The sequence below is a fragment of the Streptomyces sp. NPDC015125 genome, from assembly GCF_043080045.1.
Taxonomy (GTDB): Bacteria; Actinomycetota; Actinomycetes; order Streptomycetales; family Streptomycetaceae; genus Streptomyces.
In genome coordinates, this window is the sequence record NZ_JBIBVF010000002.1 from 12856 (window position 1) to 69369 (window position 56514).

Consider the following 56514-nt stretch of genomic DNA (forward strand, 5'->3'; position numbering starts at 1 on the left):
GTCACGGGGGATCGGCGGCTCTTCCCGCAGTGCAGGGAGCCCGGGGGGGCCTAACCTGGCGCGGGGCGCGGCCGGATCACGCCGGGCTCACCCACCCGGGGGGGGGGGCGGCCGCCCCGCCGCCCCCCCCCCGACCCGCCCTCTCCGCTGGGAGAGATCAATGGACGCGGCCATGAGGGAGGCCACTCCGTCCAGGGTGGCGGAGCCACGGCCGTCGGGCCGAGTTATCTGCGGGGCTGGGGACCACGGGCGGACGGAGCGGCCATACTCACAGCCATGGTGACGAGCGACTGCCGGTCTCTCTCGGCGGCGCCCGGCGCTGCGGCTGCTCCGCCCCCGCAGCGCCGGCCGGCCCCTCCCACCACGATGCCCGGCCGGCCGCTTCCGGGAGGTAGAGGGGCGCGCCGTACTCGGTCTGCCGCTTGCGTTTGACGACGCGGTCGGTGTCGCCGTTGGACTCGCTGGTGACCTCGACGACGAGGAGGGCGTCCGCGGGGAGCCGATGTCGAAGCCCCCGCGGAAGGGTACGCACAGGGTATGGTCCTCGCCCTTTTGCCAGGTGGCGTTGATCTCCTCAGGTCGGCAGTCGGCGGGCCTGCTCTTCAGGGCTTCGATGAAGGTCAACGGCGTCCCCTGGCGGCCGCCTTCGGAGAGCAACCCGACGCTGTCCGCCGTCACTGTGGGCCCGCTGAGCTGGGTGTCGCCACCGACCAGTTTCGCGTTCACCTATGCCCACGCCAGCGTGGCCCCTGGGTGCTTCATCTCCTCGTCCAGCTCGTCCAGCTCGTCCAGCTCGTCCAGCTCGTCCAGCTCGTCGAGGTCGGAAGGCTTGCCCATGACGACCCGCTGCGGCGTGATGACGAACTTGCCGCGCTTCATGTCGTTGTCCAGGACTTCCTGGGCATCCGGACGTGGCTGACCCAGCTTGAGAGCACTGCTGGGCTTTTCGGCTCCGGTGGTGCTCTTCTCACCACGTGACCCACCTGCTGATGCACCTGCGAGTTCGAGGTTCCTCGCTTGTCGATGCGGACGCCGTTGCCCTTGCCGCCATGCCATCGGTACCCCCCGCTTGTTGAACGTTTCGTAGCCCCTCAGTGAGTCCGGTACCTTTCGGTAATCCTCTCGACTCAGTCCGCCGTCTGTCTCCGGTGGCTTTGTGGCTATCTCCACCTTCATTACCTCAGTCAGTTCCCCTCGGCCTTGACGGCTGCCTTTCCTGTCTTCATCCAGCGCAGGCGGATTCCGATCCGATGAGGCGTTCGGAGCCGGACAGTCTTTCTCCGGTCACCGAATTCGTTGCGGTGTTCGCCTCCGCTGTGCCCTTGACGTCTCCGATCCCGAGGGGGATGTCGAGCGCGCCGGGCATTTCTCACACGCGTGCGGGTGAATCACGAAGTCACGCCCTTGTGTCGGCCGAAGCTGGACGATCGTGCCCGTTATTGTCAGCTTTGTGCCGTTGAGCTGTGCGTTTGTGAACCTCAAGCCCGGCGTCGGAAAGACGACGAGTGCTGTGTGGCTGGCCCATGCGCTTCATGAGTTGGGGCTGTCGCCTCTGCTGGTCGACGGTGACCCAGCCGCTTCCGCGCTGCGCTGGAGCGAGCTGGCCGGTGGCTTCCCGTTTCCGGTGATCGCTCTGCCGGTGGGGGACGTCCACCGCCGCGTGAACGACTTCCTCGGCGACCGGCAGGCCGTCGTGCTCGATGCGCCCCAGTTGGAGGATCATCCCCGGATCGCCCGCAGCATCATGAGGTACGCCGATGAGTGGATTGTGCCCGTGACTCCCGCCCCCATCGAACTGGACCGGATGGCACCCATCCGCGGCGAGATGGCGGACGTGCAGTCCCTGCGTGCCGAGCCCGCCCGCACAGCGGTCCTGCTCAATCGCACCAACCGTCCCGATGCCACGCGCACCGGGCCCGATGCCGACGCTCGCGAGGCACTCACCGAGCGGGGTTTCGAGGTGCTGGACACCCATATCGCGCGGCTCGACCTCTACGCCCAATCTTTCGGGAACTCGGTCCAGGCCAAGGGTTCGGCGTATATGGACTTCGCGGAGGAACTGATCGAGCGTCAGGAAGAGGCATGAGTCAGCGCAGGGAAAGCTACCGCGCCGCATTGCGGCGCGACCAGGACGACGTCTCCGGACCTCGATCCACCAAGGTCACCACGCTGCAGAACAGGTACATCCGGGTGACCGTCGAGGTGGATCACGACCTGCAAGGCGATCTGACGCGATGGGTGGGCCGGCCGGTCTCCTCGGTGGTGCTCGTCGGCACGACCGTCCTGCGTACCCTGATCGCCACCGTCGACAGGGTGTCTCGGCCCGGAGGCTGAGGGACAGCCCTTGGGCTGCTTCGCCCCGCCATGGCATGCGTTGGTCGGGTCCTCGGAGCCGGGGACAGTGACGCTTCAGCTGTCCGCGGAGGGAGAGACCGCGACGGTGCTGCGGCGGGGACGGACCCGGAACAGGACGCGAGCGAGGTCCTACATCGGACAGTAAATGCCCTCGCCGGGGCCGTGGTTGCTGAACGCCTACGTCCATCAGAGCTGCGCTCGGTGGTTGCGGTGGCCAAACCGAGCAGTGGGCCACTGCTGCTCGATAAAGCCAAGGTCCGTTCGGTCTGCATGAGCCGATGGACGAGGCGCATGCGGCCGTCGGAGACATAGCGGGCTCGGCCGCCGCTGCGATGGGTCGTCGGCTGCCACGGCAAGGGCGCTATCGGTGGGATGACCGATGTGCGGGAGGTGGGGGCGCGGCCATAGTCCTCGGGAGACCGTTCGCGGGTCGCCGTGGTGCGCCCGGTTTTTGAAAGGAACTTCTGTGGACACGTATGCGGATCTGGTGTTTCTCGGCGGCCGGGTGGTCACGGTCGATGCGGAGTTCTCCGTCGCCTCGGCCCTGGCGGTGACCGGTGGGATCATCACTGCCGTCGGTGGGCGGGACGATGTCGCGCCGCACGTCGGACCCGGCACCCGCGTCGTCGACCTCCGGGGAGCAACACTGCTCCCCGGAATCAACGATTCCCATCTGCACGGATGCGCCTTCGGCATGGCAACGCCGCCGCTCTCCCTCGACCTCGGCCATCCCGCCGTGTCCTCCCTCGCGGACGTGGCCGAGGTGGTACGGGAGGCCGTGGGGCGGGTTCCGGGCGGGCAGTGGATCACGGGGCACGGCTGGGACACCGGTTACCTCGACGAGTGCGTCTCCGATCCGTCGCGGCTGCCCTCGCGGTGCGACCTCGACGCCGTGAGTCCGGACCACCCCGTCGTGCTGTACTCCTTCTCCGGGCACGCCACCTGGGCCAACTCCAAGGCACTGGAGGCCATCGGGATCGACCGGCACACCGTCGCGCCGCCCGGCGGGGCCATCGTCGTGGACGACGCCGGGGAGCCGACCGGGCTGCTCCACGAGGGGGCGCAGGCCCTCGTCCAGAACGCGCTGCCGCCGCTCAGCCGGCAGGAGAGGACCGACGCGATCAGGTCGACCCTCGCCACGCTGGCCCGGCTCGGTGTGACCAGCTACACCGAGCCCGGGCTCGGCCCCGGCGGCGACGGCATCATGCGAGGTGCGCTCGGCGCGGAGACCCTCGACGTCTACCGCCGGCTGCTGGCCGACGGCGAACTGACCGCCCGCCTCGGCGTCCTGCTGCTGCCCACCGGAATGGCGAGCACCGCCGAAGAGTTCGCCCGCGCCCTCACGGCCCCCGGCGAGTCCGGCGACGCCGATCCGCGCCGTCTTGCGATCCACGGGGTCAAGATTTTCGCCGACGGCATCGTCCCCAACAAGACGGCCTGGATGCACGAGCCATACGTCGGCGGCGGCTGTGGTTCCTTGTGTGTCGGCGGCGCAACCGACACCGAGCGGATCGCCGAGATCGATGTCATGATCCGGCATGCCCACGCCGCCGGGCACCAGCTGGGCGTGCACGTCACCGGCGACCGGGCCATCGACACCGTCGCGGACGCCTTCGCCGCGGCCATGGCCGAGCACCCGCGGCCCGACGCCCGCCACTACGTCATCCACGGCGACTTCCTCACCGCGCACAGCATGAAGGTGCTGGCCGCGCACGGCTTCGGCGTCAATATGAACCCCACCATCAAGTGGACCGTCGCCGACATGGAGGAGGAGTTCGTCGGAGTCAACAGGGCCGCGTACGCGTGGCCCTACCGCGATGCCATCGACGCCGGCGTGCGGGTGGCGAGCGGGTCCGACGCCCCCGTCACGTACCCGGACTGGCGCCAGGGCGTCGCCACCATGGTGCTGCGCGAGTCGAAGGCCGCCGGCCGGGTCAGCGGTCCCGAGCAGCGTATCGGCCTGGCCGAGGCGATCCGCACGTACACGATCGACGCGGCCTGGCAGGACTTCGCCGACGACTGGAAGGGCTCCCTGGAGCCGGGCAAGGTCGCCGACCTCTGCGTACTCGACGGGGACCTGCTCACCGCCGACCCCCACGACATCCCGGAGATGCCCGTCGTCCTCACCGTCGTGGACGGGCAGGTCGTGCACGACACCCTTCGCGATTGACGTATTCCGGACGCATGATCATCCTTGGAGGGTGGCAGCGCAGCGGAGCACGGCGGACATCCTGGACGCGGCCGTCCACGTCAGTGAGGCCGCCAGGAGCGCCACGAGCGGCGCCACCGGCATCGGCACGGTCCTGGCGGCGCTGTCGGAGGTGATGGAGTACGACCACGCCTCCCTGTCCCGGTGGGATCCACTGCGCAGGCGCCACACCACCCTGGCCGGGAGCTACCCGGACGACGCCACGGCGTACATCGAGACCCGCCTCCACCACGACCCGGTGTTTGCCGTGCTCCACAGCCCGGTCCGAGGCGGTCTCTGGCTCAGGGACGTCCCCCGGCAGCTCCTGGCGGTATCCCCGGGCTTCCAGGAGGTGTTGGCTCCCCTCGGCATCGAGGACGGCGTGGCCCAGTGCCTGTTCGCCACCGATGGCCGGTACGTCGGCATGCTGAACGTCAGCACCCGCCGGCCGCGACGCACGCCCGACCCGGCGCACGCCGTGGTCACCCTCCTCACCGAGGTCCTCGCCGCGGCCGTCGACCCCCGCTCGGGCCCGCCCCCCGAGGAGATCGCCGCAGCCGGCCCCACCGCGGACGCACGTCGGCCCGGCGGACTCTCGCCGCGGGAGCTCCAGGTGCTGGCCGAACTGACCACCGGCCGCACCAACCGGGAGATCGCCGAGCGGCTGTACATCACGCCGCGCACCGTAGGGACCCACATCGAGCACATCCTTGCCAAGCTCGACCTCCCCAACCGCGCGGCCGCCGCCGCCCGAGCCGCCGCCTGGGGAATCGGCCTCTCCCGCTGACCCGAGCCCGACAACGCACAGCGCCTGTCCCGCGGGCGCGCCCTGCGGGACTTTCCGCTCCTGCACCTGCTGGGGCCGACCACAGAGGGGTGAGGCAGGCCGGCGCGGTCCCACCCCCGCGGACTGGACGCTCTTGTGCCGCGATACGCGCCGCCCGCCCCGTGCCCAACTCGCCACATGACATGCTCAGTCAGAGTCGTGTGAGCTGAAGTGCGCTGGGTGTCACGAAGGCAGGACGGCTGTCACCAGTCGCCCGGAAAGGCTGACAGTCGTGGATCCACAGGGCGGCGAGGAGCAGAAGTACGCGCTGGCCTCGGACGAGGACGACACTGACTTCTGGGGCTTTGCCCGCGAGGCCGAGGGATTGTTCACGCCGCTGCCGGACGAAGAGGGAGCACGCCAAGTGCGCCTCGCGGGTTGTCTCCCGCAGGGTGGCCTGCGGAAGAGTGTTGACCACGTGGGCAGCCGTCGCGCCTTGGCGGGGAATGCCTGGTTCGACCTCCTCGACGGCGACGGTGCCACCATGGGGTCCTACTTCGTCAACGAGGTCACCGTCATCGACGTCAAGCCCTCCACCTGCGGAGCTGGCCTCGTCGACCTCACGATGACGCTGTGGTGCGAGAGTGCCATGGCCGGAGCGGAACGAGTGTGGGATCTGATCCGCACGGGTCACCTGAATCGCACCGGCATGTGGCACGAACTCGCCCCCGAGGGCAGACGAGCGTGGCTGTCGGTGGCGCTGTGGTCCCGGGAGTACCAGCGCCGGGGAAAGCCCGACGTTCCTGCCGGGCAGTTCTTCGCGTTGGACGGTCGGCACATCGTTGACAGGGACAGTTTCTACTGCGCGATCGGTGAGGCCATCAACGGGCCTGGCGGGTACTTCGGCTGGAACTTTGACGCTCTGGACGACTGCCTGAGAGGCGGCTGGGGCGCCACCCCTCCGTTCACCTTGCACTGGGATTCCTCGGCCGAGGCCAGAGCACGGTTGGTAGAGCGCGTACCGACCGGCGACGGCGACGTCCCGTTGTTCGACCTGCTCAAGGAAATCTTCGAGGAGCGGGGTGTAAGCGTCGTGCTCCGGCGATAGCTGGTCGCTTCCGAACATGAGGTTGGAGAGGATCATCGCGACTCCTGTGGACGGCGGCATGCCGGGATGTCGAGGGCTACAGGTGGTCGCTGCGCTCGGCGACTGAAGCGTCCCGCGAGCACTCCCCGCACCTTCCGCCGGGTCTTTGCCGCGGAGCCCGAACAGCCGCCCCCCACAGCTGCCCGCGTGCCGCGCGCCCGCGTGTTGCCCCGCAGAACCGCCCGGGGTGGGCAGCCTGCGCAGGTACGTGCTGACCGCTCGGACGTGCATCGGCGGGCGGGGCGGGGTGAGCGAAGCCAGTGCCCTGCCGGGAAGATTCCCCAGAGGCGCGGGAAGATTCCCCAGAGGCGCGACCGGCGATACGTCGCTGGATCGGTTCCACCGGGACACCTGCACCGCTGTCTTGGCTATGGATCCCATGCCGATCCCCGGCACAAGCGCCCCGTCTCGACGGACACGGCTACGCGGAGGTCAGCTTGAAGCTGCAGTTCCAGCAGTCCGGTGCCCCGCCTCCCAGCGTCCGGACGGGCGGGGCTTCCGGCGCCGGTCAGGGCAGCCAGGTGTTCTGCCGCTCGATCATGGTGCAGTCTGGCCGCCGGCCCCTGTTCGTCCCGCCGGTGTCGCGGCGCTGCTCGCCCTGTCCGCTCTTCGTGCGCCGACCTCCAGGTCTTCGTGACGCGGGATTCAACGTGGGTGCGGCTGGCAGATGTCGCCAATTGGCATCGCCAGGGCGCGCCGTCACCACTGAGATGGTGGGGGCGGGCAGGCCGATGGGTCTTTGTCATGACTGATGTCTCAACTGCCGCAAGTAGCGCGTACGCCGACGCCGGATCATCAGCACCCCCACCAGGGGCCCGGCAGCGGCGATCAGAAGGCATGCGGTGCGCAGCACCCCGCTGCCCTGCCCGAGACCTGACACCAGCAGTGTCACGGCGAGGAAGGCGGCGCCGAAGCAGATCACGCCGGGTTTGTGGATTTGGGGCTGCCACAGGACGTAGGGGCCGACCGGGCGGCTCCGATCCACGTCGGGACGGGGGCCGCTGACCGGTTCACCCGTCGGGGCCTCCGGGGGCGTACCGACGGGTGTCGCACCCCGTACGTAGCGGCCGTCATCCAGTACGAGCAAGGCAGGGGTGGACCACTCGGGCCGGTCTTCCGCTCTGGGCGTCCAGTAGAGCCGACCTTGAGCACCTCGGAGGGTGTCCGCGAACGGAATGGGGTCGAGGCACCGGTCGAGGAACAGCTCCCGGGGGCCGTCCGACGAGGCGAGATGCAGCGAGGGTGTCAGGACCGGCTCCGGCTGTGGTGATGCGCCAGGAGCGGTGGGGCGCCTGAGAAGGTTGCCGGCGTTGGGGCCGGCGATCCGGACCGTCAGCATCCGGGGCTCGCCGTCACCCAAGACGCCGGCCGAGGCGTCGGGGCCCGGACGGAGGGCAGCCACGGCGGCGGCCAACGGGAACAGGCTGTAGACGGCCAGCATCGCCAGGTCCCCCGGCCCGGCAGGCCCGCCGAGAAGCGCGAGCAGTTCGGCACGGCTGTCCAGGATGGCCCCGGCGGCAGGGTCGTTCTCGGCGTACAGGCCCGGGAACCGGTCGTTTGGACGCGGGGGTTGAGAGGTCTGCACCGTGCCCTTGAGCCGTTGCGCTCCTCTCCCGGACCGGCCGGTGGCCGGGACGGTCACTGTGACCGCGGACTCGTAGTACCGGTAGTTCCTGCCGTCCTTGAGATACGAGTGGTGAACCTGAGCGACGGACACCTCCGTGATGCGAGGGTGGTGAGCGAGGATCGCGGCCAGCTGGGGTGTGCCGGCCGTCGTCGAAAGGAACAGCATGATGAGCGGCAGCGGCACTGCCGCTTGGGCGAGGATGACGCACTCGAGGCGTCTGTCGGGCCACCATCGGGTGCGTCGCCGCCCCGCCGGTCCGCGCCGGGGCGGTGCCGGTGCCGCGCGGTCGGCGGGCACCGACCGGGCGCTCGCCCGCAGCCACCACGCCAGGATCGCTCCGGCGGAGATCGCCAGGCAGGCGAGCAGGTCCCAGCGGGGGTACGGGGCCACCTTCCGTATCAGGAGGCAGATCAGGAACGCCGCGGCACCACCCCAGGCCGTGGCAGCCGCCAGGGCGGTACCGGCGTCGCGCTCCCTCACCCGAACACGTCCTTCACTGAACCCTTCTCCGGCCCCTGCGATGTGCCGGTGGCCTCACTCTTGCCCCCGTCTGGCTTCTCCGGCCAGATGGCGTCGTGCAGCGGCTTGCCGATGGCTCCGGCACCGCCGTAGATGATTCCCTGAGCCGGGCCCTCGATCGAGAAGTGCGGGCCTTCCCGTCCGGGAGGCACGTGCTTGTTCGCGCCATGGACGGCGGCGCCGCCCGCAGCGCCGCCGGCGCCGTTGAGCCCTGCGTTCCAGAGCAAGTCGCGCCCGCTGACGTCGTTCGACGGGTCGTTGTCGAGATTCTTTGTCCCGTCGACGGCGAGCCCGCCGGTCATGCTCCCTGTGGCACCGCCCGCCATGTCACCGATCAGCGGTCGGCCGGCTTTGCCCAGTCCGCGGGCGACGGCGAGCCCGGGTCCGGTACCGACGAGGGACGAGAGGCCGCCTTGCCAGGTCGCCTCGAACAGGTTGGTGTCCTGTCCGGTCAGGGTGTTGGTGATGACGGTGCCGCCGGTGTTGCCGGCCCAGTTGACCAGAACGTTCTTCAGGAAACGGTGCTCCTTCGCCAGTCGGGAGACGGTTTTGAACGCCTGGCCGACCTTCCGCAGGATGGTGCCGAGCGTTTTGGCGAGTTTGGCTGCACGGGCGGCGAGTTGGGCGGCTCGGGCGGCTCCCGCAGCAGCCGAGAATCCCATGGTCAGGAACGACAGGCCGACCGAGACGCCGATGGAGATACCGATTTCCAGATAGATCTCGTGGATCTCGCGGTTGATGTCCTCGATGGCGTCTGCGGCCTCGTCGAGGCTTTCGGCCGCCTCCGGCAGCTGCGGCAGACTCTTCTGCATCGCCGCATCGAGGTTGTTCCAGTGATCCGCGAAGGAGTCGGCCGCAGGACCGCGCCAGCCGGAATCCCGTGTCCGCTGTACCTCGCGGTCCAGTTCCTGGAACATTGTTTGGAGGTTTTCGTGAAGGTCCCGCCAACCCTTGGCGGCGGAACGCAGGACCTCCGGATCGCCGCCAGGGTTGATGATTTCCAGACCGGCTTCGTAGACCTGTTCCGCTACGGACTCGTCGCCGCTCATGCGTGGCGTCCATGGCCAAAGCCGGTGGACAGGGCCTCGTCCGTGGTCGTGGCGTTCTGCTGAACCGTGCGCAGGCCCTGGTTGATCTGGTCGAGGTGCCGCCGGAGTGCGTTCAGCGTCTCCACCATGTCGTTGGACATCTCGATGTACGCGGACGTGACCTCCTCGGATTCCGTGAGCACCCCGAAGCCGTCGTAAATCACCTCGGCATCGGTCTTCGACCGGAATTCCTTGGTATAGCTCTCCAGATCCGAGCCATGGCTTTCGAAGCTCTTCGCCAGCTTGGAAAGAGCGGCGACATCCACTGATGACTCGTTTTTGGACATGAGTCTCCCCCCTGTTCTTTCCGGCTCCTCTTCGGCGCATGCTGAAGACGCGAGTTTTGAGGAACGGCCGTGGCATCGGAGCTTAAGGACCCGGTGATCACCGAAGGGACGTCCGGAACCCTTCTTGTCACGTTCTTGTCGGATCACTTACGAGCACGAACTTGAGGACTGGGACCAGGCGGGCCCGTGGTACGTGGTCGGACGCAGTGACACACGCGGGGCGCACCATGGAAGGGGACGCGCAAGGGAGTACGTGTACGGAACGAAGGCAGCCTGGCAGGAGTCGGCCGACGATCAAGGGGCCGGGGCCATCGACGTGCACATCGTCACCCACGGCGAGGCCGCCGGAGCCGCTGGAGTTCCTGAGTCAGGAAAGCGTCAACATCGTCGAGCTCAACCACGTTCTTGCCAGGTTGACGTGACCGCGGGCCGGGACATCGCTGGGGGCACCGGTGCCGTACTGCTGTCACTGACACTGACACTGGTCGCTGACGTGGTGGCGAGCCGATGTCCAACGACCCCGCTGCTCCGCGTCGGGTTCTGCGGTGTGCGCCGGTCGTCAGCCGACACTGCAGCTCATCAGGGGTGCGTCAAGCGGTGCGTGGAGCTCTTGACGCCGCGTGCGGCACGGCATTTGACGGGTGAGGTGAACAGCGCCCGGCTCCTTCTCGACCGTCCGCTTCATCCGGCGGCTCCGCGTCGTGCGCCGCGCTGTCCGGAACGTCCGCCTCCAGGCGGGGGAGGTATCCGATGGCTTTGAGCAGAGCGGCTGCACTGCGCGCGACGACAGGCATGGGCGCGGACTGCTGCACGGCCAGGGCCGGCAGCAGACAACGGTCCTCTCCAGGGTGAGTGAAGGGTTGTCGTGGGTGTGCAGGTTGTTCATCTCGCCGAACCCGTTGTCGAGTTCACCCCGCCAGTCGGTCAGCGCCGCAATGATGCGTTCTTTCAGGGTGGCCGGGGATTCACCCTCACTCTCGGGCTGTACGAGCGACGGCGGGGAGCTGGGGTGGAAGTGCTCCTTCCACGCCACCGCAGCGGTCTGCGCGGCCCGCACGGCAGCCACTGCCGTCAGGGCCCGTTTGGAGTCGTGATCAGACGGCGGGCCGCGTTGCATACGATCGGCCGTGTAACGGCTTTGACGTCGCCTCTGGCCGTTTGGCACGGCGGCCGGCTTTACCCCGCTGGTGTGCTCGCTGTGTCCGGGGTGCGGAGGTGTTGGGTGAGGAAGAGGGCCGCGCGGTCCAGTGCCTCGTCGGCCTCGTCGAGGACGCCGGCGAACGACTGGAACACGTGAGGTACGTCGGCGGTGACGTCGAGGACGACGTCCACTCCGGCGGCTCTCGCGCGCGCGGCCATGCGCGTGGAGTCGTCCAGGAGCACCTCGTTGGTGCCTACCTGCAGGAGCATCGGGGGGAAGCCGGTCAGGTCGGCGAGGGTGGCAGGGCTGAGCATGGGGTGGTGCGGGTCCTGCCCGGCGAGATACAGGGCCCCGGTGTGTTCCAGAGTCTCGCGTGTGAAGAACGGATCGATGCCCGCCTTGGTGTCCATGCTCTCGCCCGTTCGGGTCGTGTCGAGTCCGGGGGAGAATGCCACAATCGCGGCGGGCAGAGGCAGGCCCGCGTCGCGAGCGGCAAGGCAGGCGGTGACGGTGAGGCCGCCACCGGCAGAGTCCCCGGCGAACGCGATCGCCGAAGGCTCTTCGCCGCTGTCGAGAAGTGTGCGGTAGGCGCTCAGCGCGTCGTCGATCGCGGCCGGGAACGGGTGCTCGGGGGCAAGCCGGTAGTCCAGCGATAAAGCCCGGAACCCGGTCTTGGCCACCAGGTTCCCCGTGAGCGACATCGCCGTTTCGGGTGAACCGAACACGTAGGCGCCGCCGTGGAAATACAGGATCGTCCCGGCTCTCGGGTTGTTGGCTGGTTCGACGAGCACCGCGGGTCGGTCGACGAGCGCCGCAGCCCGGGTACGGATCCCAGCCGGAACGATCATTTCGGCCATCATCTCCCTGAATCCGGCACGGATTGCCTCCACCGATTGAGGGCCCTCGGGCCGGGGCCGCCGCAGCATCGCGTCGATTTTCGCGCGCTGTTCCCTGCTCATTGTTGCCTCCATCGCAAGTATATGCCGGTACACTATATGCCATGGCATATAAATCAAGTGGTGACCCAGTCGACCTCCCGGACCTCTTCGCCGATCTCGTCCGGTGCGAGACGCGCCTCTACAACGCCCTGAACGACCGTCTTCGCGAGCGGCACGGGATCGTCACCTCACAGTTCGAGTTCCTGCGCTTCCTGCGCGACCACCCCGGGGCCCGGGTGGCGGACCTCGCTGCCGAGTTCGCGGTCGGAATCGGGGCGACCAGCAAGGGCGTCGACCGTCTGGAGAAACAGGGATGGGTCGTCCGGCAACCGAATCCAGCGGATCGTCGTTCATCGCTGCTGGCTCTGGCCGACGACGGCTTGAAGCTGGTCGATGCGGCCGACCGCACCTTCGCCGAGCGGTTGGCCGAGCTGATCGGACACACTCTCGACGGGCGCCGGAGGTCGGCCATGGCGCAGACCCTCTCGGAACTCCGCTCCGTTCTGGAACGCGACCAGATCGGCATGCCCACAGGCTGACGCGCATACGCAAACCAGCTATCCGTAGGGCCTGTGTGTGGTCAGCCAGCTGCCTGCCGGAGGTCGTTGATCCAGATCATCGAGGCGCGGAGGTGGAGGCCGGCGAGGTAGCTCTCAGGCGTCTTGCCGTATCGCGTCGCGATGCCCCGCCATGCCTTTAGCTTGTTGATCAGGCGCTCGACGGTGTTCCGCTCCTTGTAAAGACCTGCGTCGTGGCTTGCCGGTCGACCACCCCGGCTGCCCTTCTTCTTCCGGTTGGCAGCCTGGTCCTTCTTCTCCGGAACGACCGCCTTGATATTGCATTTGTGCAGGTAAGTGCGGTTTCCGCGGGAGGAGTAAGCCTTGTCTGCAGCGACCGCATCGGGCCGGGTGCGCGAACGACCGACGGGCAGACGGACCCGCACCCCTGCAGCACGGGGACGAACTGCGGGCTGTCCGCCGCCTGTCCTGCGGTCAGCAGGAGCGAGAACGGACGGCACTTCCGGTCCGCGGCACGATGGACCTTGCCGGTCGGCCCACCCCGGTGTGTAGTCCCGGCATGTTGGTGACAGGCGACATGCCTTCCAGGTGCTTGAACGAGGTGAGGGCCTTCTGGCTCGGTGGGGATTGCGATATCTACTGCCGAGTGCAGGAGGCCCTCGTGATCCACCGTAACGCCCCACTGACGCCCACCGGCAGGCTGAGGCTCGCTCGGTGCGTCGTCGACGACGGCTGGCCCTTGCGCCGGGCCGTGGGCATCCCGCAGCGTGGACGCTGAGGGGCGTGTCCAGACACTGCGTGAGCGCCTGGACATGCTCAATCCATCCAGCCGAAAGGTTCCCAAGCGCCTACCGCTGGACGACGTGCCCTACTTGCTGTTTGCGATATCGGAGCGCTCAGGTTAGTGGGCTACCGCTCCCAAGAAGCGCCTTCGTGGCCGTTGTTGGGATCAGGCGCTGGTTAGCGGGCTATGTCGTGAATTCGTAACGGCGCCGGGTGAGGGGCAACGCGCGGGGCGGTCGGCTCATCTGGATGGACGGCGAGGCGCACCGGGCGCCATCGCGAAGGGGCGGGTCTCATCAGGTGGGGGATCCGCGGGAGGGAAGTCCATGACCAGGACGAAGAAGACCGGGGTAAAGGCGCGGGGCGGCCGGGTGGCTGTGATCGGTGCGCTGGGTCTGGCCTCAGTGGCTCTGGCCGCCGGGCCGGCGTTCGCCAAGGGGGGCGTGGAGATCACGGCGCCGCACACGGCGCAGGTCGGTAAGACCATCACGGTCAAGGCGCACGGCGGCGATGACAGCGCCGGCTACCTGCATCAGCTGTGCCTGGAGGAGAAGGGCTTCGGCGAAGGGTGGCACCAGGAGAATTGCAGCGCCGCGGTCAAGGGCGACGCGCAGGTCACTGCACACGGCACGTCCGCGCGCCGCGGCAACCTGGAATTCCGTGCGGTGCTGTACGGCCTGACCAGCCCGCACGACCAGAAGCCCGTGCGCTTGCACGCCTCTGACGTGGTGACGGTGCAGGTCCGCTGAGCCAGAAGCGCGGCAGTGGACAGCCGGCACGACCACTGCCCACGGCCGCGCACCGAATCGCTTTTCGGGACTGCGCCCCGGCACCCTGGGTGCCGGGGCGCAGTGCTGAACGGTCCTACCGTCGTCGGTGTTCCCGACGGTGCGCACGCCGCCGCGGCCTCCGCCGCCCACTCCAGGCCGAGAGCAGCCAGCGCCCTCTTGAGCGTCAGAGACTCTGGCACCTCAGCTGCCGCCAGGAAATCCGTATCCCTCACGGCACCGCGCCCCATGCCCGTCGGCCACACGCCCCCACTGACGGGCAGTCAGACCTTCCCGCCTGAGGGGGATTCAGGCCCTCCGCTCCGAAGCGGTGTCCTCTGTGGTGATCGTCCGGGTGGGCTCGGTCACAGCAGGTGCTGCGACCGAAGGTCCGTCACGTACTTGGTGATCAGGTCCTGCGACAGATGGGGGATGTCGTTCTCCTTGTTGAGGGCTGCGGTCCGCACTGCCGCGCGGAATTGGTCCGCTGGCAGGGCGGAGCCGGGCAGGGGCTCCTCTGGCCTGGTGAAGGCGTGCAGCAGGGGGAGCAGCGAATGCTGCCTTTGGCGGTCGGGCAGGCCGCGCATGGCGGTCTCGAAGCGGTCGAGCCACTCGTCGTAATCGTGGATGCGCGTGAGCGGGTGTCCGGTTGTCATCAGCCAGTCGACGAAGGTGTCGAGGGAGATTCCGTCCTCGTGTGGGTTGACGACGTTGAAGGTCCGGTGCCCCTGCCGTGTGTGGTCGCCCAGCGAGGTGATGGCCTGCGCTGTGAAGTCCACGGGGAGTGCGTCGTAGTGGCCGCTGCTGTCACCGGTGCCCTGGGCGTAGAAGCTGCCTGGGGCGATTCCTGTCGCCAGCAGGCTCAGCAAGAGGCGTGTGAAGATGTCCGGGATGTTCAGTTGGCCCTGGTAGTGCGGGTGCGCGAGGATCAGGTTGGAGCGGAACACGGCGACCGGCAGGCCGAAGGTGTCGTGTGCCTCGCGCAGCAGTACCTCGCCCGCCCACTTGCTGGCGCCGTAACCGTTCGCGTAACGGTTGTCGAGTTCGCGTGTTCCGCAGGCCGTGCGGATGTCCGCCGTCTCGTTGGCCGCGGCCTCGGACCCGAGGACGACGGCGACCGTCGACAGGTAGGTGAACTGCTTGATCCGGGAGGTGGCCGCGAGCCTGATCAGTTCGGCCGTACCCAGCACGTTGGGGCCGAACAGTTGGTCGTACGGCAGGACATGGTTGACGAGTGCCGCCGGGTGGACGATCAGGTCCACGGTGTCGGCCAGCCGCTGCCAGGTCTCCTTGTCGAGGCCGAGGTCGGCCTCCCCGATGTCGCCGGCGATCACCTCCAGGTGCTCGGCGGCCAGGCCGCGATAGCGCTGGAGGAGTTCCGGGTCGCCGCTGTCGAAGGCCGCGTCGAGCCGTGCCCGGGCCAGCTCGTCGGTGCTACCACGGACCACACACACCAGCGTCGGCGTCTTCGCAGCGAACGTTCACGATAGCGAGGCCTGAGGCCCACGGTGGAGGGCCATCAAACGAGAGCCAACCCCAACCACGGCCGGTACCTCAAGCCCCAGCGCCTCCACACGGACAAACCCCACGGCCGCGCTGATCGCACCGTGTCCTGGCTGAGGGCATCGTGACCACCGGGGCCATCGGCAGCGAGGGGGCAACCCCGCATGCCGGCACCGCGATGATCACAGCGGGGATGGGACCAACCCCGCATGCGCGGGGACCACGAGATGCACAAACGCGTCGCCTACCAACGGATGGGACCAACCCCGCATGCGCGGGGACCACTCGCACCTGTCCGTGGGCGACCAGACGGAGACGGGACCAACCCCGCATGCGCGGGGACCACGGATGGGGCCCGCTGAACATCGAGCGTCTCGGGGGACCAACCCCGCATGCGCGGGGACCACGAGAATCCGATTTCGCTGGTTGCCGTCGGGGCGGGACCAACCCCGCATGCGCGGGGACCACCCCCACGAATTCGCCGTGGCGGTCTGGGACGAGGGACCAACCCCGCATGCGCCGGGACCACCAGCCCTCGCAAGTGCTCACCTACGGCCAGACGGGACCAACCCCGCATGCGCGGGGACCACGGCGACGCCACCTACATGACCAAGCGGGAGCTGGGACCAACCCCGCATGCGCGGGGACCACCCGGGTCGTGACGGAGAAGAGGGAAAGTCGTTGGGACCAACCCCGCATGCGCGGGGACCACGACACGCGTTCGCACGGCGATCTCGTCTCGAAGGGACCAACCCCGCATGCGCGGGGACCACTTGCGCAGCGCGGCGGCGACGAGACCGGCGTAGGGACCAACCCCGCATGCGCGGGGACCACGCTGCGGAGCACATGGGCGTCAGGCGCAGGGAGGGACCAACCCCGCATGCGCGGGGACCACAGGCCGTGAGCTGCGGATTCAGGAAGACGGGGAGCTGATTTTACTTACTTTCAGCGATTCGGACATACTGCCCTTTCTGTTGGTTTCAGGTTCAGTGGGGCGATAGTCGTCCACGGATTCTTTGCGGCCTGGGGCGCCGCTCCAGCGTCGTACCGCTGGCGCGTGTGATGTTGGTGCCCCCAGGCTAATACTGGGGGCTCTCTCGATCCGTTACGACGGACCTTGCCGGGTTTGAGTCGGTGCCGTGGTGGGGCGCGATGCCCCGATTCAGCTTGGCCGCTCGCCGACGGTAGGCCCTCTGTTGCCGGGCTGGCGGAGGTGTCGTCTGGGCGCTGTTTCGCCTACCGCAGTAACGGCCCTTAGAAGGCGCCGTCGGCGGTGCCCCGCACGCGAGGCGCCTCGGATCCGACAGGTGTCACCGAGCATCGTGCGGGTTGCCTTAACGAAGCTTCGCGGACACGAACGTCGATGGCCCCAACCGCCAGGTGCGGATGAAATTCCTGGGCTGACGAAGGTCGTCCTGGTCGTCCTGGGGGCTGCGAATTCTCCGTATCCTGCGCGCCCGAAATGGGGAAGCCTGTGCGGTGCGGACCGCTGTGGGAGGTGGCCGGCCGGCGGGGCGGTCCGAACGGGGCGGAGTCGACTGCGATCTTCCGCAGGACGGAGGCCTGGCCTTCGGGGAGGTAGCCGAGTCGGATGTGCTGTTCGGGCGAGGCGACATAGGCGTTCGCCATGATGTGGAATCAGAGTTGGCACTGTCTGTCCCTGACTGCCTTGGCGTCAACCACTTCGGGCGGCAGCCTCGCTGTCATTGCGTCAGGTGAGGCGCCAGGCTTGGTCGGCGGCGTCTGCGATGGCGATGACGTGTGCCTTGGCCGCAGGGAGAACGGTGTCGCCCACAGTGCCCCCGCGGTCCGTGCCGCTAGCGGCCGCCTGTTCGAGACTGCGGAGGTGCTCACCGACCGGGCGCGGTGTCGGGGGAGCGTGCGGGACGACATCTCGGGGGCGGGGGGGGGGAGACCGGGGCGCTGCGCCGGTTGCTGACAGGGTCACATCAGCAGCCGCAACAGATGGGCGCAGGCCGCCTCTTCGGTTGGGTGGCGCGAGATGACCTGGTAGGCGCCACGTTCGTACACCCCGGTCTCCCACGACCCGTCCCAAGCCCCGGTCTCCCACGCCCCGTCCCGTGCTCTCCGCAGGAAGAGGAAATCGGGGGGTGTGGGGGCGGGTTCATGGACGCCTTCGATGCGGTAGTAGCCGTCGGCCACGCCTGCTGCATTCAGGGCGGCGTGCAGTTCGTGGCGGTCCACAGCGGCGCTACGGCTGCACCGAGGCGAGGTAGCCGCGCTCCAGTAGCCACTTCACGTTCAGTCGCTGCCCTTCGCCCGGGTTGAGGAACACGGGGTCGAGCTTGATCTGCTCGCCGCCGCCCGGTTGCTCGAACCAGGGTGCGATGCTCCCCTCCCATACCCAGAACGGCTTGGCGACCTTGTAGACGTGATAGTCACATGGCGCCGTCGCATCGCGTGTGTTGAGGTTCTGCGGGGGCAGTGCCCGCTCGGTGTACCGGTCACCGGCCGGCGCCAGATAGGAGCCGTACTCGGATCCGAAGCGGTCGAGTCGCTGGCCCGCGCGGAGCTTCGTGGGTTCCTTGTCGATCTCGCCGTTGACCTCGGCGAACCCGTCGTTGGGCGGGTACTTCCAGCTTCCGCCGTCCGTGGGCCCCTGCCAGTACTTTTGCAGGAAGGCCGAAGGTGACAATGTCCCGGTCCGCTTCCACCCTTTCAGGAGAGGACCTACCGGTGCCTGCCACTTCTTCGGCAGCCACTTCGGCCCCAAGCGGGCCTCACCGTGGTATTCCCCCGTGCAGGGTGCGGGTAGGGGCGCGGGCAGGGGTGCGGCGGACGGACGGTCCCGGTCCTGCTGGTGCGGGGCGGCCGTCGCGGTGGGGGCTGTCACCATGGCCACGGCGACACCGAGGGCGGCAAATAGGGTGCGGAGGCTGCGGGTTCGCTTCACTCAGGAATCTCCTCACGTTCCGGATCACCGGCGGAGTGCCTGCTCAGGCAATCGCTTACGCAAGGTAGCGGATCAAGTGCGGTTAGTGCTCGCCAATGCCGCATCGGGTGAAATGCGCCGACGTGTTCAGGCCAGCCGCGCCGGGTGGGAAGCGTCGCCGCAAGCCCTGACCTTCGGTGTACGTGGTGGATTGGCGTTGGCTTGTGGTCGTCGCGTTAGGCGCACCGGGCACACCGGGCGCCGGGCGCACCGAGGGTACCGAGGGTACCGAGGGCACGCGCAAGAGCGGCCTGGATGCGGCGATATGGCAGGCGCTTGGCGCCTGGCGCCGTGGCGCAAGGTCCGGGTGGTGCACGCTCCGGGCAAGATCTTGCTCGTGGAGAATGTGCCGCATGCCGGTCCGAAGGCCGGTGAAGTCTTCGTGCGTCCATCGAGGTCAGCGCGCGCCGCGTTCTTCTGGGAGACCCCGTGAGCAGCAGCAAACCGGTGTGGTCCGAGCGTGAGCTGCCGGCGTTCTTCAGGCGGTGGCGCACCGAATGGAAGGACGAGGAGCTCTCCCCGGACAACTACCTCGACTTCGAGGGCGGCCTGCGCTTCGTCCTGGCCGCTGCTTGGCTGTTCTGCCCCGAGACGGTCGAGTACCGCGGTTGCGTGTTCCTCGAGGAACGCTTCAGCCGGGGCACTGTCGACGCGTGGTTCACGAGCCTGGGCGGCGATCGGCGACGTATCGAAGCCGTCGCCAACCACGTCGAGTTGTGGGACGCTTTCGGCAACACCCCCCTGACGGACGACGATCGGCTCCGGGAGGAACTGCCTCAACTCGCGCTGGCCCTGGGGGAGTGTTGGCAGGGAGTCCTGTCCGCGCGCTACCCCGACCGGGAGATCACCGTCGAGGTGAGCGACGAGGAGGACGGCTCCTACGGCCCGACTGTGACCTTCTGGACATCCCCGGCCCTCTCCGCTTTCGACTAGGGCTGCAGGTCGCTTCCTCCCGCGCACTGCGCAGTCTCAGCACGTGAGCTCGTGGCTGGGCGGCATTGACTTGGGGCTCCGTTTCCTGCCCCCTCGGCCGGCCTCGCGCTTTTACGAGGTGGGCTGTCCGACTGGTGAGCGCGTAACCGAAAAACGCCTCTGACCGGCGAGAATGAGGATTGTCGAGATCCTTGTTCCCGCGTCGGTCGGAGGCGCTTCCCAGGTGAAGAAGCGTGTCGGGTACTCCCTGCGTGATGGTGCTCCGTGCGCTGCTTCGCCGGTCGCCCCTGCTGATGCCCGGGTGGCCTCGGCTGCGGGAGTGATGGTGCGGTGATGGTGTATGTCCCGGCGGCGGCGCGGATCTTCGGTGGTTGGCGGCCGTGCAGAAGGTGCCGCCCTGTGCCGTCACCGAGGTGTCGCGACGGTGAGGCGATGGCGCCGCGACCGTGAGGTGATGGTGCCGCCGCCGGGCTGGGTGGAGCTGTCGGTCAGGTGGACGGTCGGGCCGGAGGTCGCTGCGCCGGAGGTGTGGTCGTCGGTCCTGGCTTGGCGGCGCAGGCGCCGGCCGCGCAGGCGGTGAGCCAGGAGTCGAAGTCGGCGTCGTAGCGCGTGCCGATATCGGTGTGGTAGACGGTGTAGCCGCCGGTGTAGTCGCCGGTCCGGAAGTGCTCAAGGATGGTGGCGACGTCCGCGGGGTGCTTCTCGACCATGTAGCGGGCGGCGAGGTAGCCCCAGGGGTAGGTGCGGGTCACGTTGCTGTTGGCGTAGGTGGTCTGGAACAGCGTGCTCAGCGCGTAGGTGTGCTTGCCGGCTTCGGTGACCGCCTCGTCGTCGGTGATACCGCGGTAGCTGTACGAGACATACTCGGCGAGGCCCTCGATCCACCACACGTCGGGGACCGTGGTCTGCTGGCCGAAGTCGCCCTTCATGTCGTCACGGGCGTCGAGATAGTGCGTGTACTCGTGGTTGAGGTTCCAGATCCGGGCCGGGAAGCCGTCGTCGGAGCTCTTCTGGTACATGATGGATGTGGGCTGGTTGTCGGGTTTGGTCGGATCCCCGACCAGGGTGATGCCGCCGTTGTCGGTGTCGACGCCGAAGATTGCCCCGGCGTAGGTCCGGTAGTCGGTGCTACTGCCGAACACCACGAGCTGGACGGTCGATTCGTACTGGTTGGGTATCGGGCCGTTGTCCTTCACCAGGCCATGGAAGTACGGGTCCTGGCCCAGGACGCTGGCGCAGGTGGCATCGATCTCCTCGGACGTCAGCGACTGCGCCTTGATCGTGTGCGTGGCATCGCAGGCGTGGGTGATCGGCAGCGCTGCCTTGGACAGCTGGTCGGACAGGTCGCAGACGCCGAAGTACGAGCAGTTGGCCTTGTCGTAGGCGTCGGCCTGGGAAGCGACGGTGACCCACAGGGGCGCGGTCGGCCCGCTGATCTTCGAGGCGTCCAGCAGACGCTTCATGAGCGGCCGGACCTTGTCCTGGAGAGCCGCGTGCTCGACGTACCGTGCGACGTTCATCCCGGCGTTGGAGTCCAGATAGGAGTTGTCGGTGCCGAGCAGGTCCAGGTGGTCGAGCGCGAACGTGTTGAGGGTGTCGATGATGCTCGGATCGGCCGTGACCGCGTTGACGTAGTCGGGTTCCAGTTTCCGCGCCAGAGCGGGGTGTAGACGTCGTTGACGGCGGCCAGCATGCTGGGGATGTCGTCGTAGGAGCTGTTGTACCCGCCGAGCACCTGCTTGTAGGTGTTCAGGTAGCGGGCCTGCTCATTGGCGCTGTCCGTGAGGATGATGACCTCACCCAGGACATCGCCGTTGCCTGAAGTGACGTCCTTGGAGCGGGAGTTGGCGAGGAAGGCGTCCAGGCTGCCTTCGGTGGCCGTGGCCAGGGTCGGACCGTAGCTGCCGACATCGTCCGGATGGTTGGACTGCACGTAATAACCGGCGCGCAGGAACAGTACGAGCTGCCACACCTGGTCCGAGTTGTCACCGGGATACGTCGTTGCCCCGCCCCGGAAGGCGTTGGCCACGGTGACCATCTGGTCCTCGCGAAAGACGTCGTGCGCGTCTTTGCCGGTGACGCTGAACAGGGTGTTGACGCAGTCCGTGGTCGAGGCTTTGACGAAAGCGACCAGTTCGGATCCGGTCCGGCCGCCGAAGTCGGAGGGGCTGCAGGAGGCCGCGGCCCTGTGCTCCACGCCGTTGTGCCGTGCCGCCGCAGTCGAAGAAATGGGGGGCTTCTTCGCGTTGAGCGGAGGGAGTTGAGCGATGCCGAGCGGCCGGCCCTGCAGTGCGGGCCTTTCGTTGGTGCCGACTGCCGAGCCGGTCGGCGGTATGGGGTGGGGGGTGGTCCGGGACGCGGTGTCGGCCCGGGCGGTGGCCGGCAAGAGTGGCGCCGCCGGTGCCGGCGCCGCCAGTGCCGGCGCGGAGAGCAGACCGGCCGTGGCAACGCAGGCGGCCAGTCCGCCGACCACATATCTGGGCAGGGGGAAGCGGTAGCGCATCCATGCTCCTTCGTGGACAGCTGCGCCTCGGGATCGAGCTGAGGCGTGAGTGGCACCGTCTCAGCGCACATGGACCGCCGACAATAAGGTGTGACATAGCACTTGAAGGGGCTGTGCCATAACATCCGGGCCGAGGCGGCGCGCCGGCGGGAGGACCGAATGGCGGTTCCGCACAGCCCGGTCGACCGGAAGCCAGGTGGCCCAAGGCACGGGGTGGGCGCCGAACCGGGCTCTATGGCCTGGCCACGCTCCAGGTGCGGGAAGCCCATGTCCGGAAGTGCGGAGACTGTGCGATGAGAGCCCGGTAGGCCTCGGCGGCGGAGCCGAAGAGCGTGTCCGCCACCTCGTCGGCCAGGCCCTCGCGTCGCCAGGCCAGCACATAACGGCACCACAGGGGAGCGCCGACCAGTGGTCTGACGAGGACGTCGGGGATGGGCCGGAGCGTCGCTTGCACGATGGAGACCCCGATGCCTTCGGCGATCATGTTCTGCAACTGCTGCTGGTCGCCCAGGAATTCGTGGACCGCCGCCGGAGTGAATCCGGCCGCCCGGCAGGCCGCGTAGAACACTCCCGGCCAGCCGGCCCCGTCGTCCGGAGTCAGAAACCACGCGTCGTCGGCCAGATCGGCGAGCGCCACCTCCCGGCAGTGCCGGAGCCGGTGCCCGGCCGGCAGGGCGACGAAGGACGGCTCGGTGACGATCCCGCGGTGTGCCACGGCGGCCGAGTGCCGCAGTTCACGCCCGGGATAGTCCGCGGCGATCGCGGCGTCCACCTCGCCGTGCTCCAGGAGGTGGACGATCTCCGAGGACGGATAGACACTGCTCAACGTGAGCGCGAGATCGGGCAACCGGCTCCGGAGCCGGATGAGCATGCCGGCCAGGACCGGCGAGTTGGTCGCGGCCAGGCGGAGGTGCCGTCGTGTCCTCGCACCACCTGCGGCCGGTCCACGCCCGATCGCGGCCGCCCGGGCCAGCACATCGCGGGCCTGGGCCAGGACCTCCGTGCCGTACCGCGTCAGCTCCACACCCGAGGTGTTCCGCTCGAACAGCGGATGACCGAAGTGCTGCTCGATCCGCTGCAGTTGGGTGCTCATGGCCGGCTGCGAGTACCCCAGGTCCGAGGCGGCCCGGCCCACGCTCCCGGCATCGGCGATCGCACACAGCACTCTCAGGTGCCGAAGCTCCAGCTCCATGCCTGTACTCCTCCCGTCCGCGCTGCTCCTGCCCGAACCGTCCGGTGCCACCGCGGGCGGCGCCGGGCACGCGGCCCTCGTCCGGCAGTCCGGTGTGGAAGCCCACCCCATCGCTCTCTGCCCGCCCGCGCCAGGGCCGGGTGCCGGAACTATGGGATCGGGGTCGGGGTCGGCAAGGCTGAGCGTCTCGGTGAGAGCCGCCCGCTGGGATCGGTGGCGGCCCTGCGGTCCCGGCCTCGGGAGAAGAGGCTGTGCCGCCGCACGCACGGAGGAGAACCTTGGCGCCGACATCGAGGACCCCGACCTCCCGGGCGCCGCCGCCTGGTCAAGGCCAAGGGCGCCCGTACCAAGGCCCGTCGCCCTGGCCGAGTCCGTGAGGACTGCGTGCTGGAGGCCGTGTACGGGGATGCCGGCACCGCCCGGCCCTTGCCCCGGCTGGTGAAGGGCCGCACCGGCGGCCCGGTGTTCGTCACCCGGCGCTGCCCCGGCCCCGGCAAGGTCGTCGGCCCCCGCGATGTCCGCCCGGACAAGTCCTCCCCGGAGGTAGTCGCCGAGCTCACGAGCCCAGCGCACGAGCCTACTTGCGCCCGGCAACGTTCGCGATGAGGGGCGAGGGCCGAGGGCTGAGGGCTGAGGGCCGAGGGCCGAGGAGTACGCCATGGCGATCAGCTGGCGCCTCGCTTGCCGGCGCCGGAGGAGGGGAGACCTTCGAGGATGGTGGGGCGGTTCACTCCGCGGTGACCGCGGCAGGGTGCCCTGGTCGGCCATGGCGCGCGGCCTCGACCACACGGTCCCCCGCTTCGCTGCGGTAGTACAGCACGGAACGCCCTGCGCGCCGCCGCCGGACGAGTCCCGCGTCCAGCAGCACCTTCAGGTGCCTTCCCACCGAGCCCAGTGCCAGTCCGGTCAGTGCTACCAGTTGGGTGGTGCTCGTCGGAGTGCTCAGGAGGGTGAGGGCCCGGGCCCGTTGCGGACCGAGCAGGGCGCGTAGCGCGTGGGGCGCCGGACGGTCCTCCTGCCCGGTCAGCACGCCTGAGCACGGATACACCACGGCGTACCGATGGGGTTCGTCCCAGGTGACCCAGGCGCTGCGTGGGGTGACGGGGACGAACAGGAGTTGTGCGCCGGAGATGTCGCGGGGCGGGTTGTCGTGGGCGTTGATCTGCAGTCTGCCCTCGCCCAGCCAGCGGGTGCGGGGGCGTAGGCAGTCGAGGGCCGTGGCCCAGCCGCCATCGCTCAACTGCTGGGTGCGGGCGACGATATCGGCTTCCAGGATACGGCGGCGCCGCTCCCAGTCCGGGAGGACTGTCCGGGTCCACACCCACTCCAGCAGGGCGGCCGCGCGTTCGGGGAGGTCGTCGCGGCACAGCACGGTCGGGAGAGGGCCGCCGCCCAGGGCGGTCGTCAGATCGGTGCGGGCGGATGCGGGTGGGGTGGTCCGGATGCGGTGCAGTTCCTCGTCGATGTGCGGGGTCCCGTCGCCCACTGGGGCTGGGGTGAGGAAGTCGGCGATCCAGTTGTGGCGGTACCCGACCCGGATCACGGCTGCCGCAACCGGGTCCCGGCTCACCTGCTCGCGGTAGGCGCGCACGTGGGCCTCCAGCCACAGCTGTTGTGCCGGGTGGGAGGCGACGGCCTCCTCCAGGTCGATGAGGGTGGCGAAGGTTTCGGCCACGGGCGAGATCACGAACCGGCTGCGAGCCAGGGTGTCCGTGTCGAGCAGCCAGAGCCCCATTGTTTCGCCTCCGTGCGAAACATTAACAGCGCCACGGTGGCTCCTCGGACACTCCCCGTCATGCGCACTTACCGAGAACTATTTCGCACCCCGGAGTTCACCCCGCTCTTCGCCACCGGCGCGCTGTCAGTGGCCGCTTCCACGGTGAGCGGGCTGGCTCTGGGCACCCTGGTCCACTCCGCCACCGGGTCCCCGCTGCTCTCCGCTCTGGCGATGTTCGGGCCCTCTCTCGCTCAGGTCGTCGGCGCGGCCACCCTGCTGTCGGCTGCCGACCGTCTTCGTCCGCGCGCCACCATGGTGGTCCTCGCGCTGGCCTTCGCGGTGGCTGCCGCCGTCCAGGCGGCTCCTGGCCTGCCGGTGCGGGCGGTCTTCGCCGTCCTGGCGGTCGAAGGCCTGATCTCCTCCGTGGGTGGCGGGATCCGCTTCGGCCTGCTGAACGAGATCCTCACCAAGGACGGCTACCTGCTGGGCCGTTCGGTGCTCAACATGGCTGTCGGCACCCTGCAGATCTGCGGCTACGCCGTCGGCGGCGTCCTTGTCGCCCTCTTGTCGCCGCGTGGAGCGCTGCTCGTCGGCGCGTTGCTTTATGTGGCTACCGCAGCTGTGACCCGCCTTGGGCTCACCGACCGACCGCCCCGTGCCACCGGTCGTCCGTCGGTCGCCGCCACCTGGCGCGTTCATACCCGGCTGTGGGCGTCCGTGCCGCGCCGCTACGTCTACCTGGCGCTGTGGGTGCCGAACGGCCTCATTGCGGGATGCGAGTCCCTCTATGTCTCCTACGCACCCGACTACGCTGGTCTGCTCTTCGCCTGCGCCGCTCTCGGCATGCTCGCAGGCGACACGCTCGCGGGACGTTTTCTCCCGCTGCGGTGGCGTGAACGCCTCAGCGCCCCGCTGCGGCTGCTCCTCGCCGTCCCCTATCTGCTGTTCTTCCTGGAGCCGGGGCTCTTTGTCGCATTGGCCGCCGTCACCCTGGCGTCCGTCGGCTTCGCAGCGAGCCTCCTGCTCCAGGAACGCCTGATGCAGTTGACTCCCGACGAGCTGAGCGGTCAGGCACTCGGCCTGCACGCCTCCGGCATGCTCACCCTTCAGGGCATCGGCGCCCTCCTCGCCGGCAGCATCGCCGAACTGACCACGCCCGCCATGGCGATGACGGCCATGGCAACCGCTTCCGTCGCCGTAACCCTGGCGCTCGCTCCGGGACTGCGGGGGCGTCCGCAGGTCATCGTGGCAGCGTGAGACGCGGACCGGCGGGGCGGGCCGGCCGAACAGCAGCGCGCTCGGGGACCGGGACCGGTCTGGTCGTACGCCGGGGAGGGGGCCGGTGCGGCCGTTCCGAGGGGCGTCCCGTGCTCGCGAGCCGCCCCTCGGAGGGAGCCTTCAGTCCGCGGTGACGGCCCGGGGGGTCTCGACCAGGACCTTCCTTCCGTCCTGACCGGTCATCACGAGCCGTGGCAGCCAGGGCCCCTTACGGTGGTAGGCATGGGTGACGGCCGCTTCGCTCGCCTCCTGCTGCGTACCGTCGCCGAAGTACCAGTGGTAGCGGTACCCGGCGGCTGGCGGCTTTCCGTTCACCGTCACCGACAGGCGCACCTCGCTGCCGACGGGTGCGGTTTCCGGGACGTTCAGCTGCGCCCGGGGTCCCTGCCGGGGGAGGTGGAACCACTCGCGCACACGCGGGTTGAGGAGAAAGGCGTCGGCGTACTGCCGGGCGCCCTCGATGTCGGGGTGGGCGACGGCCGCGGTCAGGCACTGTGCCGGAGTCGGGCTGAGCTCGGGGCAGGCCCGCGTGCGCAGCGGGAACGCCGGGTCGCTCACCGGAGTGCCCCAGACCTTGGAGTCCCGGGCGAGAACGGCATTGTCCACGGTGAACAGTCCGTCGGCAGCGACCGCGTACGGACCGTCCGTGGACGCCTTGTTGGCCGCGGTCGCCGCTTGATGGTAAGCGGCGTTTGCCAGTTGGGTGTACTGCTCGTAGCGCTCGGCCACGCTGCCGAGGGCTCCCTTGCAGGAAGTCAGCCGCGTCCCGGCGACTCCCGGGGTCGAACAGGTCTTTACCGGGATCGGAGAACTGCTGCGGCTCAGCGCGTAGTAGAAGTCGGCCACGATCACCTTCGGCCGCCCCGGCAGGGAATGGGCCTTCTCGATCGCCGCCTGCATCCCGCGTCCGCCGTATCCGACCTTGGCGCCGCTGAAGTAGGGAACATCCTTGGCCGGGTTCTCCGGTGCCGCGCCGATGCCGGAGCACTCGCGCTTGACTGCCTCGGGCAGATTCTCCGAGCCGGGGGTGATGCCGACGCCGATGCCGAAGAAGGGATCGAGGTCGTTGATGCACCCGTTGATCACGACCAGATCGAGACCGTAGTGGCCCGCCCGTGCCTGCGCGCCCGCCTTCTCCAATTGGCAGAACACATCCGGCATTTGCTGGGTGACCTCGCCGAACTCCATCTCCCCGTCGCCGTCCGGGTCCTGCTTCTCCGTCGTGTGCAGACAGGCCGCGTCATCGTTGCCCGCGGGCAGCTCGGGCGCGTCGAGCACCGCGCCGGAGATCGAGTAGTCCATGTTCTGATGGCCCCGGCCGGTCTCACGGCCGAGCAACTGACCCGTCAGATAAGGAAACTTCTGGTCGTGGTCCAGGCCCTGCCCCCAGACCACGGAGTCACCGACGGATGCCACTCGCACCGGATCGCACCCCCGGCGCACCGTCTCCCGCCAGACCTTGCCAAAGCGGCCCGGGGCGTGCCCCCCGGACGGAGCGGCGATGCGGGCGTCGACCTGTAGAGCGGTCTCGGCTGCGGGCACCCGGTCGAAGGGGATGCTGAACTCCGCCGTGCCGACAGGGGCGGCCATGGCGAGGCGCCCGCCGGCCAGCTGCTGCTCACCGGTGCGAACGCGCCACTCCACGGTGGCTCCGGCCTTCGCCGCGGCGGGGTCGTAGACCTGCACCCGGCCGTGCACGGGTCCGCTGCACACCGGATTCGGCGTCAAGTCCACGTCGAGGACGAGAGGGAACGCCGATCCCGGCAAGGCGCTGGTCTGCGCCGCGGCGGGCAGCCCGCCGAGGAGCTGGCCGAGGAGTACGGCGACCGCACCGGCCACCACGAAACGCCTCGCCGCTAATCGCCTCGCCGCGAGACGTCTCGCGGCGAACGAGCGACGGATCACCCCCGGCCCGCTCGGAACGGAACCCGTGCCGGTGCCCGCCCGTCTGGGCACAACCCACCGCGACCACGTCGATGTCACGCCAACTCCCCTGATGTCGCTGCCATTTGGTACGTACGGGAATCCACTGCATCCCGCATCGGTAGGGATGATGGCAGCCGGGAGGCCGGTATGGATCGCGGACGGGTCCCCTGCTGAGTGAAAGTGATCACTTACCTGCAGTTACGTCCGGGGCGTACGATGCGGCGCCGGCGACAGGGTGCTTCTCGGGGGCGCCCCGGGCGGCAGCCGCCTCGGGGCGGGAGGTCTGGGCTTGCGGCCCGGCTCGCGGCGGGTGGACGCGGGTAGGTCACGCGCCGGGAGCGCCGGCCCGCAGTCCGTCCATGACCAGATCCAGGAGCCGTTCGGCGCGCGACTGCCAGTCGCCGTGGGGGTCAATCTGCCAGAGGCCGGCGATGGCGAGCAGGAAGTCGTCGGGGGTCACCCCCGGGCGGATGGTTCCGGCCTTTTCGTTCGTCTGCAGCAGGAGGGTGACGGCTGAGGTGACGGGGCCGTGCCCCAAGCCGGCCAGGGCATTCTGCTTGCTGGTGGCCCTGCGCATCGCGTCGGCCAGGCCGGCTTTGGCCATGGCGTACTGGGCGAGGCGGTCCATCCACTCCCGCAGAGCCTGGTCGGGTGCGCGGGTCTCCAGCAGCTGGGCCGCGGTGTCGGCGACCTGCTGGACTTCGTAGCGGTAGACCTCCAGGACCAGTGACTCGCGGTTGGGGAAGTGGCGGTAGAAGGTCCCCTGCCCGATGCATGCCTTCTTCGCGATGGAGCTCAGCGGGGCATCGGCTGAGCGTGTCAGCTCCTCCAGCGCGACTTCCAGGATGCGCTCGCGATTCCGTTGCGCGTCCGAGCGCAGGGGGGCGTCCTTTTTCTGCTGCACTCGTCCTCCTTCCGGAAATCAGTGAGGGCCGGTCTTGCTAACCGGACAGTTGTCCGGTACGTTACGAGGGTAATGGACAGGTGTCCGCTTAGCTCCACCATACCGGCAGATACGACCGGTATGGACGATCGGTGGCCACTGTGACCTGCCTACCCTCCAGCGCCTTCGCCGCCGGCGCTCCGAGCCGGCGCTGCTACGCACCCTGCCGCCACTTCCCCCACCCTCTTCCGAACTGTCCCCGGGAACCTCTGCCGTCCGGCACTTCCGCTTCAGAGGGACAGGAACCGCTCGGCCTCCGGGTCGACCACGTCGGCATCAGGGCCCGCGCCCCGACGCCCACCGCGCCTCCCATACGCGAAAGAAGGCTGAACATGGCCCTATCGACGTCCAGCGCCATCACCCTCAACATCAACGGCGAGAAACACACGCTGCCCGTCGACCACCGCACCACTCTGCTCGACGCGCTGCGCGAGCACCTGGATCTGACAGGTACCAAAAAGGGCTGTGACCATGGCCAGTGCGGGGCTTGTACGGTGCTGCTCGACGGTCGCCGGGCCGTCGCCTGCCTGCAGCTCGCCGTGGCCGCCGAGGGGCGCGTGATCACCACCATCGAGGGCGTGGCGGAGGGCGAGCGACTGCATCCGGTGCAGCAGGCGTTCCTCGACCTGGACGGCTACCAGTGCGGCTACTGCACTCCAGGCCAGATCTGCTCGGCGATCGCGGTGATCGAGGAGCATGCGGCGGGCTGGCCGAGTGCCGTGAGCGCGGACGTACGGCCCGAGGCGGGGGTGCCGCCCCTCACCGCCGATGAGATCCGGGAGCGGATGAGCGGCAACCTGTGCCGCTGCGGCGCCTATGTGTCGATCGTGCAGGCGGTCGCGCAGGCGGCGCAGGCCGGTGCCGCGCCGTCCCCTCCCGGACCGCGGCAGGACAGCGGCCCCTCCACGACTGTCGGAACGGACGACGTGGAGGTGACGGCATGAGGGAGTTCGGCTATCAGCGCGTGTTCGACGTCTCCGGTGCGGTCGCAGTGCTCGGCTCCGATCCCGAGGCGCGCGTGCTCGGCGGCGGCACCAATCTCGTCGACCTGATGAAGGGTGGGGTGGAGCGGCCCGCGCTGCTCGTCGACGTACGGGAACTCCCCCTCGACCGGATCGAGGCGAGGGGCGGCGGCGGTCTGCACATCGGCGCGACCGTCACCAACAGTGAGCTCGCCGCCCATCCCGAAGTGCGGCGCCACTACCCGGCGTTGGCGCAGGCCGTCCTGTCCGGCGCCTCGGGGCAGTTGCGCAATATGGCCACGGTCGGCGGGAATCTGCTCCAGCGCACCCGCTGTGGCTACTTCACCGACGCGACCAAGCCGTGCAACAAGCGGCTCCCCGGCAGCGGCTGCCCCGCCATCGAGGGCGAACACCACAACCACGCCATCCTCGGCGCCTCCGCGCACTGTGTGGCCATCCACCCGTCGGACATGGGGGTGGCCCTTACCGCCTTTGATGCCGTTGTCCAGTACGAAACGGCGGACGGGCCGGCAGAGTTGCCGCTGGCGGAGTTCTATCGTCCCGTGGGCACGACCCCGCACCGGGAGACAGCGCTGCCGCCCGGCGCGCTGATCACCGGCATCACCCTGCCGCCGGCCCCCGTTGCCGCCGTCTCCCGTTACCGGAAGGTGCGCGAGCGTGCCTCGTATGCGTTCGCGATCGGCTCGATCGCCGCAGCCCTCGACGTACGGGACGGAGCCGTCCGTGAGGTCCGCCTCGCCTTCGGGGCGGTGGCGTCCCGGCCGTGGCGGGCCGGGGAAGCCGAGCGGGTGCTGACCGGGGGGCCGGCGAGCGCCGACGCCTTCGCCGCCGCCGCGGATGCCGAACTGTCAGCTGCCCGGGCGCTGCCCCACAACGGATACAAGGTGACACTGATGCACAACCTCGTCGTGGCCGTGCTGACCGAACTCGCCGAGGAGGCCGCCCGATGACCACCACGACGGAAGGCCTCGCGCCGACGCGGGCCTCCGGCACCGCCCACACCCGCCTGGAGGGCCGGGACAAGGTCACCGGGGCGGCACGCTACGCGGGTGAGGTCCCCTTCGCTGAACTCGCCCACGGCTGGCTGGTGTTGTCCACCATCGCCCGCGGCCGCATCCGCTCCGTGGAGTCCGGTCCCGTACTCGCCATGCCCGGTGTCCTCGCCGTCCTGCACCACGGCAACGCCCCACGGGTCAACGGGGACTACTCCAATGGCTTCGGGATGGCCGAGCCGATCCTTCAGGTCTTTCAGCACGACCGTGTGCCGCACGTCGGCTGGCCGGTCGCGCTGGTCGTCGCCGAAACCTCCGAGCAGGCCAGGGAAGCCGCCGAAACGCTGGTGGTCCATTACGACGAGGAGCCGCACGACATCGCTTTCTTCGCCGGACGCCCGGGGGTGCGGACACCGGACGGTTCCCTTGGCATGCCGACGGAGACGCAGAAGGGGGACCTGGCGGCCGCACTCGCCGCGTCCTCCGTGGTCGTGGATGCGGAATACACCACACCGGAAGAGCACCACAGCCCGTTGGAGCCGCATGCGGCGATGGCGCGCTGGGACAGCGGCCGGCTCGAAGTCGTCGACTCCAACCAGGGCAGCAGGTTTGTGTCGGATGAGCTTGCGAAGCTGTTCTCGCTCGACCCCGCCTCGGTACGCGTGCGCTCCGAGCACGTCGGCGGCGCCTTCGGAGCCAAGGCGACCCGTCCGCATGTGGTGCTGGCCGCCATGGCGGCAACCGTTCTCCACCGCCCGGTCCGGGTCGTACTGACCCGACGACAGATGTTCTCCGTCGTCGGCTACCGAAGCCCCACGGTGCAGCGGGTCAGACTCGGCGCCGACGCCGACGGACGGCTGCGCGCCTTCGACCACCAGGCGCAGTGCCTCACCTCGACCGTGCATGAATTCGTCGAGCGGAGCGCGCAGTTCGGGCGGGTGATGTACGACGCGGAGGCGCACCACACCGTCGACCGTGTTGTCCCGCTCGATGTGCCGACACCGAGCTGGATGCGTGCGCCGGGCAAGGCCCCGGGCTCGTTCGCCCTGGAGTCGGCGCTCGATGAACTCGCTGAGAAGTGCGGTATGGACCCGATCGCGCTGCGCACACGCAACGAACCGGAGGTGGGACCGCTTTCCGGGCTGCCGTTCAGCAGCCGTAATCTGCTCGCCTGCTTCCAGGAGGGCGCCGCACGCTTCGGCTGGGCGGACCGGGACCCGCGTCCCGGCACCCGCCGCGAAGGACGCTGGCTGCTGGGCACCGGCACGGCTGCGGCCACGTTCCCCTCGGCGGCCGCCCCGTCCACGGCGGCCGTGACGGCCGAGGCGGACGGCACGTTCACGGTACGGATCACCGCGGCGGACGTCGGAACCGGCGCACGGACCGCGCTGGCCCTGATCGCCGCGGACGCGCTGGGGGTGGAACCGGCGCGTATCCGTATGAAGATCGGGGACAGCGACTTCGGCCCCGCGATGGTCGCCGGCGGTTCGATGGGTACCCGCTCCTGGGGCTGGGCCATCACGGCCGCGGTGAGCGAGCTGAAGGAACAGCTGGCGCTGGGCGGGGTCGTCCCGCCGCAAGGGATCACGGCACGGGCGGACACCGGCGAGGCCATCGGCGCACTGGCGAAGAAGGAACGGCACTCCTACGGGGCGCAGTTCGCCGAAGTCGCGGTGGATGGTGCCAGCGGTGAGGTACGCGTACGACGGATGCTCGGCATCTTCGCCGCGGGCCGGATCATCAACCCGCTGACCGCGCGTAGCCAATTCATCGGCGGAATGACCTGGGGCCTTTCCATGGCGCTGCACGAGGAGGCGGTCAGGGATCCGGCATCGGGTGGCCATGTCGGCGCCGACCTCGCGGGCTACCACTTCGCCGCGCACGCCGATGTACCGCTCATCGAAGCGGACTGGGTGGACGACCCGGACGAGGACGACCCGGTCGGGATCAAGGGCATCGGCGAGATCGGGATCGTGGGAGCCGCGGCGGCCATCGCCAACGCGGTCTGGCACGCGACCGGTGTACGTCACCGGAACCTGCCGATCCGTCCGGACCGTGTCCTACTGGCGGGAGCCGGCGACAGCGGAACCGGCTGAGCCTTCAGGGACGTCCGGGTTCGCCTCCCGTCCTGCACGGGCGTCCGGGCTCGGTCCCGTCCCGCTCAGCAACGGGCCTTCGCGCAGGGCCTGCACACCATGAGGAGAACCGAGATGCTTGACATCGCCGACGAGTTGAACCGATGGATGGCGGAGGGGCGGGACTTCGCCGTCGCCACCGTTGTGGCCGTCGCCGGCAGCGCGCCGCGCAGCCCGGGCGCTGCCCTCGCCGTCGACAGCCGGGGTGTGGCCATCGGATCGGTCTCCGGGGGGTGCGTGGAAGCAGCGGTGTACGACCTGTGCACCCAGGCACTCCAGGACGGCGCGACGGTCCTGGAGCAGTTCGGCTACAGCGCCGAGGACGCCTTCGCGGTGGGACTGACCTGCGGCGGGGAGATCGAGGTCCTGGTGACGCCGGTGTGGGCGGACACACCGGGCAGGAAGGTGTTCGCCGCGGCGCTGGCGGCCGCCGCCCGGGGGGAACCGGCGGCGGTCGCCCGTGTGGCCCGGGGACCGGCCGGACTGCTCGGCAGAGCACTGCTCATACGCCCCGACGGCTCCTACGAAGGGGGACTCGAGGGGCATCCGGAGCTGGACCGTGTGGCGGTGGCGGAGAGCCGCGCCATGCTGGACACGGGGCGCACCGGTACGTTCGCGGTCTCGGAGAGCGGATCGCGCTGCGCGGCCGACCTGACCCTGTTCGTCGAATCGAGCGTGCCGCCGCCCCGCATGATCGTCTTCGGCGCCATCGACTTCGCCGCGGCGCTGGTCCGTACGGGCAAGTTCCTCGGCTACCACGTGACCGTGTGCGACGCCCGCCCCGTTTTCGCCACCCGGGCCCGCTTCCCGGAGGCCGACGACATCGTGGTCGACTGGCCGCACCGCTACCTCCAACGCACCGAGACCGACGGCCGCACGGTCCTGTGCGTGCTCACCCACGACGCCAAATTCGACATCCCCCTGCTGCAGGAGGCCTTGCGGCTGCCGGTCGCCTTCATCGGCGCAATGGGCTCACGCCGCACCCACGAGGACCGCAACCGCAGACTCCGCGAAGTCGGCGTCACCGCCCCCGAACTGGCCCGCCTTCGCTCCCCGATCGGCCTCGACCTCGGCGCCCGCACCCCTGAGGAGACCGCACTGTCCATCGCCGCCGAGATCGTCGCGGCACGCCATGGTGGCACGGGTGCTCCGCTGACCGGCTCCCGGACACCGATTCACCAGGAGGCGAGGGAGGAGGGAAGCGGGTTGGCCGGAGTGCGGGTGGTCGCATGACGCCGGGGGGCGTGGGTTAGGCGTGTGCGGTGCCGAGGGTGTCGCGGACCCTGGCGGTTCCGGGGCCGGGTGGCCTCAGTGGAGCTGCCCTCGGCGAGGATGGTCTGTCCGCACAGGGGGGAGAGCCGGAGTGATGTCGGAGCAGGCGAGTGCGTACGAGGAGGGTGAGGTGAAGGGCGAGGTGACAAGTGAGGTGACCGGTGAGGCCGAGGGGAGTGGTGTCGACGACTATGTGGCCGTCTGTCCCCTTGCGCCGGAGCTGGTTGCGCAGATCGTGGGTCTTGCGGATGTTCGGTGGGAGGCGGAGGACTGGTGGGAGGTCTCCGAAGAGGCGATGCGGCAGCTGGGATGGTCGGACGATGCCGAGACCGAGCTGTCGTTCATGGCCCGGTGCGTCACGGGCTTCGGCCACCACATCTACGAGGGTGACCACAGCTTTGTGATGCCCTTCTGCGTCAAGTACGACGTGGGCGCCGACCTCGCGTTCACGGATGACGAGTGGGGCAAACTGCCGGGTTGGAGCAGCCAGTTGGGCGCCGGGCATGCAGAGTTCCATGCCCACCTTTCAGCCGCCGTCGACCAGTTCGCCCGGCTGCTCGGGCCTCCCGAGCTGGACGTGACCGTGGAGTCCTCGGAGCAGCCGACGGGCCGGCGGTATGCGGGATGGCGCCGTGGCGGCAATGCCCTCCTGCTCGGTCAGGGGCCGGAACCCGTCTCTTTTTACGGGGCCGAGGAAGCCCGGGTCTTCATCGGCCAGCTCCCCGCGGATGGGCGGTTTCCGCCGGCGGAGCGGCTGTGCGCGTTCGCTCAGTTCTGAGCCGGTGCGCCGCCGCGCCCCGCCCCGCCGCGCCCCGCCCCGCCGCGCCCCGCCCCGCCCTGCCGCGCCGCGCCCTGCCCCGCTGCACCCCGCCCCGCCGGGCAGAGCCAGAGCCTCGCTCCGTCCGCTCGGCGTGCCGGGGAACCGGTGGGTGCGTGAGCCGGCGGTGCCGCGGGTGCCGGTGCGCCACGGGCTGTGATGACCGTCACCCTGGAACTTTGCGTGGTGTGTCGACCGGATGCCGTGCGCCAGGCGTATGCGGGGGGGAGACCGAAAAGAAACCGGGGAGTGGCTGTTGACCGTCGAGGAGTTCGAAGAGTTTTACGCGCAGACGGTCACACGGCTGACCGGTCAGCTCTACGTGATGCTCGGCGATCAGCACGAGGCGCAGGACGTGGTGCAGGAGGCGTTCGCCAGGGGTTGGAGCCGGCGGCGTCAGCTCGACCGGAACGGTCAGCCCGAGGCCTGGATCCGTACGGTCGCGTGGCGCCTGGCGGTGAGCCGGTGGCGCGTACGGCGCCGCGCCGCGGACGCCTGGCAGCGCAGCGGCGCCCCGCCGCATGTCGAGGGCCCCGGGCCCGAGTCGGTGGCATTGGTCGAGGCGCTGCGGCAGCTGCCCGCCCATCAGCGGCGGACCATGACGCTGCATTACGTGTGTGACCTGACCGTGGCGCAGATCGCCGTCGAGACCGGGCTGTCCGCCAGCACCGTCAAGACCCATCTGGTCAGGGGCCGGACGGCACTCTCCCTTCGTCTGCAGGACCCGCGTATTGAGGAGGCACCCGGTGCCTGAACCCGATGACCTGCTGCGGTCGTTGTTCCAGGAAGCGGCCTCCACCGGGCAGTCCCGTGCGCGCTGTGCACCGGTCGCGCTCGTCACCCGGCGCGGGGAGCGGCTGCGCCGTCGCCGGATCGCCACGCTGGCCGTCGGCGCCTGCCTGGTTTTCGCCGGTACCGGTGCGGCCGCGGCCGTACTGCTGCCCGGCCACCCGAGTACCGGTGTTCCGGCCGTCACCCCGTCTCCCTCCCGGCCGAGTCCCACCCCGAAGCCCGTACCGACGTCGCCCCGCAGCACGTCGTCGGCGACCGGTGCTCCCCTTCCCGGCCGGACCGCACCGGGCACACCGCCCGCCACCGCGCCGCCCGCCACCGCGCCGCCCCGGACCGGCCAGGGAGCCCCGGGGGCGTCCGCCACCGCCACGCACGGCACGTCCCCTCCGTCCACCGCGCCACCGCGCTGACCCCTCTGCACCCCGACCCGGCGGTCCGGCCGCCGGGCGGTCCCGCACGCCCGAAGCCACCGCAGGAGATCCCGCTATGCCCGCCTTGTCGCCCCGCCTGCGCCGGACGCATCCGCCGGCCACCAGCCCTGTTGCCGGACCACGGGCCCCCTCGGCGCCGGCGCACACCGTCGGCACGGCGGCCCCGGGCGGCACGACGATCCCGGGCGCGACGGCGGCCCCGGGTGCGACGGCGGCCCCGGGCGCCACCGCAGGCGGCGCCGGCCCGGCCGCCCGCTCTCGTCCCACCCGCCCGCGGGGGCCGGAATCCCGCCGACGACGCCATGTCCCCGGGCCTGCCGACCGTGAGGTGCTGTGGCTGTATCTGCTGACCCGGGCCGGGATCTGGACCACCGCCTACTGCACGCGGTGGCTGTTTCCCGACGACCCCACGACCCATCACGCCGCCGCCTTCCTCGCGCCGTGGCAGCGATGGGACTGGGGCCACTTCCTGCACATCGCCCGCGAGGGCTACTTCCCCGGCGAGGCCGGACCGTGGATGAACGGCTGGGACAACAGAGAAGCCTTCTTCCCCGGCTTCCCGCTCCTCCTGCGGGCCGTCCACACCGTCGTCCCGCACTGGGCCACCGCAGGCCTGCTGATCTCCTTCGTCTCCGGCGCCGTTGCCGTCCTGGCTCTCGCCCGGGTCGCCCGGCTGCACCTGCCCGACGAGGACGCCGGCCGGCGCGCCGTCCTCTTCCTGCTGCTCTCACCGTGCGCGATATTCCTGGCGGCGGGGTACACCGAAGCGCTCTTCCTCGCGCTCGCCCTGCCCGCCTGGCTCGCCGCGCAGCGGCAGAACTGGCCCGCGGCGGCCGTCCTGGCCGCTCTGGCCACCGCCGTCCGTGTCAGCGGCCTCTTCCTCGCCGCCGCCCTCGCCGTTCACTTCGCCGTCACCGTCCGCACCCGCCGGGAGTGGCGCGCACTGCCGTGGCTGGCGCTTCCCGCACTGCCGCCCGTCGTCTACAGCGGGTATCTCCGGATCCACACCGGCGACTGGATGGCCTGGAAGCACGCCGAAGAACGCGGCTGGTACCGCGACTTCCACGCCCCCTGGGAAGCCTGGAAGAACACCTGGCATGCGGCCTTCGCCGAGTCACTGCCCACCGGGTACGCCCTGATGTCCCAGGCCGAGCTCCTCGCCATGGTCGTCGGCCTGCTGGTCGTCGGGGTGCTGGTCCGGCGGCGCCGCTGGCCGGAGGCCGTCTACGTCGGCCTCAGCCTGTGGGCCCTGGGCACCTCGTACTGGTACACCTCCATCCCCCGCGCCACCCTCCTGTGGTGGCCCCTGTGGGTCCTCCTGGCCGGATGGAGCTTGCGCACTCCGCGGGTGAAAACCGTGTACGTCTGCCTCGCGGCGCCGCTGATGACGGTCTTCGCCCTCACCTTCCTGTCCGGGCGGTGGGCCGGGTGACGCAACCCCGTCCGGTGAGCGCCGGCTGATAGCCGCTGCCCCGGACCGGGCAGGGATCCGGTCATGACCGTCCTCGTGGGAACGTCCGGCTGGCAGTACAAGGACTGGCGCGGCGTCCTCTACCCGCAAGACCAGCCGCAGCGGCTGTGGCTGGAGGAGTACGCGCGGCAGTTCGCCACCGTCGAAAGCAATGCCGCTTTCTACCGGCTGCCCGAGGAGAAGACCTTCGCCGACTGGCGGGAACGCACTCCCGAGGGGTTCGTGATGGCCGTCAAGGCGAGCCGCTATCTGACGCACATCAAGCGGCTGCGGGAGCCGCAGGAGCCGGTCGGACGGCTGATGTCGCGCGCCGCCGCCCTGGGCTCCCGGCTCGGGCCCGTCCTGCTCCAACTGCCACCCACGCTGCACGCGGACGCCGGGCTGCTGGATGCCTGCCTCGGCTGCTTCCCCGCCGGTACCCGAGTGGCGGTCGAACCCCGCCACACCTCGTGGTGGGACCCGGAGATCCGCGCCGTGCTGGAGCGCCGGGGCGCCGCGCTGTGCTGGGCGGACCGGGGCTCCCGGCCCGTGACGCCCCTCTGGCGCACCGCCGACTGGGGGTATCTGCGCTTCCACGGGGGCCGTGCGCAACCCGGGCCCCGCTACGGCGGGCAGGCGCTCACCACCTGGGCACGACGGATCGCCGAGACCTGGCCGGACCGGGCGGCCGACGTCTACACCTACTTCAACAACGACACGGGCGGGGCCGCCGTCCTCGACGCCGTCCACTTCGCCCGCGCCGCGTCGGCCACCGGACGCTCCGTGAGCCGTACGCCGTCCGGGCGTGGCTCCGCCCGCTGACCGCGGGGGCGGGATATATCTGCGCTCGTACCACCGGGGCGAGCGAACGAGGTGAGGCACGGATGATCCGCAGACGGGTGGTGGTCTCCGGAGACGTGCAGGGGGTGTTCTTCCGTGACACCTGCCGGCGATTGGCCGGCGAGCACGCAACGGCCGGCTGGGTACGCAACCTGTCCGACGGGACGGTGGAGGCCGTGTTCGAGGGGGAGCCGGAGCGCGTACGGGAACTGGTGGACTGGGCATACGAGGGGCCTCCCATGGCGACCGTCAACACCGTGTCCGTCCATGAAGAAGAGCCGCAGGGGCTCACGGGCTTCGAGATCCGGCCGACGCCCGGCGGGTTCCAGGGAGGGTGACCACACCCCCTGGCCACGCCTTCAGCCCGGGCGGCAGATCTTGGAGGTAGCCGACGGGAGTTCGTTCGTCGAACTCTGCCATGAGTTCCCGGGCGAGGGCGTCCGCGGCCGCCCATAATCCGGTACGTCCGGGAGCTGCCCCAGCTCCACGGTGCGCAGAAGGCCTGCCCCTCCTGCCCGAGTTCGAGCAGGAACCGGGCCACGTACGGAAGATGGCCGCTGCTGGGGTGGAGCATCGAGTACGACAGCAGCCGCACCCTTCGGCCGGTCGAGGTGTCGGCGAGCCGGAGGCGGTCCGCGTCCGCGTACACCGGCAGGTTCTCCAGGCGCAGATCGTGTGCGGTCTTCGCCACGGCGGGGCCGACGCCCAGGGGGAGACGACGGGACAGCCACTGCGGGACGGCGGACACATTGCCGGAACGGGCCACCCTGGGCCGGTAGGCGACACACGCCGGGATCTCGTCCTGCGGTGCGGTGCGTTCGGTGTGCCGGGCCAGATCCCGGACCCGGCCGGCCGACCGGTCGTCGTCCGCCACAGCACCGTCGCGGCGCGCTCCGCTTCCCGGGCCACGTCATGCGGCAGGGTCAGCCGTACGTCCGGCGCCAGATCCGCCTGGAGGACGTCCGCGGCAGGCTGTACCGCCCGCATCCGCCCGCATCCGCCCGCATCCGCCCGCATCCGCTCGCAGACCGCGGTCAGCAGGGCGCGCCGGGAGTCCGGTGGCGCGGCGTCCAAGGAGCGCAACTCGGTCCTGATGGCGTGCGGCTGACGAGCCGTCGGATGGTCGACTCCGTTCAGTCGGTCGCAGACGTGGTCGAGCGGGGTGGTGCAGTCGGGCGGCGGGGTCGGTTCGCTGAGCAGGAAGTGAGCGCGGACGAGCTGCGGGTGGCGGGCGTTGCCTCATTCCCGGAGAGGGCGGCTGATTCAGAGGAAGTCGACTTCAGAGGTGAGCCGCACTCCGGTACGGCGCAGGACCTCCTGGAGCACGATGTCGATGGCCTGGCGGAAACCGGCGGCGCTCGCACCCTCCTCGGCGACCAGGGTGTAGTGCAGGGAGGAAATCCGCACGCCGGTGACGACCGGCCGACGCAGCTCGAATCCGGCCTGCCGGATGAGCCAGCTCGCACTTACCCGTATCGAGCCGTCGGGGAATCGGTTCACCGGTGCCCGGCGCGCCCGCAGGTCGTCGGCCTGGGCGGGGGAGATCTCGGGGCTGAGGAACACACTGCCGACCGAGCGGTCGTCGGTGCCGCTGCATCCCAGCACCATGCCCTTGCTCTTCCGGACGGTGAGCACCGCCTGGGCCACCTCGTCCAGTGGCACCCTGCTCCCGACCGGTACATCGAGTTCGGCGGCGACCGTCCGGTAGGTGACTGGCGCGCTCAGCTCGGACCGGCGCAGCGCGAACACCAGGCTCAGCACGGTCCATCGGCGCGAGCGTTTGAAGACGCTGGTGCGGTGACCCAGGCCGCAGGCCGCCGCATCGATGGTCACCTTGCGGCGCCACGTCCAGTCCCATGCCGTCACTTCCACCAAGGTGTCGGCGGTTTCCTGACCGTAGGCGCCGACATTCTGGACGGGTGTGGCACCGGAGGTCCCGGGGATGCCCACCAGCATCTCCATACCGGTCAGGCCTTCGGCGACGGTGGTGTCGACCAGTTCGGCGAGCGGATGACCGGCCTGGACCTCGACCAGCACCCGCCCGTCGGCGGTGCTCCCGGCGATGCGTACGCCCTTGGTGCTCATCCGCAGCACGGCGCTGTCGCATCCGGCGTCGCCGACCAGGACGTTGCTTCCTTCGCCCAGGCAGACGGGCTCGCCGGGGAAGGAGCCGGCCAGCGCCACGAACTCGGGGAAGTCCGCGGGGTCGGACAGCTCGATGAGGGCCGCCCCCGGTCCGCCGATGCCCAGCGTGGTCATCGGGGCGAGCGGGGCCTCGTGAGTGACTCGCATGTGTTCCTGTTTCTCCTGGCTGCCGTTCCGGGTCCGGAGGGGCCGCCGCGGGTGAGGAACCGGACCGGCCGGACGGGGTGATCGGCGGGACGCTGTCCATGGTGATCACAACGGAGCCGGACCGGTACCGCACCGATGCGCCGAACATTGGCCGGAATGAGGGCAGGGCGGTGTGCGCGAGCCAGGGGAAGGCAGGGGCGAGGCGGAGAGCAGCCCCGGTGCCGGCCGCTCCCGCACGAGCGCGGCAGCGGCCGGCACCGGTGGGCGGCAGCTCGGCGCGGCGTTACGAGACGATGTCCCGCAGCGGCTTGCCCTCCAGGTGGCCGAGGACATTCTGTACGGCGGCCAGCGCGATGCGGACCAGCGTCTCGCGGGTGACTCCCGCGACGTGCGGGGAGAGCACCACGTTCGGGGCCTTGAGCAGACGCAGGGCCGCCGTGGGCGGTTCGGGATCGAAGACGTCGATACCGGCGCCGGCGAGGGTGCCGGCGGCCAGGGCGTCCGCCAGAGCGTCCTGGTCGATCAGGGCGCCGCGGGCGGTGTTGATCACAAAGGCGGTGGGCTTGAGGAGCGCCAGGCGCTCCGCGTCGAGCAGATGGCGGGTCCGCTCGGTGAGCGGGGCGTGCAGGGTGATGTAGTCGGAGGTGCGCAGCAGTTCGTCGAGACCGAGATGACGGGCACCACCGAGGCGGGCCTCGGTCTCCGGGGCGACCGGCTTGGGCCCGGCGTAGACGAGGTCCATGTCGAACGCGAGGGCGCGGCGGGCGACTTCCTCGCCGATGTGGCCGAGGCCGATGATGCCGAGGGTCTTGCCGGACAGCTCGGTGATGGACTGCTGCAGGCGCGGCAGTGCCCAGTCGGCCTCGGCGAGCGCCGTATGGGCCGGGACCAGCTGCTTGGCCAGGGCGAGCATCAGGGCGAAGGTCTGCTCGGCGACGTTCTGCTTCTCCGCGCCGCTGGAGCCGATGTTGCAGACCGGGATCCCCCGTTCGCGGGCCGCGTCCAGGTCGACGTAGTCGAAGCCGTGACTGGCGCACTGGACGAGCTCCAGGTCCGGCGCCGCGGCGAGATGTCCGGCGGTGACCGGGCCCAGGCCGGTGATCAGGAGATGGGCCTCGCGCAGCGCCGCCGGGTCCTCGTCGGTCGTCTCGACGACGGTGACCCGGGCCTGCCCGGGAAAGAGACCGGCCAGCGCGGCTCCGGCGGCGCGGCCGCCGACATGCGGCGAGACGACCGCGAGGACGTTGCGCACGGGGTGCGGCGGTGTGGTGGAGGACGACTCCGGCGAGGTGGTCATGCGGATTCCTTGATGAGGTCGTCGGCGGTCAGCGTGGCCGGGCGGGAGTGCCCGGACAGGGCGAGGGTCAGCTCGAACTCGGCGAGCAGACAGCGGATGACGTGCTCGACGCCCGCCTGCCCGTCGAGGCCGAGCCCATAGGCGTAGGGGCGCCCCACCAGCACCGACCTCGCGCCCAGGGCCAGCGCCTTGAAGATGTCGTCACCCGTGCGGATGCCGCTGTCGAAGAGCACGGTGAGCCGGTCGGCCGCCGCTTCCACGACGCGGGGCAGCGCATCGGCGGCGGCGACGGAGCCCGCCACCTGGCGGCCGCCGTGGTTGGAGACGACCACACCGTCCATCCCGGCCTCGGCGGCCCGCAGGGCGTCCTGAGGGTGCAGGATGCCCTTGAGCACGATCGGGCCGTCCCAGTTCTCCCGCAGGAACGCCAGGTCCGGCCAAGTCTTGGCGGGGTCGGCGAACATCCCCAGGAAGTGCATCACGGCCGCGTTCGGGTCCTCGTGCACCGGCTTGGCGAGCCCCGCACAAAACGCGGGATCGGTGAAGTAGTTGGCGGTGCCCACGCCGTGCAGAAACGGCAGATACGCCTGGTCGAGATCGCGCGGCCGCCAGGCGAGGAGCGGGGTGTCGAGGGTGACGAACAGGGCGGTGTACCCGGCCGCTTTCGCCCGGTGCAGAAAGCTCCTGGTGACCTCGCGGTCCTTGGCCCAGTAGAGCTGGAACCACCGTTCCCCGTCGCCCATCGCCTCGGCGACCTCTTCCATGGGGGTGCTGGAGGCGGAGGACAGGATGTACGGCACGCCCTGGGCCGCGGCGGCGCGGGCGGCGCCGGGCTCGGCGTCGGGATGCATGATCGACAGCACGCCCACCGGCGCCAGTGCGAGCGGCGCGGGCAGCGCCCGGCCGCACACCTCCACGGACAGATCGCGTTCGTGCACCTCGCGCAGCATCCGCGGGACGATCCGATGACGGTGCAGCGCCGCCCGGTTGGCGTCGGCGGTGCTGCCGGTGCCCGCGCTGCCGGCCACATAGCCGACCGGGCCGGGACCCAGGCGCCGCTCGGCCAGCTCCTCCAGCCGCGTCAGATCGGTCGGCAGCCGCGGTACGGCCCCTGTCATGCCGTGGAGATAGATCTCGTACTGGAAGTCCGCCCAGTGCTTCGCCATCCGTATGTCCCGCCTCTCGTCGCTGAGACTGCGTGCTCACCCGAGATCCTGGCGACAGTGACAACACCCGTCCACCGCGGTGCGCACAACACGCGGGTGGAATCATCACCCTGTGATGAAGGAACGGGAGCGCATCCGGCAGCGGCTGATCGCCGACCCCAGGGTGGTCGCCACGATCGTCACCGCCGTGCGCGAGCAGGTCCCGGCCTATGCCGCCCTCGATGACAGCCGCCTCCACGAGGTGCGGGCCATCGCCGCCTGGGCGCTGGACCGATTGCTCCTTCTCTGGGTCACCGACGGCGCACTCACCCCGGCCGACCTCCGCCGGTTCCGTGGGATCGCTGCGGCCCGGGCCGCGGACGGCCGCCCGATGCAGGCGGTCCTGAGGGCCTACCGGGTCGCGGCGACGGTGATGACGGACGAGGTTGCGGCCGCGACGCCCCCACCGGGGGCACCGGACGCCTTCGCGCTCGCGCGGATGGCACTGACCACCCTGGACACCCTCTCCGAGGAGATGGCCACCGCCTACACCGCCACCAGCGAGGATCTCACCGCGGACCGCGACCGGGCGCTGCGCCTGCTTCTCGACGACCTGATCGCGGGACGGCACGCCTCCATCGGCGCGCTGACCGACCGGGCCGCCCGGCTGGGCAGACAACTCCCGGACCCCTACTGCCTCTTGGTGGCGGAGCCCGCAGGCGCGGACGGCACGGGCATGACGCAGGAGGCGGCCGTCGGGCTCCTCGCCTCGCCCGACGGCCAGGGCGGCGACACCACCGCGCTGACGACGGTCCGGGGCTCGCGCGCCGTCCTGCTGCTACCCGCCGCGGCCGGTGCGTCCGCGCCCCGGGCCCTGGGCGAACGGGGTCTGCGGGGCTGTGCCATCTCGGGGGAGAGCCTGGACCGGATCGCCGTCGCCTACCGTCTCGCGGCCGACGCGCTGGACACGGCACCCGCACACGCCCACCACCCCGAGCGGGTCTTGACGGACGGCGACGCCCAGGTGCTGGCGCTCCTGGGCGGGCGGCCCGCCGGCACTCCCGAACAGATCAGCCGCCTGATCCTCGGCCCTCTCCTCCAGCCAGGCCGTCGGCATCTCATGGACGCGCTCACCACCTACCTCGACACGGGCTCCGCGAACGCCGCCGCCCGAAGGCTCGGCCTGCACCCGCAGTCGCTGCGCTACCGGCTGCGCCGGATCCGTGACCTCACGACACGGGATCCGCGTGACCCCTGGCAGCGGCTCACCCTGGACATCGCCCGGACGATCGCGCACTGAGGGGGCCGGCGGTGCCGCTGCCGGCCCCGTCGGTGATCCGTGAGGCAGTCCCGTGGAGTCCCCGTCCGTTCCCGGCGGTCCTCAGGGCCCCCGGTCGCCCCCGTCGGCTGTCCCCAGGTGCCCTCGGTCGGCCCCCGTGAGCTGTCCCCGGTAGTCCCCGGTAGTCCTCAGCGGTGCCCGGTCGTCCCGAGAGTCCTCGGTCCCCCCCGGTGCTCCTCAGCCGTCCTTGTTGGCCTTCAGCTTCCGCCACACCGTGCTCAGCGCTTCGAGGTCGTCCTGGTCGAGGAGATCGGTGAACACCGGGGCCAGACAGGAGCGGCGGGTGGCGTCGGCCTCTTCGAAGAGCCGGCGGCCTTCCGGGGTGAGGGACACCTCGACGGAGCGAGCGTCATGTGCGGAGGGGGTGCGGGTGACCAGCCCGCGGCTTTGGAGGGCGTCCACGACGCGGGAGACCTGGCTGCGGCTGAGCATGGTGCTGTTGCCGAGCACGGAGGCCGGGACCGGGTCCGGGCTGGAGGCGAGCCAGAGCATCACCTCGAACCAGGAGACCGGTAGATCGTGGGCCTTGACCAGGGCGCGGTCCACGCGTTCGGTGAGGACGGTGCCGGCCCAGACCAGCCCGTAGAAAGCGTGGTCGGCCACGGGCATCTCGGCCTGGGTGAGCTTCCTTGTCGCCATGCCGCAAAGGCTACCGGTTGCGTGTGTGCACACATAATGCCTATGGTGTGTGTACACGCACTTAAATTGCTCCGTTGCACGGGGCCGAAAGGTTGGCCATGTCCTCCAAGGTTGTTCTGATCACCGGCACCTCCTCCGGCATCGGCCTGGCTGCCGCTGTCGCCGCGGCTCGGGCCGGCTGGCAGGTCGTGGCCACGCTGCGCGACACCGGCCGCGCCGATGCCCTGCGCAAGGCGGCCGGGGAAGCGGGGGTGGAGCTCGATGTGCGGCAGCTCGATGTCACCGACGAGGCGTCCGTCGCCGCCGCGGTCGACGGGGTGATCGCCGATCACGGCCGGCTCGACGCCGTGATCAACAATGCGGGTGCCGGGCACCTCGGCACGCTGGAGAACGAGTCCGTCGCCGAGGTGCGCGCGGTGATGGAGGTCAACTTCTTCGGTGTGCTTCATGTCTCGAAGGCGGCGCTGCCTCATCTGCGCGCCTCTGGCGGCCGTCTGATCACCGTCACCAGCGTCGGCGGGGTCATCGGGCAGCCCTTCAACGAGGCCTACTGCGCCGCCAAGTTCGCCGTCGAGGGCTACATGGAGAGCCTGGCGCCGGTGGCCGCGAAGGCCGGGGTGACGGTCTCCGTCGTGGAGCCCGGCGCGGTGGCGACCGAATTCGTCAACAACATCGGGGTCGACCGGGAGGGCGAGGTCGCCGCCGCGGGCCCCTATGCGGACGCGCTGCAGGCCTACCTGGACCGCACCGCCGCGCAGTTCGCCGGCAGTGCGCAGACCCCGGCCGAGGCCGCCGACGCCGTACTGGAGGCGCTCACCGCGGACCGGCCCGCGTTCCGTCTCCAGACGTCGGACTGGGCGCGCGGCTTCACCGGCACCAAGCTCGCCGACCTGGACGGCTCGGCGGTGCTCGGCCTCACCGGCGGCTGGGTGGGCTGACCCGGCGCGAGCGATTCCTCGATGGCCGTGGCCCGGGTTCTCTTGGTGAAAGAGGGCCCGGGCGCAAAAAATTAAGCTAAAGAGATTCCCAGGGATTCCCCATTTCGGTTGTGGTATTCAGCTGTTCGGCGGAAAGGTTTCGGCGTGCTTCCCGCCCGGACGTCGCGGGCCCGTCGCAGATTGGTCTTGACCACTTCCCGTTCGGCTCGATGGCGCCCCGGAAAGGCTGCGTGCAGCATCTATTTTTTCTCTCCGCTCACGGCCCGGTGTGCGCGGTGAAAGGGTGCGTCCGCGTTCGCCTGTGCACCGAAGCCCGGTGCGGTCGGTCAACTCCATTCGGATAACGCCTGGTTGACGCGTCGGCCGGCGCTGCGGAACCCGACTTCCGCCGCTTCGTGCGGCCGAAGTGAGAGCGTTGGAACCGGAGCGTTACGGCGCGTTCCGGAATGAATTGACCGTTTCGGTACTGTCCGGGATGTCCGCCGCCTGACAGGGGTTCAGAGAGTCAAATCACAGCTCCCTTCCATATCGTTATTGCTTCGATTCTTGACGGTAGGGCCGAAGATGACGTTCACTTCAGCCGTTCATGGGTCGGTCAGGCGGCCCCTTTGGAGGTACCGGGAATGAATGCAATAATGCGGCGCGCTCTCACCGGCGCGATGGCGCTTTCGCTGGCAGCGCCCTTGGCGGCCTGTGGAAGCGATCATCAGGATGCCGGTGCCGGCAAGGACTCCATTGGGCTGCTCCTCCCAGAGAGCAAAGCGGCCCGGTACGAGAAGTTCGACCGCCGCATTATCTCGTCGCGCGTTGCGTCCCTCTGCCTCGACTGCACAGTCGACTACCACAATGCCGAGCAGCAGGTCGATGCCCAGAAGAGACAGTTCGAAGCCCTGGTGAAGAAGGGCGTCAAGGTCATCATTCTGGACCCGGTCGACGCCGCGGCGGCCAAGAGCTGGGTGGACTCGGCCGCCAAGAAGGGCGTCAAGGTCATCGCGTACGACCGGCTCGCCGAGGGCGATGTCGCGGCGTATGTCTCCTACGACAACGAGAAGATAGGCCGGCTCCAGGGGCAGGGGATTCTTGCCGCCCTCGGTTCCCAGGCGGCCACGTCCGACGTCGTCATGATGAACGGCTCTCCGACCGACCCGAATGCACCGTCCTACAAGAAGGGCGCCCATGCCGTCCTCGACGGCAAGGTCCATAAGATCGTCTACGAGAAGGACATCCCCGACTGGTCCGCGGCGGCGGCCAAGAAGGAGATGGGCGACTTCATCGACGCCCATGGCGCGGAGGGTTTTGACGCGGTCTACTCGGCCAATGACGGTATGGCGGGCGGTATCGCCGCGGCGCTCAAGTCGGCCGGTATCAAGAATGTGCCGGTCGGTGGCCAGGACGCCGAACTTCCCGCGCTGCAGCGGCTGGTAGCCGGTACCCAGACGTTCACCATTTACAAGGAAGTCAGGCCGGAGGCCGAAACCGCCGCCGAAATCGCCTTCCGCCTGCTGCGGGGCAAGAGCATCAAGTCCCTGACGTCGGCCACCGCCGACAGCAAGAGCAAGTCCGGTATCCCCGCCCAGTTGTTCAAGGCACAGATGGTCACCCGGAAGAATATGAAGGACACCGTCGTCCGCGACGGCGCCGTCCGCATCGACCTGCTCTGCGACGGTCTTGCCGCCGAATGCAAGTCCCTCGACCTGGAGTGACCACCCCCGGTCAGGGGGAAGAGCGGACCGGCTCCCCGAGCCAGTCGTACGCGGCCCGCGCCGTGAATTCCCCCTGACCGCCCTTGAACAGCAGCCCGGCGCTCGCGAACGCCGGGTCGTCGGCGGTGGCGGCCACATACGGGACGGCGATGCACCGCATTCCCGCCCGGTGTGCCGCGCGCGCACCGGGCGCCGCGTCCTCCAGCACCACACAGCGGGCGGGATCGACGCCCAGCCGGCGCGCCGCCTCCAGGAACACATCCGGCTCGGGCTTGCCGTGCGCCACCTCCTCCGCGGACACCACGGTGGTCAGCAGCGCATCGAGCCCGGTGCCGGCCAGCACCGCCTCGATCGCGGCCCGGGACGAGCCGGACGCCACGGCCATCGGATGCCCGGCCGCCGACAGCAGCTCCACGAACGCGCGCATCTCGGGGAAGACCTCGGTGTGCGCCCGGGCCAGCTCCAGATAGGTACGGTTCTTGCCGGCCAGCAGCTCTTCGAGCGGCGCGTCGATGCCGAACTCCCGGCTGAGGATCTCCAGGGTCTCGCGGGTGCCGATGCCGATGAAGCGGGTGTGCTGCTCCCAGCTGAAGTCCGGCACGCCGTACCCGGCCAGCAGCCGGCGCCCCGCCTCGTAGTAGTTCGGCTCGCTGTCCACCAGCGTGCCGTCGAGATCGAAGATCACCGGAGCGGGTGGGGCAGGCGTGACCGGGGAGGCGGCGGAGGTGGTCATATCCACCAGCATGCCAAGCGGCCGGCTCAAGGCGATCCGGCGGTGCCCACCGCCTCGACCAGCGGCAGCATGCGATGCGGCACCCGCTCGCGCAGCGCCACCTCCGTACGGGTGCGGACCACGCCCGGCAGGCTGATCAGCCGCTGGATCACATCCTCCAGATGCTCCGCGTCCCGTGCCACCACCCGGGTGAGCAGATCGCCGCCGCCGGTCGTCGAGAACGCCTCGATGATCTGCGGGACCTCCGCCAGCGCGTCGGCCACCTCCTCCAGGTGGCCCTGGGTGACCTCGATGTGGACGAAGGCGAGAACGGGATGGCCGAGCGCGGCGGGGGACAGTCGAGGGCTGTAGGCGGTGATCACGCCGTCCCGTTCGAGGCGGTCCAGGCGCGCCTGCACGGTTCCCCGGGCGACCCCGAGGAGGCGTGCGTACTCCCGCACACTGGTGCGCGGCTGCTCCAGCAGCAGCCGAAGGATCTTGGCGTCGAGGGCATCCACGGGCATGGTGCAACGGCCTCCTCACGAGGGCGGCGGGCTTCCTGGGGAGTCGTGACTGTACCCAGGGTCCGGTGAAGGCAGTGCCGGGCGAGCCAGCTGCGCCCGCGGTCGGTGCGCTTCCTTCGCCGCCGCGGCCCCTCCCGCCTTGGCTGCTGTGGACCTCCGGCCTTCGCCTACGGGGGACCTCCGGCCTTCGCCTACGGGGGGCCTCCGGCCTTCGCCTCCGGCGGCCTGCCGGCCTGCGTTCGCCCTGTATCGGGCCGGATCCGCGAGGTCGGCCGCCCGCCGACACGCGCTTGCGGCCCGGCCCGGCACGTCAGCTATTCGGTGTTGCTAGCTACCGGTAGTCGGTGTTACTTTGTACCGGTAGTCAGCGACACTGAATAGGCGGAAGGAGGGTGTTGTTCCATGGGCAAGCAGGTGACGGAGATGCTCAAGGGAACGCTGGAGGGCATCGTCCTCGCGATCCTGTCCCGCCGGCCCGCCTACGGCTACGAGATCACGGCGTGGCTGCGGGATCAGGGCTTCTCTGACATTGCCGAAGGCACCATCTACGCGCTGCTCGTCAGGATCGAGCAGCGCGGCTTCGTCGACGTGGCGAAGGTCCCGTCCGAGAAGGGGCCGCCGCGCAAGGTGTACTCCCTCAACGTTCAGGGACGGGAACATCTCGAAGAGTTCTGGAGGACCTGGAGCTTCCTCGCGGAACGGCTCGAACAGCTCCGCGAAGGAGGCAGATGACCATGTCCGACGCTGAAAAAGGTGGCTTCCTCACCAAGATGATCGGTCCCAAGCGGCGGTGGCGGCAGTACAAGGCGCGCGTGAAGCAGCTTCCCGAGAACTACCGCACGGCGGTGGAGGCGATCCAGCGGTACCTGATGCACTTCGCGCCGACCGACGGTGACAGCAGTGCGTCGATGTTCGAAGACCTCGCCGACCTGTTCGAACAGGCCGCGGCGGACGGAACGCCGATCCGCGGGATCGTCGGAGAGGACCCGGCGGAGTTCGTCGAGGCGTTCGTCCGGAACTACTCGGAGGGTGGCTATGTCCCCACCCGTGCGCGGAAGCAGCTGACCGACGCCATCACACGCGCCGCCGGCGAGGACACCGTGGAAGAAGGCAAGACGGTCTGACAGCGGCACGGCGCATTGTGCCCGGCGCCGAGCGCCACTTTCATCGGCTGCCGGCACCAGGCGGCCACGGGGCCATGCCCGGCCGGCTCCTTCCCGCCGCGTGTCAGCGGCGACGTCCACATCGGCGACGGCCGGCGTCGGAGCCGTTATCGAACGCCAGAGGTAAGGACATTCATGATGGGAAAAGGCAGCAGCGGCTTCTCCGAAGCAGGGTTACGCAGACTGCGCGACGTACTGGCGCGGCATGTCGAGTCAGGGAAGATTCCCGGGCTCGTCGCCCTGGTCAGCCGGGGCGGTGAGACGCACGTCGAAGCGATGGGGACGATGCGCCATGGCGGTGGCGTGCCGATGCGCCGGGACACCATCTTCCGGATGGCCTCGACGACCAAGCCGGTCGCGATGGCGGCGGCGATGGTCCTGCTCGACGAATGCAGGCTGCGGCTGGACGACCCGGTCGAGCCGTGGCTGCCGGAACTCGCCGACCGACAGGTGCTGAAGCGGCCCGACGGCCCGCTGGACGACACCGTGCCGGCGCGGCGTCCGATCACCGTACGGGACCTGCTCACCTCCACGTTCGGGCTCGGACTGGATATGACGGCGCCGACCTCTTCGGTCATGGGCGCGTTCTTCGAGCAGGGGGTTTACGGCCGGGAATGGTTGCTGCCGGCATCGGAGCCGGACGAGTGGATGCGCCGCCTTGGCACGCTTCCGCTGATGTACCAGCCCGGAGAGCGGTGGCTGTACCACGTCAGCAATGACGTGCTCGGCGTGCTCGTGGCCAGGGTCACCGGCCAGTCGTTCGAGACGTTCCTGCGCGAACGCATCTTCGATCCGCTGGGCATGAAGGACACCGGTTTCCACGTACCCGCCGACAAGATCGACCGGCTGCCGCCCCTGTACGCCCCCGATCCGCAGACCGGGGAGTTCCTCGTGGCGGACGAGGTCGAAGGGGGACACCACAGCAAGCCCCCGGCGTTCGAGTCGGGCGGCGGACTCGACTCAACCGTCGACGACTATCACGCCTACTTTCAGATGCTGCTCAACCACGGGATGCACGGGACCCAACGGATCCTGTCCCGGCCCTCCGTTGAGCTGATGACCACCAACCGCCTCACGCCCGAGCAGCGAGCCGCCCTGGAAGGCTGGGCCCGCAGCGTCGTCCATCTCTCACACGGCCAGGGGCAGCACGGCGGCTGGGGCTTCGGGATGGCGGTGCGCACCTACCGTGGTGACTTCGCGCCCATCGGCCAGTTCGGCTGGGACGGCGGAACCGGCACCACTACATACGCCGACCCGGACAACCAAGTCGTCGGCATCCTGCTCACCCAGACCGGGATGTCCACCCCGGATTCGGCGCGGGCCATCCACGACTTCTGGACCACGCTCTACCAGGCCATCGACGACTGACGCCGGGCCCGGGCCCCGGGCCCGGGCCCGGGCCCGGTAGGCCCGCCCTCAACCCACGGCACCCGATGGTCAGCCCCTGGCCTGGTGAACCATCAATTCTCCGGCACTCGCAGCTGCTGGTCCGTGCCACGCCACCCATGCCACGGCACGGCACGGCGGCTTCCGGGGTCGGGACCGGGGCGAGCGCCGGCGGCCGGGCTTGTCGCCCCGATCCCGCCCAATGGCCCCCTCCTGGCCCCGGGTGAGCGCGTAGGGCTGTACCAATGGCACAGCCTTGGTGGCGTCTGTTGAGCAATATGCCGAAGAAGTGTTGTGATGGCCCCGTCGATGGCGCTGCGGATTCCGCGGCGCCTTTTTCATGCGGGAACGGCGAAGGGCGGAAGCTGTGCTGAAGAGGATGTTCGTGGCTCCGGATCCGGGGTGGCTGCGGCTGCGCAGCGCCGCCCGGTCCGTCCTCGGCATCGGCCTGGCGGTCACGGTGTGCGGTGTCGCCGGGCACTCGCTCGTCGCGGCCATCACCGGCGGGCTCGCCGCGCTGCTCGCCCTCTTCACGGTCACCGACACGACGGTCCGCGCGCAGATGGTGACCACGGCGCTGCTGCCCGCGGCCGGCTTCCCGGTGCTCGCCGTCGCGGCGGTGCTCCATGATCATCCGGTGGGGCGCGGCGTGGTCTTCGCCGCGGTGGTGGGCGCGGGGGTCTACGCCCGCCGCTGGGGGCCGCGTGGCCATGCGCTGGGGGTGTTCGCGTTCATGACCTTCTTCGCGGCGCAGTTCCTGCACACGGTGCCGGGCCAGCTGCCCGAGCTGTATGCCTCGGTCGCCCTCGCCCTTGCCGTTTCCTCGGCCATCCGCTTCGGAGTGTGGTGCTACGAGCGCAGGCTGCCCCCGGCCGTCCTGCCCGCCCCGCCGCTCGGCAGGGGGCTCGCCCGGGCGACCACCCGCCAGGCGATCCAGGCCACCGCAGGCAGCGCCTTCGCCCTCGTCATGGGCCAGCTGCTCTCCGAGCAGCGCTGGTACTGGGCCGTGGGCGCCACCTGGTGGATCTTCGTGAACACCACCTCGCGCGGCGAGACGCTGGTCCGCGGCTTCCGCCGGACCCTCGGCACGGTGATCGGCATCGTCCTCGGTCTGCTCGTCGCCGTCCCGCTGCACGGTGCCGTCGTCCCCACGGCGGTCCTGGTCGCGGTGAGCGTCTTCGGGATCTTCTACACCGCCGCTGTCTCCTATACCTGGATGATGCTCGCGGTGACCTTGATGGCCACGTTGCTGTACGGGCTCCTGGGAGTGCTGGACTACGGCCTGCTCACGCTGCGTCTCGCAGAGACCGGTGTGGGGGTGCTCGGCGCGGCGCTGGCGGTGCTCTTCGTGCTGCCCGTCACGACCCATGCCACCACCGACGCCTGGATCGAGCGCGCCCTGCGCTGTGTGCACCACTGCACCGCCGAGGCCGCCGCCCGCCTCGCGGGTTCCGCGACCGCCGACCCCGCGCCACACGTCGCCGAGCTGGGGCCGTTGCTGAGCCGGGTGCGACTGTCGCTCTCCCCGCTCGTGCACCCCCTGAGCCCGCTGCGTGCCCGCAAGGCGCGGGCACATCAGGTGCTGGCGCTGCTCGACGACTGCGCCCGTGAAGTGCGCGGGCTGGCCTCCATCGCCGCCGACCCGGAGGCCTCCCACGATGCCCGGCTCACCGCCTCGTGCCAGCGTGTGGAGGCCGCCGTCGAGGCGCTGACCGCACCGCACGGGGCACGCGATGCGGGAGCCGCCGCCGTCGTTGTGGCGCATCCTCCCGCCGCGGAACCCGCGCTGGCCCATCTCCACAGCCTGGAGCGGGCGCTGGCCGAACTCTCCGCGCCCCTGCGCAGTTCCCCGCGCGCCCCACTGGTCGACGCCTGACCACGGTCCATCCGGACGGACGCGGCGGGCCGTGCGCACTTCTCGGCGTCCGGAGCGCTCCGTGATGCACGTACAGGCCTGCGCGCGCGAGGACGCGCGCCCGTGGGCGGGAACCGGCCATCGCCACCACGGCCCCGCCCCCGGCTGTTAGCGTCGCCGGGGCACTCGACGGGTATTCGACGGGCGTCCCGACGGGCAGGCGGACGAAGGGCGGACCAGTGGGGACGAGCGACCACGGGCGACGCGCGTACATCGGATCGTTCACCGCGGCCGGCGGCCTCGGCATCACCACCGCGGCCGTCCACCCGGGGACCGGCGCACTCACCCCGCTGCACTCCACCGACGTCCTCCCCAACCCCTCCTACCTGGCCCCGAGCCCCGACGGCAGGTTCCTCTACGTGGTCAGCGAGACGCCGGACGGCACCGCAGCCGCCTTCGCCCTCACCCCTCAGGGGCCCGAACTGCTCGCACCTGCCGTCCCCGTGGACGGCGCCGATCCCACCCATCTCACCCTGGCCGACGGCCACCTCGTCACCGCCAACTACAGCTCCGGCAGCGTCAGTACGCTCCCCGTACGGGACGACGGCACGCTCGCCGGCCCCGCCACCGTGCTCGCCCACCGGGGCAACGGCCCGCAGGCCGACCGCCAGTCGGGCCCGCACGCCCACGCCGTCCTGCCCGACCCCAGTGGTCGCTGGCTGCTCAGCGTCGACCTGGGCACCGACTCGGTCCGCAGCTGCGCCCTGGCCCCGGTCGGCGGCACGCTGTCGGTACACGCCGAGACCCGGCTGCGGCCCGGCTGCGGCCCGCGCCATCTCGCCTTCCACCCGCACGGTGACCGCGCCTATGTCATCAACGAACTCGGTCCGACGGTCACGGTCTGCCGATGGGACGGCGGTACCGGTGCGCTGACGCCGCTGGGGGAGACCCGCCTCCTCCCGGACGGGGCCGGCGCGGCCGGCACCTTCCCCTCCGAACTGGTCGTCTCCCTCGACGGCCGGTTCGCCTGGGCCGCCAACCGGGGCCACGACAGCCTCGCCGTCCTCTCCCTCGACGGCGACACCGCCACCCTCGTCACCACCGTCCCCTGCGGCGGCCGCTGGCCCCGCGATCTGGCGCTGCACCCCGACGGCCGGCACCTCTACGCCGCCAATGAGCGCTCCGGTGACGTCACCTGGTTCACCGTCGACCCGGCGACCGGCATCCCGGCCCGGGGCGGATCCGTCGGGGCGCCGGCCGCCTCCTGCGTGGTCTTCGCCTGAGCCGCCCCGGGCGGCCGCTTCACTCCTGCGGAAAGCGTCCGCCGAAGTACACCTGTGTCTCGGCGAGCCGGCCGTCCCGCACCGTCGTCACCTCGACATTGCGATGCCGCTCGCCCGTCTTCAGCTCGTACTCGTACCGGACGTAGACCTGCCCACCGTCGAGTGCCACGGTGTCGAGAATCTCCTGCGAGCGCAGCCGGTCCGCCGTGGGGAAGCAGATATCGAGGAATGCGGCCTTGCCGATGTGGTCGTCCTGCGGGCTGGTGAAGACGAAATCCTCGGCGAGCAGCCGGTCCATGGCGGCACGGTCCTGGGCGAGGTAGGCCCCGAAGGCGGCGCGGACGAGGTCGACGTTCGACATGAACTTCCTTCCGTGGGCGGCCCGCTCACGCCACGAGGGACGAGCGGCCGGCGAATGGCCTGTACAGGACGGTAGACCTCGCGGAGCTCCCGAACTCATCGGTCGGCGCGTCAGGGGTACGGCAAGCCCCCTGTAAGGGTCTCTGAGGGGCGTACGCCCCTCGGTCCGCCTTGCGCCTCGGCCACTGGCTTCCCGGGCCTCCTGAGGGGCAACTGCGCCGCTCGGAGTGGAATCGGACGTATCGCCTCCGTCTGGAGAAGGCGGCCGGGAGGGCGGCCGGGTAACGCCTCCGGACAATGCGATCGGGAAGGCGGCGGGGCAAGGCGCCGGGGCGGGGCGTCCCGGCAAGATGCTCGGCAAGGCGGCCGGGCAAGGCGGCCGGGCGAAGACGCCGGGCAAGGCGGCCGGGCGAAGACGCCGGGCAAGACGCTTGGGAAGGCGGCCGGACGCGACGAAGGGCCGCCCCGCGCGGTGCGCGAAGACGGCCCTGCTGAGAGCGGCGTCCGCTCCGGGGAAAGTCCTAGCGGACCGGTGCCCCCTGCGCCTGCGTCGGCAGGGTGATGCCCACCGCCGCCGCATAGTTCGACAGTGCCAGGCGGCCGACCGTGCCGTAGGCGCCCAGCGCCTCGGCCGATGCGCAGCCCGCCTCCGCCGCGGCCGCCCCCAGAAGGCCGTCGGTGATCTCCGGGCCGATCAGGTACGGGGCCAGTGCCAGCTGCTGCGAACCGGACTCGCGCAGTTGCTCGGCCGTACGGGAGATGGCGCCCTCCTCGTCCAGGGCGGCGGCCAGCACCGGTACCGCGAGCCGTGCGGAGAGCAGCATGCCGGTGATCCCGGCGGCCTGCACGGCCTCCTCGCCGCCGACGGTGGCGAGGATGATGCCGTCCGCCGCCGTGGCGACGGTGAACAGCCGGGCACGGTCCGCGCGCGCCAGACCGGCCTCGGAGAGCCGGACGTGCAGCGCCTCGGCCAGCAGCGGGTGCGGGCCGAGAACGTCGGTCAGCTCGGCGCCGGAGCCGCTGTTCATCATGGCCTGGCGTATCCGGCGCAGCAGGGCGCTGTCCGGTCCGGCCAGCAGCGGCACCACCACGGC

At 70.1% G+C, this 56514-nt stretch carries 49 protein-coding genes, 7 pseudogenes and 1 CRISPR repeat array (1 of these 57 only partly in view); of the genes and pseudogenes, 29 read left to right on the forward strand and 27 right to left on the reverse strand.

Annotated elements, in window-relative coordinates; translation table 11 throughout:
* Window positions 1-388 precede the first annotated feature (388 nt).
* The 3 genes and pseudogenes from ACF088_RS05040 to ACF088_RS05050 all read right to left on the reverse strand — a co-directional run.
* A pseudogene (locus ACF088_RS05040) lies at window positions 389-499 on the reverse strand (Uma2 family endonuclease); the annotation flags it as partial.
* A 227-nt stretch (window positions 500-726) separates the two neighbouring features.
* Window positions 727-879 carry a hypothetical protein gene (locus ACF088_RS05045; RefSeq protein ID WP_392374017.1) on the reverse strand — a complete coding sequence of 51 codons (153 nt, stop codon included), beginning with the start codon at window positions 877-879 and terminating at the stop codon, window positions 727-729.
* A 343-nt stretch (window positions 880-1222) separates the two neighbouring features.
* Window positions 1223-1366, reverse strand: a complete 144-nt coding sequence (locus ACF088_RS05050; RefSeq protein WP_392374018.1) for a pre-toxin TG domain-containing protein — start codon at window positions 1364-1366, stop codon at window positions 1223-1225.
* Between the two features lie 63 nt (window positions 1367-1429).
* On the opposite strand from ACF088_RS05050, the gene ACF088_RS05055 reads away from it, so the two are divergent.
* From ACF088_RS05055 to ACF088_RS05075, 5 genes are all read left to right on the forward strand, one after another.
* Entirely contained in the window at window positions 1430-2086 is a 657-nt protein-coding gene (locus ACF088_RS05055) for an AAA family ATPase (RefSeq protein WP_392374019.1), read from the forward strand.
* On the forward strand, window positions 2083-2334 hold the full coding sequence (locus tag ACF088_RS05060) for a hypothetical protein (protein ID WP_392374020.1): 252 nt from the start codon (window positions 2083-2085) through the stop codon (window positions 2332-2334). Before ACF088_RS05055 ends, ACF088_RS05060 begins: the two co-directional genes overlap by 4 nt.
* Window positions 2335-2821: 487 nt before the next feature.
* Entirely contained in the window at window positions 2822-4525 is a 1704-nt protein-coding gene (locus ACF088_RS05065; protein WP_392374021.1) for an amidohydrolase, read from the forward strand.
* A 31-nt stretch (window positions 4526-4556) separates the two neighbouring features.
* The gene (locus tag ACF088_RS05070) at window positions 4557-5330 is read left to right on the forward strand and encodes a LuxR C-terminal-related transcriptional regulator (RefSeq protein WP_392374022.1); all 774 of its coding nucleotides are present in this window, start codon (window positions 4557-4559) and stop codon (window positions 5328-5330) included.
* Window positions 5331-5601: 271 nt separating this feature from the next.
* Window positions 5602-6417: a barstar family protein gene (locus ACF088_RS05075; protein WP_392374023.1), complete on the forward strand. Its 816-nt coding sequence runs from the start codon at window positions 5602-5604 to the stop codon at window positions 6415-6417.
* 781 nt (window positions 6418-7198) lie between these two features.
* Here the strand turns inward: ACF088_RS05075 and ACF088_RS05080 are convergent.
* The 4 genes from ACF088_RS05080 to ACF088_RS05095 all read right to left on the reverse strand — a co-directional run bounded on the left by ACF088_RS05080 (window position 7199) and on the right by ACF088_RS05095 (window position 12077).
* Window positions 7199-8563, reverse strand: coding sequence for a hypothetical protein (locus ACF088_RS05080; protein WP_392374024.1), 1365 nt, complete (start codon window positions 8561-8563; stop codon window positions 7199-7201).
* Window positions 8560-9651, reverse strand: a complete 1092-nt coding sequence (locus tag ACF088_RS05085) for a WXG100 family type VII secretion target (protein WP_392374025.1) — start codon at window positions 9649-9651, stop codon at window positions 8560-8562. The genes ACF088_RS05080 and ACF088_RS05085 overlap by 4 nt, the downstream gene beginning before the upstream one ends.
* The gene (locus ACF088_RS05090; protein WP_392374026.1) at window positions 9648-9977 is read right to left on the reverse strand and encodes a hypothetical protein; all 330 of its coding nucleotides are present in this window, start codon (window positions 9975-9977) and stop codon (window positions 9648-9650) included. The genes ACF088_RS05085 and ACF088_RS05090 overlap by 4 nt, the downstream gene beginning before the upstream one ends.
* A 1176-nt stretch (window positions 9978-11153) precedes the next feature.
* A complete protein-coding gene (locus tag ACF088_RS05095; RefSeq protein ID WP_392374027.1) occupies window positions 11154-12077 on the reverse strand; it encodes an alpha/beta hydrolase in 924 nt (307 codons plus the stop codon).
* A gap of 41 nt (window positions 12078-12118) precedes the next feature.
* Here ACF088_RS05095 and ACF088_RS05100 point away from each other — a divergent pair, with 41 nt between their 5' ends.
* Window positions 12119-12595 (forward strand): MarR family winged helix-turn-helix transcriptional regulator, encoded by a 477-nt coding sequence (locus tag ACF088_RS05100; protein ID WP_392374028.1) that lies wholly within the window; start codon window positions 12119-12121, stop codon window positions 12593-12595.
* A gap of 41 nt (window positions 12596-12636) precedes the next feature.
* On the opposite strand, the pseudogene ACF088_RS05105 reads toward ACF088_RS05100, so the two are convergent.
* Window positions 12637-13118 (reverse strand): annotated as a pseudogene (locus ACF088_RS05105) (IS5 family transposase); the annotation flags it as partial.
* Window positions 13119-13683: 565 nt separating this feature from the next.
* On the opposite strand from ACF088_RS05105, the gene ACF088_RS05110 reads away from it, so the two are divergent.
* Window positions 13684-14106: a hypothetical protein gene (locus ACF088_RS05110; protein WP_392374029.1), complete on the forward strand. Its 423-nt coding sequence runs from the start codon at window positions 13684-13686 to the stop codon at window positions 14104-14106.
* A gap of 383 nt (window positions 14107-14489) precedes the next feature.
* Here ACF088_RS05110 and ACF088_RS05115 read toward each other — a convergent pair whose 3' ends face one another.
* Window positions 14490-15572, reverse strand: a complete 1083-nt coding sequence (locus tag ACF088_RS05115) for a thioester reductase domain-containing protein (RefSeq protein WP_392374030.1) — start codon at window positions 15570-15572, stop codon at window positions 14490-14492.
* 10 nt (window positions 15573-15582) lie between these two features.
* Here ACF088_RS05115 and ACF088_RS05120 point away from each other — a divergent pair.
* A pseudogene (locus tag ACF088_RS05120) lies at window positions 15583-15725 on the forward strand (IS5/IS1182 family transposase); the annotation flags it as partial.
* A 97-nt stretch (window positions 15726-15822) separates the two neighbouring features.
* Window positions 15823-16522: direct repeats of the CRISPR family, unit length 29 nt; unit sequence GGGACCAACCCCGCATGCGCGGGGACCAC.
* 1049 nt (window positions 16523-17571) lie between these two features.
* On the opposite strand, the gene ACF088_RS05125 reads toward ACF088_RS05120, so the two are convergent.
* Both ACF088_RS05125 and ACF088_RS05130 read right to left on the reverse strand, forming a co-directional pair.
* Entirely contained in the window at window positions 17572-17832 is a 261-nt protein-coding gene (locus ACF088_RS05125; protein ID WP_392374031.1) for a hypothetical protein, read from the reverse strand.
* Between the two features lie 7 nt (window positions 17833-17839).
* On the reverse strand, window positions 17840-18484 hold the full coding sequence (locus ACF088_RS05130) for a TNT domain-containing protein (RefSeq protein ID WP_392374947.1): 645 nt from the start codon (window positions 18482-18484) through the stop codon (window positions 17840-17842).
* Between the two features lie 525 nt (window positions 18485-19009).
* Between ACF088_RS05130 and ACF088_RS05135 the strand changes: the two genes are divergently transcribed.
* Entirely contained in the window at window positions 19010-19513 is a 504-nt protein-coding gene (locus ACF088_RS05135) for a hypothetical protein (RefSeq protein ID WP_392374032.1), read from the forward strand.
* A 488-nt stretch (window positions 19514-20001) separates the two neighbouring features.
* Here the strand turns inward: ACF088_RS05135 and ACF088_RS05140 are convergent, their stop codons facing one another.
* From ACF088_RS05140 to ACF088_RS05150, 3 genes are all read right to left on the reverse strand, one after another.
* Complete coding sequence (locus ACF088_RS05140) at window positions 20002-21033, reverse strand: collagenase (RefSeq protein WP_392374033.1); 1032 nt, start codon at window positions 21031-21033, stop codon at window positions 20002-20004.
* Entirely contained in the window at window positions 21030-22016 is a 987-nt protein-coding gene (locus ACF088_RS05145) for a M9 family metallopeptidase N-terminal domain-containing protein (protein WP_392374034.1), read from the reverse strand. Before ACF088_RS05145 ends, ACF088_RS05140 begins: the two co-directional genes overlap by 4 nt.
* 232 nt (window positions 22017-22248) lie before the next feature.
* A complete protein-coding gene (locus tag ACF088_RS05150) occupies window positions 22249-23208 on the reverse strand; it encodes a LysR family transcriptional regulator (RefSeq protein ID WP_392374035.1) in 960 nt (319 codons plus the stop codon).
* A 259-nt stretch (window positions 23209-23467) separates the two neighbouring features.
* Between ACF088_RS05150 and ACF088_RS05155 the strand changes: the two are divergent.
* Window positions 23468-23736 (forward strand): annotated as a pseudogene (locus ACF088_RS05155) (site-specific integrase); the annotation flags it as partial.
* A 199-nt stretch (window positions 23737-23935) separates the two neighbouring features.
* Here ACF088_RS05155 and ACF088_RS05160 read toward each other — a convergent pair.
* Window positions 23936-24943: an ArsR/SmtB family transcription factor gene (locus ACF088_RS05160; RefSeq protein ID WP_392374036.1), complete on the reverse strand. Its 1008-nt coding sequence runs from the start codon at window positions 24941-24943 to the stop codon at window positions 23936-23938.
* A gap of 60 nt (window positions 24944-25003) precedes the next feature.
* Here ACF088_RS05160 and ACF088_RS05165 point away from each other — a divergent pair, with 60 nt between their 5' ends.
* Complete coding sequence (locus ACF088_RS05165) at window positions 25004-26182, forward strand: MFS transporter (protein ID WP_392374037.1); 1179 nt, start codon at window positions 25004-25006, stop codon at window positions 26180-26182.
* A 141-nt stretch (window positions 26183-26323) separates the two neighbouring features.
* Here ACF088_RS05165 and ACF088_RS05170 read toward each other — a convergent pair whose 3' ends face one another.
* Both ACF088_RS05170 and ACF088_RS05175 read right to left on the reverse strand, forming a co-directional pair.
* A complete protein-coding gene (locus ACF088_RS05170) occupies window positions 26324-28042 on the reverse strand; it encodes a PKD domain-containing protein (protein WP_392374038.1) in 1719 nt (572 codons plus the stop codon).
* A 412-nt stretch (window positions 28043-28454) separates the two neighbouring features.
* Window positions 28455-29033, reverse strand: a complete 579-nt coding sequence (locus tag ACF088_RS05175; protein WP_392374039.1) for a TetR/AcrR family transcriptional regulator — start codon at window positions 29031-29033, stop codon at window positions 28455-28457.
* 371 nt (window positions 29034-29404) lie between these two features.
* Here ACF088_RS05175 and ACF088_RS05180 point away from each other — a divergent pair, with 371 nt between their 5' ends.
* The 10 genes from ACF088_RS05180 (at window position 29405) to ACF088_RS05225 (ending at window position 39122) form a co-directional block, all read left to right on the forward strand.
* Window positions 29405-30016 carry a 2Fe-2S iron-sulfur cluster-binding protein gene (locus ACF088_RS05180; RefSeq protein ID WP_392374040.1) on the forward strand — a complete coding sequence of 204 codons (612 nt, stop codon included), beginning with the start codon at window positions 29405-29407 and terminating at the stop codon, window positions 30014-30016.
* Entirely contained in the window at window positions 30013-31005 is a 993-nt protein-coding gene (locus ACF088_RS05185) for an FAD binding domain-containing protein (RefSeq protein WP_392374041.1), read from the forward strand. The genes ACF088_RS05180 and ACF088_RS05185 overlap by 4 nt, the downstream gene beginning before the upstream one ends.
* Window positions 31002-33143: a xanthine dehydrogenase family protein molybdopterin-binding subunit gene (locus ACF088_RS05190; RefSeq protein ID WP_392374042.1), complete on the forward strand. Its 2142-nt coding sequence runs from the start codon at window positions 31002-31004 to the stop codon at window positions 33141-33143. The genes ACF088_RS05185 and ACF088_RS05190 overlap by 4 nt, the downstream gene beginning before the upstream one ends.
* Window positions 33144-33257: 114 nt before the next feature.
* Window positions 33258-34415, forward strand: coding sequence for an XdhC family protein (locus ACF088_RS05195; protein WP_392374043.1), 1158 nt, complete (start codon window positions 33258-33260; stop codon window positions 34413-34415).
* Window positions 34416-34548: 133 nt separating this feature from the next.
* Window positions 34549-35232 (forward strand): hypothetical protein, encoded by a 684-nt coding sequence (locus ACF088_RS05200; RefSeq protein ID WP_392374044.1) that lies wholly within the window; start codon window positions 34549-34551, stop codon window positions 35230-35232.
* A gap of 295 nt (window positions 35233-35527) precedes the next feature.
* On the forward strand, window positions 35528-36025 hold the full coding sequence (locus ACF088_RS05205) for a SigE family RNA polymerase sigma factor (RefSeq protein ID WP_392374045.1): 498 nt from the start codon (window positions 35528-35530) through the stop codon (window positions 36023-36025).
* A complete protein-coding gene (locus ACF088_RS05210; RefSeq protein ID WP_392374046.1) occupies window positions 36018-36473 on the forward strand; it encodes a hypothetical protein in 456 nt (151 codons plus the stop codon). The genes ACF088_RS05205 and ACF088_RS05210 overlap by 8 nt, the downstream gene beginning before the upstream one ends.
* A gap of 76 nt (window positions 36474-36549) precedes the next feature.
* Window positions 36550-37926 carry a mannosyltransferase family protein gene (locus tag ACF088_RS05215; protein WP_392374047.1) on the forward strand — a complete coding sequence of 459 codons (1377 nt, stop codon included), beginning with the start codon at window positions 36550-36552 and terminating at the stop codon, window positions 37924-37926.
* A 63-nt stretch (window positions 37927-37989) separates the two neighbouring features.
* Window positions 37990-38766 carry a DUF72 domain-containing protein gene (locus ACF088_RS05220; protein WP_392374048.1) on the forward strand — a complete coding sequence of 259 codons (777 nt, stop codon included), beginning with the start codon at window positions 37990-37992 and terminating at the stop codon, window positions 38764-38766.
* 62 nt (window positions 38767-38828) lie between these two features.
* Window positions 38829-39122, forward strand: coding sequence for an acylphosphatase (locus tag ACF088_RS05225; protein ID WP_392374049.1), 294 nt, complete (start codon window positions 38829-38831; stop codon window positions 39120-39122).
* A 137-nt stretch (window positions 39123-39259) separates the two neighbouring features.
* Here the strand turns inward: ACF088_RS05225 and ACF088_RS05230 are convergent.
* The 5 genes and pseudogenes from ACF088_RS05230 to ACF088_RS05250 form a co-directional block, all read right to left on the reverse strand.
* Window positions 39260-39658, reverse strand: a pseudogene (locus ACF088_RS05230) (lantibiotic dehydratase); the annotation flags it as partial.
* Window positions 39655-39993 (reverse strand): annotated as a pseudogene (locus ACF088_RS05235) (lantibiotic dehydratase); the annotation flags it as partial. The pseudogenes ACF088_RS05230 and ACF088_RS05235, both read right to left, overlap by 4 nt.
* A gap of 54 nt (window positions 39994-40047) precedes the next feature.
* Window positions 40048-41085: pseudogene (locus ACF088_RS05240) on the reverse strand (UDP-N-acetylmuramate dehydrogenase); the annotation flags it as partial.
* 274 nt (window positions 41086-41359) lie between these two features.
* The gene (locus tag ACF088_RS05245; RefSeq protein WP_392374050.1) at window positions 41360-42373 is read right to left on the reverse strand and encodes a 2-hydroxyacid dehydrogenase; all 1014 of its coding nucleotides are present in this window, start codon (window positions 42371-42373) and stop codon (window positions 41360-41362) included.
* A complete protein-coding gene (locus ACF088_RS05250) occupies window positions 42370-43539 on the reverse strand; it encodes a lactate 2-monooxygenase (protein ID WP_392374051.1) in 1170 nt (389 codons plus the stop codon). The genes ACF088_RS05245 and ACF088_RS05250 overlap by 4 nt, the downstream gene beginning before the upstream one ends.
* Window positions 43540-43654: 115 nt before the next feature.
* On the opposite strand from ACF088_RS05250, the gene ACF088_RS05255 reads away from it, so the two are divergent.
* Window positions 43655-44818, forward strand: coding sequence for a PucR family transcriptional regulator (locus ACF088_RS05255; RefSeq protein ID WP_392374052.1), 1164 nt, complete (start codon window positions 43655-43657; stop codon window positions 44816-44818).
* Between the two features lie 216 nt (window positions 44819-45034).
* Here ACF088_RS05255 and ACF088_RS05260 read toward each other — a convergent pair whose 3' ends face one another.
* Complete coding sequence (locus ACF088_RS05260) at window positions 45035-45496, reverse strand: MarR family winged helix-turn-helix transcriptional regulator (RefSeq protein ID WP_392374053.1); 462 nt, start codon at window positions 45494-45496, stop codon at window positions 45035-45037.
* Between the two features lie 98 nt (window positions 45497-45594).
* Between ACF088_RS05260 and ACF088_RS05265 the strand changes: the two genes are divergently transcribed.
* Window positions 45595-46434: an SDR family oxidoreductase gene (locus ACF088_RS05265; protein ID WP_392374054.1), complete on the forward strand. Its 840-nt coding sequence runs from the start codon at window positions 45595-45597 to the stop codon at window positions 46432-46434.
* Between the two features lie 623 nt (window positions 46435-47057).
* A complete protein-coding gene (locus ACF088_RS05270) occupies window positions 47058-48137 on the forward strand; it encodes a sugar ABC transporter substrate-binding protein (RefSeq protein WP_392374055.1) in 1080 nt (359 codons plus the stop codon).
* A gap of 10 nt (window positions 48138-48147) precedes the next feature.
* Here ACF088_RS05270 and ACF088_RS05275 read toward each other — a convergent pair whose 3' ends face one another.
* On the reverse strand, window positions 48148-48870 hold the full coding sequence (locus ACF088_RS05275) for an HAD family hydrolase (RefSeq protein ID WP_392374056.1): 723 nt from the start codon (window positions 48868-48870) through the stop codon (window positions 48148-48150).
* Window positions 48871-48896: 26 nt separating this feature from the next.
* Complete coding sequence (locus ACF088_RS05280) at window positions 48897-49373, reverse strand: Lrp/AsnC family transcriptional regulator (protein ID WP_392374057.1); 477 nt, start codon at window positions 49371-49373, stop codon at window positions 48897-48899.
* Between the two features lie 402 nt (window positions 49374-49775).
* On the opposite strand from ACF088_RS05280, the gene ACF088_RS05285 reads away from it, so the two are divergent.
* The 5 genes from ACF088_RS05285 to ACF088_RS05305 all read left to right on the forward strand — a co-directional run bounded on the left by ACF088_RS05285 (window position 49776) and on the right by ACF088_RS05305 (window position 55060).
* On the forward strand, window positions 49776-50105 hold the full coding sequence (locus ACF088_RS05285) for a PadR family transcriptional regulator (RefSeq protein WP_392374058.1): 330 nt from the start codon (window positions 49776-49778) through the stop codon (window positions 50103-50105).
* A 2-nt stretch (window positions 50106-50107) separates the two neighbouring features.
* Entirely contained in the window at window positions 50108-50497 is a 390-nt protein-coding gene (locus ACF088_RS05290; protein WP_392374059.1) for a DUF1048 domain-containing protein, read from the forward strand.
* A 177-nt stretch (window positions 50498-50674) separates the two neighbouring features.
* Window positions 50675-51904, forward strand: a complete 1230-nt coding sequence (locus tag ACF088_RS05295; RefSeq protein WP_392374060.1) for a serine hydrolase domain-containing protein — start codon at window positions 50675-50677, stop codon at window positions 51902-51904.
* A 385-nt stretch (window positions 51905-52289) separates the two neighbouring features.
* Complete coding sequence (locus ACF088_RS05300) at window positions 52290-53798, forward strand: FUSC family protein (protein WP_392374061.1); 1509 nt, start codon at window positions 52290-52292, stop codon at window positions 53796-53798.
* Between the two features lie 218 nt (window positions 53799-54016).
* Window positions 54017-55060, forward strand: coding sequence for a lactonase family protein (locus tag ACF088_RS05305; protein ID WP_392374062.1), 1044 nt, complete (start codon window positions 54017-54019; stop codon window positions 55058-55060).
* 19 nt (window positions 55061-55079) lie between these two features.
* On the opposite strand, the gene ACF088_RS05310 is transcribed toward ACF088_RS05305, so the two are convergent.
* Window positions 55080-55421: a nuclear transport factor 2 family protein gene (locus tag ACF088_RS05310; RefSeq protein ID WP_392374063.1), complete on the reverse strand. Its 342-nt coding sequence runs from the start codon at window positions 55419-55421 to the stop codon at window positions 55080-55082.
* Between the two features lie 520 nt (window positions 55422-55941).
* A protein-coding gene (locus ACF088_RS05315; RefSeq protein ID WP_392374064.1) for a sirohydrochlorin chelatase crosses the window boundary here: on the reverse strand, window positions 55942-56514 show its 3' portion. The gene runs 381 nt beyond the window's last position; 573 of the gene's 954 nt are visible here — the last part of the coding sequence; the start codon falls outside the window, past its right edge; its stop codon occupies window positions 55942-55944.

Excerpts from the sequence above, each read along its gene's own strand:
- ACF088_RS05045 (WP_392374017.1), bottom strand. The coding sequence starts at position 879 with ATGAAGCGCGGCAAGTTCGTCATCACGCCGCAGCGGGTCGTCATGGGC.
- ACF088_RS05050 (WP_392374018.1), bottom strand. The coding sequence starts at position 1,366 with ATGCCCGGCGCGCTCGACATCCCCCTCGGGATCGGAGACGTCAAGGGC.
- ACF088_RS05060 (WP_392374020.1), top strand. The coding sequence starts at position 2,083 with ATGAGTCAGCGCAGGGAAAGCTACCGCGCCGCATTGCGGCGCGACCAG.
- ACF088_RS05085 (WP_392374025.1), bottom strand. The coding sequence starts at position 9,651 with ATGAGCGGCGACGAGTCCGTAGCGGAACAGGTCTACGAAGCCGGTCTG.
- ACF088_RS05090 (WP_392374026.1), bottom strand. The coding sequence starts at position 9,977 with ATGTCCAAAAACGAGTCATCAGTGGATGTCGCCGCTCTTTCCAAGCTG.
- ACF088_RS05095 (WP_392374027.1), bottom strand. The coding sequence starts at position 12,077 with ATGAGCAGGGAACAGCGCGCGAAAATCGACGCGATGCTGCGGCGGCCC.
- ACF088_RS05100 (WP_392374028.1), top strand. The coding sequence starts at position 12,119 with ATGGCATATAAATCAAGTGGTGACCCAGTCGACCTCCCGGACCTCTTC.
- ACF088_RS05110 (WP_392374029.1), top strand. The coding sequence starts at position 13,684 with ATGACCAGGACGAAGAAGACCGGGGTAAAGGCGCGGGGCGGCCGGGTG.
- ACF088_RS05130 (WP_392374947.1), bottom strand. The coding sequence starts at position 18,484 with ATGGTGACAGCCCCCACCGCGACGGCCGCCCCGCACCAGCAGGACCGG.
- ACF088_RS05140 (WP_392374033.1), bottom strand. The coding sequence starts at position 21,033 with ATGAACGTCGCACGGTACGTCGAGCACGCGGCTCTCCAGGACAAGGTC.
- ACF088_RS05145 (WP_392374034.1), bottom strand. The coding sequence starts at position 22,016 with ATGCGCTACCGCTTCCCCCTGCCCAGATATGTGGTCGGCGGACTGGCC.
- ACF088_RS05150 (WP_392374035.1), bottom strand. The coding sequence starts at position 23,208 with ATGGAGCTGGAGCTTCGGCACCTGAGAGTGCTGTGTGCGATCGCCGAT.
- ACF088_RS05160 (WP_392374036.1), bottom strand. The coding sequence starts at position 24,943 with ATGGGGCTCTGGCTGCTCGACACGGACACCCTGGCTCGCAGCCGGTTC.
- ACF088_RS05165 (WP_392374037.1), top strand. The coding sequence starts at position 25,004 with ATGCGCACTTACCGAGAACTATTTCGCACCCCGGAGTTCACCCCGCTC.
- ACF088_RS05180 (WP_392374040.1), top strand. The coding sequence starts at position 29,405 with ATGGCCCTATCGACGTCCAGCGCCATCACCCTCAACATCAACGGCGAG.
- ACF088_RS05185 (WP_392374041.1), top strand. The coding sequence starts at position 30,013 with ATGAGGGAGTTCGGCTATCAGCGCGTGTTCGACGTCTCCGGTGCGGTC.
- ACF088_RS05190 (WP_392374042.1), top strand. The coding sequence starts at position 31,002 with ATGACCACCACGACGGAAGGCCTCGCGCCGACGCGGGCCTCCGGCACC.
- ACF088_RS05195 (WP_392374043.1), top strand. The coding sequence starts at position 33,258 with ATGCTTGACATCGCCGACGAGTTGAACCGATGGATGGCGGAGGGGCGG.
- ACF088_RS05200 (WP_392374044.1), top strand. The coding sequence starts at position 34,549 with ATGTCGGAGCAGGCGAGTGCGTACGAGGAGGGTGAGGTGAAGGGCGAG.
- ACF088_RS05215 (WP_392374047.1), top strand. The coding sequence starts at position 36,550 with ATGCCCGCCTTGTCGCCCCGCCTGCGCCGGACGCATCCGCCGGCCACC.
- ACF088_RS05220 (WP_392374048.1), top strand. The coding sequence starts at position 37,990 with ATGACCGTCCTCGTGGGAACGTCCGGCTGGCAGTACAAGGACTGGCGC.
- ACF088_RS05225 (WP_392374049.1), top strand. The coding sequence starts at position 38,829 with ATGATCCGCAGACGGGTGGTGGTCTCCGGAGACGTGCAGGGGGTGTTC.
- ACF088_RS05245 (WP_392374050.1), bottom strand. The coding sequence starts at position 42,373 with ATGACCACCTCGCCGGAGTCGTCCTCCACCACACCGCCGCACCCCGTG.
- ACF088_RS05250 (WP_392374051.1), bottom strand. The coding sequence starts at position 43,539 with ATGGCGAAGCACTGGGCGGACTTCCAGTACGAGATCTATCTCCACGGC.
- ACF088_RS05255 (WP_392374052.1), top strand. The coding sequence starts at position 43,655 with ATGAAGGAACGGGAGCGCATCCGGCAGCGGCTGATCGCCGACCCCAGG.
- ACF088_RS05260 (WP_392374053.1), bottom strand. The coding sequence starts at position 45,496 with ATGGCGACAAGGAAGCTCACCCAGGCCGAGATGCCCGTGGCCGACCAC.
- ACF088_RS05265 (WP_392374054.1), top strand. The coding sequence starts at position 45,595 with ATGTCCTCCAAGGTTGTTCTGATCACCGGCACCTCCTCCGGCATCGGC.
- ACF088_RS05270 (WP_392374055.1), top strand. The coding sequence starts at position 47,058 with ATGAATGCAATAATGCGGCGCGCTCTCACCGGCGCGATGGCGCTTTCG.
- ACF088_RS05275 (WP_392374056.1), bottom strand. The coding sequence starts at position 48,870 with ATGACCACCTCCGCCGCCTCCCCGGTCACGCCTGCCCCACCCGCTCCG.
- ACF088_RS05280 (WP_392374057.1), bottom strand. The coding sequence starts at position 49,373 with ATGCCCGTGGATGCCCTCGACGCCAAGATCCTTCGGCTGCTGCTGGAG.
- ACF088_RS05285 (WP_392374058.1), top strand. The coding sequence starts at position 49,776 with ATGGGCAAGCAGGTGACGGAGATGCTCAAGGGAACGCTGGAGGGCATC.
- ACF088_RS05290 (WP_392374059.1), top strand. The coding sequence starts at position 50,108 with ATGTCCGACGCTGAAAAAGGTGGCTTCCTCACCAAGATGATCGGTCCC.
- ACF088_RS05295 (WP_392374060.1), top strand. The coding sequence starts at position 50,675 with ATGGGAAAAGGCAGCAGCGGCTTCTCCGAAGCAGGGTTACGCAGACTG.
- ACF088_RS05310 (WP_392374063.1), bottom strand. The coding sequence starts at position 55,421 with ATGTCGAACGTCGACCTCGTCCGCGCCGCCTTCGGGGCCTACCTCGCC.